Raw genomic sequence first — 55,219 nt, forward strand, 5'->3', positions numbered from 1 at the left:
ACCCCGGCCCTCCCCCGCAAGCGGGAGAGGGAGCAGATCTCGGCCGTGGCCACGTCTCAACCACGTACCAGCAGCGTGTTGCTCCGCGTCCGGCCCTGCTCGACGTAACCGCGCGCGTGCATGTCCGCAATGCAGTCGTCGGTCCATTCGTCCTTCGACAGATGCTCGATCACCACCGCGCCGGGCCACAGTGACTGCGGCGCGTCGCGGAAGAAGCCGATCAGCACGCGGTCCTCGAAACCCTCGACGTCGATCTTGAGCGCGTCGACCTTGCTCGCGCCGGCTTCGTCGAGGATGCGTTGCAGCCGCAGCGACGGCACCTTGAACGCCTTGCCGGTGGGCGTGCCGGTGACGATGTGGCTGGCGCCGAGATTATCGCCGTCGGTCTCGATCATCAGTTCGCCATCGGTCGGGCCAGCGGCCGCCGCAACCAGGCGCACCTGCGGAAAGCCGGAGGCCTGGGTGTTGAATCTGAGCCGCGCATGCGTCACCGGATGCGGCTCGATCGCGATCACCTTGCCGCCGGGCCCGACATCGCGCGCCACCGCCAGCGCATAGGTGCCGACATTGGCGCCGAGATCGACGAAGGTGCCATCCGTGCCGACATGCGCCCGCAGGAAGGCGAGTTCTTCAAGGTTGTAATCGGGATTGAACAGCGCGCCGCGCTCGGTCGCGCTCGCCTGATGATAGAAGCGGAACGATGCGCCCTGATAAGTCACGTCCAGCGGACCCGCGCCGAACAGATTGACCAGCTTCGACAGCCAGGGCCGGAACGCGCCGCGCTTCAGTCCTGAGCCATGCGCCAGGCGGATGATGGCGGCCTGCGCCGCATTGGGCGCGAAGGCGCCGAACGGCGCCGGCGATATGTCGTTGCTGGGGATCACGCATGGCCTCGTCAAAAGCGCGGCATGCATAGCCGGTTTTGCCGGCAGCGCCAACGCCCGTTACGCCGCCTTGCCCGCTGCCTGCCGTTGCCGCAGGAAGCGGCCGAGCAGCCTTCGCTTGCCCTTGCGCGGGATCAGATCGACGTCGCTGACCAGCTTGGCGCCGCCCTTGCGGCGCTCCAGCACGATCTTGCGGCTATGGAACGCTTCGAGCTCGACGCGATGGGCGACGCTGACGATGGTCGCCTTCGGCAGTTCCGTCGTCACCATTTCCATCATCTTGTCCTGGCTCTTCTCGTCGAGCGCGGACGTCGCCTCGTCGAGCACGACGATGTCGGGGGCGTGCAACAGCAGGCGGGCAAAGGCGAGCCGCTGTTTCTCGCCGCCGGACAGGGTCTGGTCCCACGGCGCGTCCTCCTCGATCTTGTCCTTGAGATGGTCGAGGCCGACCTTGTGCAGGGCACGGCTGATCTCATCGATGGTCCAGTCTTCCGCCGCGCCGGGATAGGCCACCGCGCGCCGCAGCGTGCCCGAGGGCACGTAGGGCTTTTGCGGCAGCATGAACAGTCGGCGATCCGCGTGCAGGCCGACACTGCCGCCGCCCCACGGCCACAGGCCGGCGATGGCGCGCACCAGCGTGCTCTTGCCGGTGCCGGATTCGCCGGCGACCAATAGCCGCTCCCCCGGTTCGATCACCACTTCGGTCTCGCCGACTACGGCGGTGCCGTCGTCCAGCGTGACGGAGAGATCGTTGAGGCTCAGCATGGCCTCGCCCGCGGTCTCGCCGCGCTCGATGCGGCCGAAGCCGTCGCCGGTCTCGGCGCGTTCGAGCCCGTCAAGCGACATCATCAGCGAGGCGATGCGCCGTGCGCAGGCGTTCCAGTCGGCGAGCCGCGGATAGTTGTCGACCAGCCAGCCGAACGCCGTCTGCACGATGGTGAAGGCCGAGGCCGCCTGCATCACCTGGCCGAGCGACATGCTGCCGTCGAGGAATTTTGGCGCGCACAGCAGCAAGGGTACCACCGGCGCAATGAGATTCGATCCCTGCGACACCAGCGTCGTCCGCATGTGCTGCCCGGCGAGCCGCGCCCATTGCCGCAACACGTCCGAGAACGTCTTGTCGATGCCGTCGCGCTCCTCGGTTTCGCCGCCGAGCAGCGCGATGCTTTCGCCATTCTCGCGCACGCGGGTCAGGATGTAGCGGAATTCCGCTTCCGCCTGGTTCTTGTCCTCGGAGATCTGCACGAAGCTGCGGCCGATCGCCGTGATCGAGCCCGACGCGATCGCCGCATAGATGATCGCGGCAATCACCAGGAAGCCCGGGATGCTGATCGACGAGCCGCCGAGCGTCACCGTCAGCGCGCCGCCGATGGTCCAGAGCACGACGATGAAGGTGACGGCCGAGAGCAGCGCCGACGTCACGCCGGCGATGAAGTCGACCGGAGAATCGGTCGCGATCCGCAGATCCTCCGCGATCCGGTACTCCGGATTCTTGTGATCGCCGTCGACGAGGTTGAGCTGGTAGTAGCGGCCGTTCGTCAGCCAGCGCGAGACGACGGCGTTGGTCAGCCAGGCGCGCCAGCGCCGCTGGATGCCCATGCGGCCGAACACCTGTGCAACGCCCAGCAGCACGCTGCCGATCGCGAGCGGAAAGAAGATGGTGGTCAGGTGGAAGACACTCGCCGAATCGCGCTTTTCGATCGCATCGAAGATCGCGCGATTCCAGACATTGATGCCGTACTGCACGGCGACGTTGGCGACGATCAGGAGCAGCAGGCCGATCGTGAACAGCCATGCCAGCCGGTCGCCGCTCCGGCCCCAATAGCCGCGCGCGCTGATCCAGAACCGCGTCAGCAAATAGTCCTTGCGCGCCTGCTCGGCCTCTTCGGCCGACAGCTCGGGATCGGGTTCGACGATTTCCGGCGGCGGCGGTTCGACATGGTCGCCGCCTTCGGCGATCACCTCGACGAATTCCGATTTGTCGTCCGCTTCGTTTGCTGCGGGATCCTTGCGCTCTTGATCGGCCGCCTTTGCGCTCGCTTTCGCAGGCGATGCGGTCTTGGCCGACGACGGCCTGTCCGACGATTGGGATTTTGCCTCAGCTTTGCCCATGGCACGATAACGCCAGGCAAATTACCCGGTTCCGCACTGGGACCGGTGGTCAGCTGCGCGTATTGCAATGACAAGTACCTGCTACAACATCCGCCGCGGCGTATGGGTCCCGGCTTTCGCCGGGACGACGAGTGGAAGGAGCGGTGTGCTATATTCTTCGGTGTCATCGCCCGGCTCGACCGGGCGATCCAGTACGCCGCGGCCTCTCGGCTCAAGCGCTGGCGCCTCTGGAATACTGGATCACCCGCATGCGCGGGTGATGACACCGCGCGGTGTGACATCTTGAATTGCGACTCATCCTCACTGTCGTCCTGGCGTTCGCCAGGACGACAGCGTGCTTGAGATCTGCCACGCAATCACCCTCACTCCGCCGGCGCCTGGTCGCGCCTCAGCCGGCGCGACCGGGTCGCTTTGTGCAGCACGCGCGCGAGCTGCTCGGCCGAATACGGCTTCTGCAGCAGCTCAAAGCCGCCGCTGCCCTGTTGCGACAGCACCTGGCTGTAGCCGGAGGCGAGCACGATCGGCAGATCGAGCCGCTGCCGGCGGATCTCTTCCGCAAGCTCGATGCCGCTCATGCCGGGCATCACGACATCGGTGAACACCAGGTCGAACCGGTCAGCATCGACGGCCAGCTCCTCCAGCGCGTGGGTGGCGTTGTCCACCAGCACGCAGGTGCAGCCGAGCTGGGTCAGCGTGTCGGCGGCAAACTTTCCGACTTCGGCATTGTCCTCGACGATCAGGACCGATGCGCCGGTCCGATCGACCGAGGGCGCGTCCTCGGTGCGCTGCGCCCGCGCGCCATGCCCGCCGACGACGCGCGGCAGGTACAGCGTGAATGTCGCACCCTTGCCGACTTCGCTGATGACGGTCACCTCGCCGCCGGACTGCTTGGCGAAGCCGAACACCTGGGACAGGCCGAGGCCGGTGCCGTGACCGACCTCCTTGGTGGTGTAAAACGGCTCGAAGATGCGGCCGAACAGCTCCTGCGGAATTCCGACGCCGGTGTCGGTCACCGACACCGCGACATGGCCGGGCGAGTTCGGCGGCGTGCCGGTCGCGGACGGCAGCCTGTCCACGGCGCGGACCGCGATCGTGAGCCGGCCGACGCCGTCCATGGCGTCGCGCGCGTTCACCGCCATGTTGATGATGGCGGTCTCGAACTGGCCGGCATCGGCGTTGACGAGGCAGGTCTCGTCCGGCACCTGCGCCGTGATCTCGATGCGCGCGCCGATCAGGGTTGCGATCATCTCGCTCAGGGTGCGGACATTCTGGCAGGCGTCGAACACTTCGGGCTTGAGGGTTTGCCGTCGCGCGAATGCAAGCAGCTGGTTGGTCAGCTTGGCGGCACGGTTCACGGTGTTGGAGATCGCATCGATGTAGCGCTGCCGCCGCGGCTCCGGCAGGTCCGGCCGCCGCAACATGTCGACCGACGCGCGGATCACGGTAAGCAGGTTGTTGAAGTCGTGCGCGACGCCGCCGGTGAGCTGCCCGAGTGCCTCGAGCCGCTGGCCGTGCCGCAACGCCTCCTCGGCCTCGATGCGCCGGTTGGCCTCCTCCTGCAGGCGCTGGGTTCGCCGGAAGGCGAGCGCGAGCAGGCCGAACAGCAGGGCGGTGGCCGGGATCCCGAAGATCAGGTGCTGGGCCATGGTCGACATCCAGCGCGACTGGATCGCCGAGGTTTCGAGGCCGGCACTGACATAGACCGGGTATCCCGCCAGCCGCTGGTAGCGCATGCGCCGCTCGATGCCGTCGGCAGGGGAATGGATCGTCATCGTCCCGGCCTCGGGATTGGCGACGATCTGCCGCCCGAGCGGGCCGCTCGGCTCGAACCGGACGTCGCGGTTGACGGCAGGGAAGTGCGCCAGCACGGCGCCGTCGGTCCGGATCAGCGCCAGGAAGCTGCCGGGCTCGCGGCCGATCCTGGCGTAGAAATTCTCGAAATATTCCGGAAGCACGGAGGCCTGGATCACGCCGGCAAAGCTGCCGTCGTCGCCGTTGCGGCGCCGGCCGACGCTGAAGAACCGCGAGCCCAGATAGGGCGGCCGCGGCGTCAGCACCTCGCCGATATAGGTGCCGATGTCGCCCTGGGCATGAATCCGGAAGTAATCCCGGTCCGAGAAGTCGACGTCGGGGGCCGGCTGCACCAGGCTGTTGACGAGGGCGCGGCCGTTGGCGTCGAACACCCAGACCGATTTCACCTGGGGAAGCGCCATGGCGACCTGCCGCAGCCGCTCGTGCAGGCTCTTCTCGCGCGCGCCGATATCGGCATCACCCATGCCGCGGACGACCTCGGTGACCTCGGCCAGGCCGCGATCGATGGTCTCGAACACCTTCAGCGCGTGCTCATGGGCGACATCGAGCGTGCGCTGGATCTCCTGGTCGGCGGCCTCGCTGGTCGAGATCCAGGACATTGCGGAGGCAAAAACGAACAGCGCCAGCGGAAGGGCCAGCGCGGCGGCCATCATCCATTGCAGCAGTCTCAGCGAATTGCGTTGTGCGGTCTGCACGGGCGCTCCGGCTCCGCGCGAACCATAACGCAAACTGTTGCGCGGGAGGAAGCGAAACGGCGCCGCCGGGCGCGGCGCGGACGCTCGTTCGCCATCCCGCGATCGGTCAAGGTTACCGGAGACCAACCCGGATCGATCAATTCGCAGCCGGCTCACGTCCGGGCCGCGCGGGGCGGCTGCGGCGCGGTGGCATCACGACCTCGTTAGCGCCTCGCCGGCAGTCAAGCGGAAAATCGGCCTGGATGGCGCTTCCGGGCGCTGTTTTTAGGAGTTCTAAAACCTCTCACGGGCAAACGCTTGACCCTGTGACTACCTGCTGAAAAACAGGCCGCATGACAGGCGATCCAAACAGCTCCCGGGATAATTTGCAGGACGTCCGGCTCGGACATGCGGATCGCGGTTTTGTCGGAAAGATCATCAGGCTCGATGCGCTCGTGACGGGCTCATCGCTGTCTCCGCAGGAGCTGGAGCAGCGCCTGGTCGAGATGGGATTTGTCGAGGGCGCGCGCGTGGAAATCCTGCATGAAGGCACGATCCGGAAGGACCCGATCGCGGTGCGCGTCGACAACATCACGATCGCGCTGCGCCGGAGCGAAGCCATGGCTGTGATCGTCGAATGACCACTGCATCCCTGCGCCTGGCGCTGGTCGGCGCGCCGAACACCGGAAAGACGTCGCTGTTCAACAGCCTGACCGGCAGCCGTCAGAAGGTCGCCAACTACCCGGGCGTCACAGTCGAGCGCAAGTCCGGCGGCTTCGTCACGCCCGAGGGCCGCAGCGTGACCGTGCTCGACCTGCCCGGCACCTATTCGTTGCGCGGCCGCAGCCCGGACGAGGAGATCACCCGCGACATCGTGCTGGGCCGCTTCGACGGCGAGGCGGTGCCCGATCTCGTGCTCTGCGTCGCGGACGCCACCAATCTGCGGCTGACCTTGCGGCTGGTGCTCGAGCTGAAGCGCGTCGGCCGGCCGATGATGCTCGTGCTCAACATGATCGATATCGCCCGGCGCCGCGGTGTCACGATCGACATCGATCGGATGTCGCAGGAGCTGGGGCTACCGATCGTGACCTCGGTCGCGGTCCGCAAGGGCGGCATCGACGAGCTCCTGAAGCGGACCGACGAATTCCTGGCAAGGTCGCATGAGGCGGCGGCCAGCGAGTGGACGACGCCGACGATCGCCGACCTCAAGGCCGCGCAGCGCGAGGCGGACCGCATCATCGCCGCGGCGGTGACGCTGCCGACCAAGCCCGACACGCTGACCAACCGGATCGATTCGGTCGTGCTGCATCCGGTCTGGGGTCTCGTGATCCTGGCCGTGATCCTGTTCGTGATGTTCCAGGCGGTGTTCACCTGGGCGCAGCCGGCGATGGAATTTCTCTCGGACAGCTTCGCCGCGCTCGGGCAGCTGATCCACGGCGTGCTGCCGGAAAGCTGGAGCCTGTTGCAGAGCTTCCTGCAGAACGGCGTGATCTCGGGCGTCGGCAGCGTGATCGTGTTCCTGCCGCAGATCATCATCATCTTCCTGTTCATCCTGCTCCTGGAAGATTTCGGCTACATGGCGCGCGCCGCGTTCCTGATGGACCGCATCATGGGCGGCGCCGGGCTGCATGGCCGCGCCTTTATTCCGCTGTTGTCGAGTTTTGCCTGCGCGATTCCCGGCATCATGGCGACGCGGGTGATCGACAATCGCCGCGACCGCCTGACCACGATCCTGATCGCGCCGCTGATGACCTGCTCGGCGCGCATTCCGGTCTACACGCTGATCATCTCGGCCTTCGTTCCGGCGACCACGCTGTGGGGTTTCGTCAATCTGCAGGGGCTCGTGATGTTCGGCCTCTATGCCGCCGGCATCACCAGCGCGCTGACGGTCTCGGCGATCGCGAAATTCTTCCTGTGGCGCGATCACGCGCCGGCGCCGTTCATGCTGGAATTGCCCGACTACAAGATGCCGCGACTGCGCAGCATCGCGATCGGCGTGTTCACCCGCGCCAAGATGTTCCTGTACCGGGCCGGCACCACGATCCTCTCGATGATGGTGCTGATCTGGTTCCTGGCCTCGTTCCCGCAGGCGCCGGCCGGCGCCGAGGGGCCGGCGATCAATTACAGCTTTGCCGCGATGATCGGCCATGCGCTCGAGCCGCTGCTGCGGCCGATCGGCTTCAACTGGCAGATCGCGGTGGCGCTGATCCCGGGCATGGCGGCGCGCGAGGTTGCGGTCGCGGCGCTCGGCACCGTCTATTCGATCGAGGGCGGCAAGGAGGCGGCGGACCAGATCGGCCAGGTGCTGGCGCAGAAATGGACGCTGGCGACCGCGCTGTCGCTGCTGGTCTGGTACATCTTCGCCCCGCAATGCGCCTCGACTCTCGCGGTGATCCGCCGCGAGACCGGCGGCGCGAAGTGGATGGTGGTGACGTTCATCTACATGCTCGCGCTGGCCTATGTCGCGAGCTTCCTGACCTTCAACCTCGCGCAGGCGCTCGGCCTGCGTTGATCGGCAACGCAGTTTCATCATTTCGGCTCGAAACTGCGATAGGTGCATGCAGCCAAGCGAAGCAGTAGAGTTGGTCGAGGGCGCATGAAGCGGGCGCCTCCGCGTGTTCCCTGCGAGACCATGCAATGTCGACGTACGGCCTGGAGCGGCTATTTTCGCCTCGAAGCATCGCAATCGTCGGCGGCAGCCCGCGTCCGTCGTCGCTCGGCGCGGCGGTGCTCAGGAACATCAAGGCGAGCGGCTTCACCGGCCGCGTCGGCGTCGTCAATCGGAACTATGCCGACGTCGATGGTGCGCCGACCGTCCCCGACCTGAAGTCGCTGCCATTCGTTCCGGATCTCGTCGTCATCAGCGCACCGGCGGCGGCGGTTCCCGAAATCGTCGCGGAGGCAGCTTCGGCCGGCGTTGCCGGTGCGGCGATCCTGTCGGCCGGTCTTGGCCATGGCGCGGGCTCGCTCGCGGAGACCGCGGGGCAGACGGCGCGACGGCATGGCATGCGCCTGATCGGGCCGAATTGCCTCGGCGTCATGGTGCCGCGCGCCAAGCTCAATGCGAGCTTCGCCTCGCATCAACCGTCCGACGGGCACGTTGCCCTGATCACGCAGTCCGGCGCGGTCGCGTCGGCGATGATCGAATGGGCGGCGGAGCGGCGGCTCGGCTTCTCCGGCATCGCGTCGATCGGCGACCAGCTCGACGTCGATGTCGCCGACCTCCTGGATTATTTCGCGCTCGACGACCACACCAGCGCGATCCTGATCTATCTCGAAGCCGTCAAGGACGCGCGCAAGTTCATGTCGGCGGCGCGCGCCGCGGCGCGGTTGAAGCCGGTCGTCATCGTCAAGTCGGGACGGATGGCGCAGGGCGCCAAGGCCGCCGCGACCCACACCGGCGCGCTGGCCGGCTCCGATGCGGTCTACGACGCCGCATTCCGCCGCGCCGGCATGCTGCGCGTCTACGACCTGCGCCAGCTGTTCGATTGCGCCGAGCTGCTCGGCCGCGGCTTCATCCCGCGCGGCAACCGGCTCGCCATCCTGACCAATGGCGGCGGGCTCGGCATCCTCGCGACCGACCGGCTGGCCGAGCTCGGCGGCGTTCCCGCGACACTGACGGCGGAGACCATCGAACGGCTCGACAAGGTGCTGCCGCCGGGCTGGTCCTACGCCAATCCGGTCGACATCGCGGGCGATGCCGATGCCGACCGCTACGTGGTGGCGCTCAACGCACTGCTCGATGATGCCAACAGCGACGCGGTGCTGGTCGCGAATGTGGAAACCGCGGTGGCGCCGGCCCAGGGGATTGCCGAGGCGGTGGCGCAATGCGTGCGCGACCGCAGGACGAAGCGGAGTGCGGTCGCCGCGCTGGTGCTCGCGGCCTGGGTCGGCGCCGACGAACGCACCGGCGCGATCTTCGAGGCGGCGCGGATTCCGCATTTCCCGACCGAAGACGATGCGGTGCGCGCCTTCATGTATCTGGTGCGCTATCGCGAGGCCTCGACCGCGCTCGCCGCAACCCCGCCTGGTGTCGCATCGGTGTTCACGCCGGAGACGGCGGCGGCGCGGCACGTCGTCGTGAAGGCGCTGTCGGAGGGGCGTGCCTGGCTCGATCCGGCCGAGATCGTCGCGCTGTTCGCGGCCTATCATATTCCGATCGTGACGACGCTCGTCGCCGAGACCGCCGAGGACGCCGCCGCGAAGGCGGCGCCGTTTCTCGAAGAGGGACATGCGATCGTGGTCAGGGTGTTCTCGCGCGACATCCGGCACGCCTCCGACGTCGGCGGCGTGATCCTCGACCTGCGCACCAAAGACAGCGTCGTTGAAGCTGCACGGACGGTCATGGCGCGGGCACGAAGTGCCCGACCCGATGCCGTCCTGCAAGGCGTGACGATCCAGCCGATGATCGTGCGGCGCGCGGCGCGCGAACTGATCCTCGGCCTCGCCGAAGATCCGACCTTCGGTCCGGTGATCGTGTTCGGGCGTGGCGGCCCCGCGGTCGAGGTGATCAACGACAAGGCGCTGGCGCTGCCGCCGCTCGACATGAATCTCGCCCACGAGCTGATCGGGCGCACCCGCGTCTCGCGGCTGCTCGGCGGCTATGGCGATGTGCCGGCGGTCCCGGCCGATGTGGTGCCGCTCACCCTCGTCAAGCTGGCGCAGATGGCGGCCGACATTCCCGAGGTCGGCGAGCTCGACATCAACCCGATGCTGGCGGACGAGAGCGGCGTGCTCGCGCTCGATGCGCGGGTCGCGATCCGCAAACCCACCCGGCTGTTCGCCGGCCACACCCGGCTCGCGGTCAGGCCGTATCCGTCGCAATGGGAGGGCGAGCTTGCGCTGCGCGACGGCTCGCGTGTCACGGTGCGTCCGATGCGGCCGGAGGATGAGCCGATGGTCAGCGAGTTCTTCAAGCGCGTCACCGCCGAAGACCTCAGGCTGCGCTTCTTCCATGCGATGAAGGAATTCTCGCACGCCTTCATCGCGCGCCTGACCCAGCTCGACTATGCGCGGGCGATGGCGTTTGTGGCGCTCGATCCGAACACCGGCGAGATGATGGGTGCGGTCCGGCTGCACTCGGATTCGCTGTACGAGAACGCCGAATACGCGATCCTGCTGCAGTCCGATCTCAAGGGCAAAGGGCTCGGCTGGGCGCTGATGCAGCTCCTGATCCACTATGCGCGGTCGGAGGGCTTGAAGCGCCTGTCCGGCCAGGTGCTGACCGAGAACACCACGATGATCGGGATGTGCCGCGATCTCGGCTTCACCGTCACGATGGATCCGGACGATCACAGCATCGTCGATGTCGTACTCGACCTCGATCGATCCGGCGTCGATGCGGTCGGCGCCGATATCCTGATCCGGCCTGCGGCGGCTGGTCGCTGATACCAGCGCCAGCCGCGGCCGCGTCGGATCAGATCTGGCGTTCGACCAGCTTGAGCTTGAGCTCGGCGATCGCTTCGGAGGGATTGAGGCCCTTCGGGCACGCCTTGGCGCAGTTCATGATGGTGTGGCAGCGATAGAGGCGGAACGGATCCTCGAGATTGTCGAGCCGCTCGCCGGTCGCTTCGTCGCGGGAGTCGGTGACCCAGCGGTTTGCCTGCAGCAGCGCGGCGGGGCCGAGGAAGCGCTCACTGTTCCACCAGTAGCTCGGGCACGAGGTCGAGCAGCAGGCGCACAGGATGCACTCGTAGAGGCCGTCGAGCTTCTCGCGGTCCTCGTGGCTCTGCCTCCACTCCTTCTGCGGCGTCGGCGTCGTGGTCTTCAGCCACGGCTCGATCGAGGCATATTGGGCGTAGAAATTGGTCAGGTCGGGAACCAGGTCCTTCACCACCGGCTGGTGCGGCAGCGGATTGACCTTCACCGCGCCGCCGGCGCCGACGTCGTGCATCGACTTGGTGCAGGCCAGCGTGTTCTGGCCGTCGATGTTCATCGCGCAGGAGCCGCAGACGCCTTCGCGGCAGGAGCGGCGGAAGGTCAGCGTCGGGTCGATGTGGTTCTTGATCCAGATCAGGCCGTCCAGCACCATCGGACCGCAATCATTGGTGTCGACATAATAGGTGTCGACGCTCGGATTCTTGCCGTCGTCGGGGTTCCAGCGATACACCCGGAATTCGCGCGTCTCGGTGGCACCGGCCGGCTTCGGCCAGGTCTTGCCGCCGGAAATCTTCGAATTCTTCGGAAGTGCGAATTCAACCATGCTTGCTCGCCTTCGTTCTCAGTAGACCCGCGCCTTCGGCGGGATGTACTGCACGTCATTGGTCATCGTGTAGCTGTGCACCGGACGATATTCGATCGCGGTCTTGCCGGCCGGATCGATCCAGGTCAGCGTGTGCTTCATCCAGTTCTTGTCGTCGCGGTCCGGGAAATCCTCGCGCGCATGCGCGCCGCGGCTTTCGGTCCGGTTGGCCGCCGAATCCATCGTCACGACCGCCTGCACGATCAGATTGTCGAATTCCAGCGTCTCGATCAGGTCGGAATTCCACACCAGCGAGCGGTCCGACACCGAGATGTCGCCGACGCCGCCATAGACCTTGTGGATCAGGTTCTGGCCTTCCTGCAGCACGTCGCCGGTGCGGAACACCGCGCAATTGTTCTGCATCACATGCTGCATGCTGTCGCGCAGCTTCGCGGTCGGCGTGCCGCCGGAGGCATGGCGGAAATGATCGAGGCGGCCGAGCGCGAGGTCGGACGAATCCTTCGGCAGCTCCGGCTGCTTGGCGTTCGCGGTCAGCTTGTCGGCAAGGCGCAGCGCGGCGGCGCGGCCGAACACCACGAGATCGATCAGCGAGTTGGAGCCGAGGCGGTTGGCGCCATGCACCGAGACGCAGGCCGCTTCGCCGATCGCCATCAGGCCCGGCACCACCGAATTGTCGTCGCCGTTGCGCTTGGTCAGCACCTCGGCGTGATAGTTCGTGGCGATGCCGCCCATGTTGTAGTGCACGGTCGGCACGATCGGGATCGGCTCGCGGGTGACGTCGACATTGGCGAAGATCTTCGCCGATTCGGAGATGCCCGGCAGCCGCTCATGCAGCACCTTCGGATCGAGGTGATCGAGGTGCAGGAAGATATGATCCTTCTTCTTGCCGACGCCGCGGCCTTCGCGGATCTCGATCGTCATCGCGCGCGAGACGACGTCGCGCGAGGCGAGGTCCTTGGCCGACGGCGCATAGCGCTCCATGAAGCGCTCGCCCTCGGAATTGACGAGATAGCCGCCCTCGCCGCGGGCGCCTTCGGTGACGAGACAGCCCGAGCCGTAGATGCCGGTCGGGTGGAACTGGACGAACTCCATGTCCTGCAGCGGCAGGCCGGCGCGCAGCACCATGCCGCCGCCGTCGCCGGTGCAGGTGTGCGCCGAGGTGCAGGAGGCATAGGCGCGACCATAGCCGCCGGTCGCCAGGATCGTGGTCTGGGCGCGGAAGCGGTGCAGCGTGCCGTCATCGAGCTTGAGTGCAATCACGCCGCGGCAGACGCCCTGGTCGTCCATGATCAGGTCGATGGCGAAGAACTCGATGAAGAACTCGGCCGAGTGGCGCAGCGACTGGCCGTACATCGTGTGCAGCATGGCGTGGCCGGTGCGGTCGGCGGCGGCGCAGGTGCGCTGCGCCTGGCTCTTGCCGAAGTCGATGGTCATGCCGCCGAACGGGCGCTGATAGATCTTGCCGTCCTCGGTGCGCGAGAACGGAACGCCCCAATGCTCGAGCTCGTAGACCGCATCGGGCGCGTTGCGCACCATGTATTCGATCGCGTCCTGGTCGCCGAGCCAGTCCGACCCCTTCACGGTGTCGTACATATGCCAGCGCCAGTCGTCCTGATGCATGTTGCCGAGTGAGGCCGAGATGCCGCCCTGCGCCGCCACCGTGTGCGAGCGGGTCGGGAACACCTTGGTGATGCAGGCGGTGCGCAGCCCGGCTTCCGAGCAGCCGACCACGGCGCGCAGGCCGGCGCCGCCGGCGCCGACCACGACGACGTCGTAGGTGTGGTCCTGGATCGGGTAGGCCTTGCCGTTCGTGGCCGGGCCACCGTTGGTGGCCTTGCCGTTTCCTTCACCGGCCATGGATCAAACTCCCGACGACAATTTGAGGATTGCGTAGATCGAGGCCAATGCGACCGCGACGCAGAAGAAGTTGTTCGCCATCACGCTGGCGATCTTCAGCTTCTCGTTGTGGATGTAGTCTTCGATCACGACCTGCATGCCGATCTTCATGTGCCAGGTGCTGGCGATGATGAAGAGCAGCAGGATGATGGCGATCGGGATCGAGCCGAGGATCTGCGCCGCGCCGGCATGGTTGCGGCCGATCAGCGTGATCACCACGACGATCACGGGAACGATCAGCAGTGTCATCGCAACCGCGGTGAGGCGCTGGCGCCAGAAATCGCCCGTGCCGGTGTGAGCGGAGCCGAGGCCGCGGACGCGCTCCAGCGGCGTGCGCATCGAAGAGGGGCCGCTCATCGTCCACCTCCCACGGCGTAAGCGATGATCCAGATCAGCACGGTCAGTGCGATGCCGGCGACCAGCGCGCCCCAGGTCAGGGCTTCGCGCTCATTGGCCTTGAAGCCGTAGCCGAGATCCCAGACGAAATGCCGGATGCCGCTGCACAGATGGTGCATCAGCGCCCATGTGTAGCCGAACACGATCAGCTTGCCGATCGCGCTGCCGGTGAAGGCCTGGACGTTGGCGTAGGCCGAGGGGCCGGAGGCGGCGGCGATCAGCCACCAGGCCAGCAGCAGAGTGCCGAAATAGAGGGCCAAACCCGTGGCGCGGTGGACGATGGACAGCGCCATCGTCAGCGTCCACCGGTAGGTCTGCAAATGGGGTGAAAGCGGTCGTTCGATCCTGGCGGTCATCGGCGGGCTTTATGTTGTGAGGGACCGCGGCCGGCCCATCGGGGAACGCGGTAGAGGAGTTCTATTTACGGACTAGGATCACCCCGCGCAACGGCCAAATAGCCTTCGGTCGAACCGAAGTTCATTGTTAGACTTGCCGAATTCTGGTTGATCCGCAGTGTGGTATACCAGATGCAAGGTCGAGCGAACCAAACAGTGAATCTCGATGCTCGTGGATCGATTGGCGCGCTCAGCTGCCCGCAAACGGGGTCCGCAAGGCATCGATTTTGCCCCACTGTTCCACCAGATAATCGACAAATGCCCTGATCTTAGGCGATGCGAGACGTGACGGCTGAAGCATCAGATGCAGCGGCGTCGGTGCCGGCTCATGGTCGATCAGCAGGCGCGCCAGGCGACCGTCGGCGAGCTCGGACTGCACTTGCCAGGACGGCACGCGGACGATGCCGGCGCCCTCCCGCGCTGCACTGACCAGCGCGTCGAGGCTATTCATCCAGAGCCGACCGGACATGCGGATTTTGCGACCCGTCTTGGTGCCGTCGGCAAAGCGCCACTCCGCGCTGCCGGGCGAATCGGAAAACACCAGGCAGTCATAAGCGGCAAGATCGTCCGGGGTCTGCGGTACGCCGTGCCGGGCCAGATAGTCCGGCGACGCGCACACGATCATCTGCAGATCGGTGAGCTTCCGCGCGATCAGCTGCGAGTCGCGCAAGCGGCCGATGCGTATTGCCAGATGGATATCCTCCTCGACCATGTCGACGGCGCGGTCGACCAGAAGAAGGTCGACGGACAGCGCCGGATAGCGGCGCAGAAACGCGACCAGTAGCGGCGCGATCACGAGCCGTCCGATCAGGCTCGGCGAGCTGACGCGGATCCGCCCCGACGGCTGATGCGGGTCGCGCGCCAGCGCCGCCTCAATCTCCCTGACCTCGCCGAGGATCGATTTCGCGCGCTCGTAGAGAATGCGCCCGTCGTCGGTCAGCGCGAGCTGGCGGGTGGTGCGCAGCAACAGGCGGGTGCCGAAATGCTCCTCGAGCGCGCTGATCTGCCGGCTCACCGAAGTCAGCGAGCTCGGCAGCGCGCGCGCCGCCGCCGACAGGCTGCCGGTCTCGACCGCGCGGACAAAGGCCGCCATCGCCGCAAGCTGGTCCAAGCCCGATCCTTCCGCATTTCGCAAGAGAGCCTGCTCATCTCTAGCAATACCCCCGTCTTTCAGAAGGGTCTAGCCTGACGGCTCCCACGATTTGAGGAGCCCGACATGGCCTCAACGTCCATCCATCCGAATTCGCTCGAGCGGTGCAGACGTGCCGGCCGCGGCGGTGCCGACGATCTGGCCATCCTGCTTGTTTTCTCCTGCGTCGGACTGTTAATCGATTTGCTGAAGTTGCCGATGCAGGGCGCGACGTCCTCGATCCCCCTCCGCTTTGCCTTGATTGCGGTCGCTGCTCCCGTCGCAGCGTCGGTCGCGCTGTGGTTGGCCGACCGCACCGAGGCGAGCGCCTCCTGATGATGCGAAGGACATGATGGCCGGCCTCGACCCCAAGGAATTGCTCGAGCTTGCGCTGCTGCTGATCGCGGTCGGCGCGCTGTCCGGCTTTCTTGCCGGGCTGTTCGGCATCGGCGGCGGCGCGATCCTGGTGCCGGTGTTCTATGAATGCTTTCGCCTCGCCGGCGTGCCGCTCGAAGTGCGGATGCCGCTGTGCATCGGCACCTCGCTCGCGATCATCATCCCGACCTCGCTGAGCTCGTTCCGTGCGCATTATCGCCGCGGCGCAGTCGACATGGCGATCCTGAAGCGCTGGTGGCTGCCGATCGTGATCGGCGTCGCCGCCGGCAGCGTCACCGCGCGCTTCGCGCCAGAGCGGCTGTTCAAGATCGTGTTCGTGATGGTGGCGTGGTCGGCAGCCGCACGATTGCTGCTGGCGCGCGAGACCTGGAAGTTCGGCGACGACGTGCCGAAGGGCTTTTTGATGCGCGTCTACGGCTTTTTCGTCGGCCTGCTGTCGACGCTGATGGGCATCGGCGGCGGCCTGTTCGCCAATCTGCTGATGACCTTCTACGGCCGGCCGATCCATCAGGCGGTCGCGACCTCGTCGGCGCTCGCGGTGCTGATCTCGATCCCCGGCGCGCTGGGCTACGTCTATGCCGGATGGCCCGCAGCCGCGCGCTTTCCCGACGTCGCGGCGCTGCAACTGCCGTTCGCGCTCGGCTACGTCTCGCTGATCGGCGCGCTCTTGGTGATGCCGACCACGCTCGTCACCGCGCCGCTCGGTGTCAAGGTCGCGCACGCGCTGTCGAAGCGGGCGCTGGAGGTGGCGTTCGGGGCCTATCTCTTCATTGTCGGCGGGCGGTTCGTGATCAGCCTCGCCGGAGGGCACTGATCGGCTCGTCCTTCAGCCGTACTTCGCTGTGACCCCACCGTCGGAGGTCTCCGACACCCTCGATCCGATCGGCGTGGGACAGGAATCGCAAGCGTGCTCCGATCATTTCAGGAGCTATTGGCAATTTCAGTTTCTCGCAGTCTGCCATCGCGATCCCTATAATCCTCGCGACCTTTTGCCGTCGCGGTGTCAGGGCCGACATGATGACGTCGTCGAGCGCAGCTTCCGTAGCGCCACGGGGGAGACGCACGTCACTCCACTTCAGTTCGGAGGTCGGGGGAGGCAGTTCTTCGTGAAGCTCCAGCTTCATCAGGTCGCGAAACTGTTCGTAGAGCGGTAGCATCACCTGCCATTCCAGCTCGAGCAGGAGGTCATAAAGCGGGCCATCCAATTCAAGCCGCTCCTGCTTTCCGAGCTCCGCAATCGCGATTCGAGCCTTCTTCATCGCCTCGTGCGCGATGACGAGTTGATCGTTAATCTGGATAGCCTGCTCCCGCTCCATCTACCCCTCACGACGTTCTTGCGGCTTCATCCCTTCGCGTAGATATTCTTATACGTATCGCGCAAAATATTCTTCTGCACCTTGCCCATCGCGTTGCGCGGCAGTTCGTCGACGACGAAGACGCGCTTCGGCATCTTGAACTTCGCCAGTCGTCCGTCGAGCGCCTTCAGCACCGAGGCCTCGCTGACATCGGCGCCCTTGCTGCAGACCAGGACGGCGGTCACGCCTTCGCCGAAATCGGCATGCGGCACGCCGATCACGGCGGACTCGATCACGCCGGGCATGGCGTCGATCTCGCTCTCGATCTCCTTCGGGTAGACGTTGAAGCCGCCGGAGATCACGAGATCCTTGCCGCGCCCGAGGATGTGGACGTAGCCCTTGTCATCGATCTTGCCGAGGTCGCCGGTGATGAAGAAGCCGTCGCCGCGGAATTCGGCCTTGGTCTTCTCCGGCATCCGCCAGTAGCCCTGGAACACGTTCGGGCCCTTGACCTCGATCATGCCGATGGTCTCGCGCGCAAGCTCCTTGCCGGTCTCGGGATCGGTGACCCGCACCGAGACGCCGGGCAGCGCGAAGCCGACCGCGCCGGGCACGCGATCGCCGTCATAGGGGTTCGAGGTGTTCATGTTGGTCTCGGTCATGCCGTAGCGCTCGAGCACGGCATGCCCAGTGCGTGCCGACCATTCGCGGTGGGTGTCGGCGAGCAGCGGCGCCGAGCCCGAGATGAACAGCCGCATGTGCCTGGTGGCGTCCTTGTTCAGGCCGGGATTCTGCAGCAGGCGGGTATAGAAGGTCGGCACGCCCATCATCACGGTGGCGCGGGCCATCAGCTTGATGATCACATCCGGATCGAACTTCGGCAGGAAGATCATCGAGGCGCGCGCGAACAGCGTCACGTTGCTCGCCACGAACAGGCCGTGGGTATGATAGATCGGCAGCGCGTGGATCAGCACATCCTTGTCGGTGAAGCGCCAGTAGTCGACCAGCGAGTACGAGTTCGAGGCCAGATTGTCGTGCGACAGCATCGCTCCCTTGGAGCGGCCGGTGGTGCCCGACGTGTAGAGGATCGCGGCGAGATCATTATTGCCGCGAGGCACCGTGACGAATTCCGTCGCCGCCTTGTCGGCGGCCTCGGTCAGCGAACCCTTGCCGCTGACACCGAGCGTCTCGACCTTGGCGCCCACCTTGGCGGCGATCGCCTTGATGCCGTCCTGCTTGGAAGGATCGCAGACCACCAGCGCCGGCTCGGCGTCGGTGATGAAGTATTCGAGCTCGTTCAGCGTATAGGCGGTGTTGAGCGGCAGGTAGACGCCGCCGGCGCGCACGGTGGCGAGATACAGCACCAGGGCCGAAACCGACTTCTCGGTCTGCGCCGCGACGCGGTCGCCCGGCTTGACGCCGCGCTCAACCAGCACGTTCGCCATCTGGCCTGCGCGCGCGATCAGATCGCCATAGGAGATGCGGCTGCCGTCGAGCTGCTCGATCGCGAGCCGGCCGGGGTCGTCGAGGCCGTCGAACAGGCGGGAAAACAGATTGGCGTTGGTGGTCGTGTTCATGCAAAGATTCCCCGAGGGGCGAAGGGCCGGAAGATTTCGGCTGGATTAGCAAAAACGCCCTTCAGAAAGCAACGGAGACAGTTTGCATGACAAACAATGGGAAACGCGTGGCCTGGGTCACCGGCGGCGGCACCGGAATCGGCGAATCCGGGGCGGAATTCCTGGCTGCGGACGGCTGGACGGTGGTGGTCTCCGGCCGCCGCAGGGAAGAGCTCGACCGCGTGGTGGCCAACATCACGAAAAAGGGCGGCAATGCCGAGGCGATCCCGCTCGATGTCAGCAACAAGGCCGATGTCAACAGGGCCGCCGAGGCGATCGTCGCCAGGCACGGCCGCATCGACCTCCTGGTCAACAGCGCCGGCATCAACGTGCCGAAGCGCAGCTGGGCCGACATGGAACTGGAAGGCTGGGACAAGCTCGTCGAGATCAATCTCAACGGCGTGCTCTACTGCATGCGCGCGGTGCTGCCGACGATGCGCAAGCAGCAGGACGGCTGCATCATCAACGTCGCCTCCTGGGCCGGCCGCCACGTCTCGAAGATGCCGGGCCCGGCCTACACCACGACCAAGCACGCAGTGCTGGCGCTGACCCATTCCTTCAACATGGACGAATGCGTCAACGGCCTGCGCGCCTGCTGCCTGTCGCCGGGCGAGGTCGCGACCCCGATCCTGAAGCAGCGGCCGGTGGTGCCGAGCGAAGCCGAGCAGGCCAAGATGCTGCAGCCCGAGGATTGCGGCCGCACCATCGCCTTCGTCGCCAGCATGCCGGCACGGGTCTGTATGAACGAGATCCTGATCAGCCCGACCCACAACCGCGGCTTCATCCAGACACCGGCGAACCGGGATTAGAACAGCTCTCACAACGGGTCGTCCCTGCCAAAGCATGGACCCATAACCGCCGACGTTCGTTGCTAGCATGGGCTGGAGCCACAGCTTTCGCAAAACGACCATTCGTGGTTATGGGTCCCGGCTCGCGCTTCGCTTGGTCGGGACGACAGCGTGCCATTAATCCGCAACGGGGCTACGGGTCCATCTTCTCCTTCCCCCTGAAAGGGGGAAGGCCGGGATGGGGGTCAGCCGCAGGCGATGCCGTATGCGGAGAGCGCTGATCCCCACCCGCTTTGCTCTGCGAGCAAAGCGACCTCCCCTTTTCAAGGGGAGGTTGGAGCTCCGTAGCCCGGATTACGCTGCGCTTCATCCGGGCTGCAAACGACGAGTCCCGCGCGACTCACTCGATGATCTCGTTCAATTCCTTGCCGGTATGCTCCGGCACGAACAGGAACACGCCGATCGCCATCGCGATCATCAGCACGGGGATGCAGAGGAACGACAGCGCGAACGAGCCGGTGTGCTGCTGGAGCGCGATCGAGACGAAGGGAAACAGCACGAAGCCGACGAAATAGGCGATCGCCCAGACCACGCCGTTGGCGGCGCCGCGGATCCGGGTCGGGAAGATCTCCGCGGTCAGCGTCGTGCTCGGCCCCCAGAAGCCGAGGAAGCCGAGACACCAGGCGAGCCCGAACGCCCACAGCAGTACGCGGTCCTCGGAATAGACCCAGAGCGTCATGAAGATCGCGCCCTCGATCAGGGTGATGATGAAGGTGCGGCGGCGACCGATCTTGTCGATCAGCCAGCCGACCAGACACAAGCCAAGGAAGCCGCACAGCCCGTAGAACACGTAGAACAGGCTGTATTCGGCGGTCGACCAGTGCTTCTCGGTCGACAGATACAGCGGCATCCAGGCGCCGACCGTGCCGTAGATGCAGGTCGAGGCGCAGGCGACGAACAGCGCGACAAGTGTGGCGGGCAGCACGTCGGGCATGAACACCTGGCGGATGCCGACCGACTTGGCCTTGCCGAACCAGGCGCTGTCCTCGGCGCTGACCGTGCCGCCGCGCGCCAGCGTCTCCGAGATGCGCCGCTTGCGGTCCTGCGCGCGCACCCAATAGGGCGATTCCGGGCAGGTGGAGCGGATATAGATCGCAAGCAGCGCGATCACGCCGGGCACCATCACGGCGATGCGCCAGCCAAAATTGGCGGCCACGAGCCCGGTGATCGCACCGGCGAGCGTGGCGCCGAGGCACCAGGCCGAGCGGGTGATGCTGATGACGCGGCCGCGGAGCCGGGCCGGCCACGTCTCCGCCACCAGCATCGAGCCGAGCGACCATTCGCCGTTGAGCGCGAAGAACAATAGCGAGCGCGCGATCACGAACACCGCGAAGGTCGGCGACATCGCCGCGACCGGCATCAGGAGCGAGAACAGCGCGATATTGACGGCGAGCAGCGTGCGGCGACCGTAGCGGTCGGCGAGCCATGGCCAGAAGTAAAGCCCCGCGATGCCGATGAACAGCGCGATCTGCATGCCGGAGCGATACTCCGGCAGGCTCAGCGAAAATTCCTTGATCACCATCGGCGAGATCAGCGCGAAGATCACGCCGTCCATGCCGTCGAAGCCCCAGCCGAGCGCGTTGGCGGTCGCGATGTGCCAATGCGTTTTCGTGATCTCGGTTGTGTCCGCAACCGCGCGGTAGTTGGCGTATTGCAGGTGCTTCTGCTCGAGCGGACCGATGTCGATGCTTGCATCGTTCACCGCAGGTGCGGCGTGGCCGTCAGCCGTGATGCTGCTCATGATGCCTCCCCGCGGCCGCTTTCTGCGAAGCCGTGCCGCAACCTCAAGCTGAACCAATCAGCTAGCTGCGGCAAGCAAATTGCTCGCGGCAGCGCACGCGTCCATTCCGCTGAATGGAATGCCTGGCGGGCTGCACGCGGCATCGCGTGTACGCAGCGCGCGCCGGCCGGTTTCAACAATCACAAAGAATTATTTCCGGAAACCGTCCGGAAAACCTGCCGTAGCTCGGCCAACGACGACGCATTCATCAACCAGCACGCGCCGTTGTTGCCCCTTCAACGCCGGCGAAGTCTCGCCGGTCGGCCTACTCATCGGGAGACGAAACCATGTCGAAGCGTATTGCCTATCTCACCGCCGCCGCCTTCAGCGCGCTCGCGATCACGGCCACTGTCGTGGCGCCGGTCCGCGCCGAGGAAAAGACCGTGATGGTCGGTGGCGCCGCGATGTTCCCGTCGAAGAACATCGTGCAGAACGCCGTCAATTCGAAGGATCACACCACGCTCGTCGCCGCGGTGAAGGCCGCGGGCCTGGTCAGCACGCTGGAAGGCAAGGGCCCGTTCACGGTGTTCGCGCCGACCAACGCCGCGTTCGGCAAGCTGCCGGCCGGAACCGTCGACAGCCTCGTCAAGCCCGAGAACAAGGCGACGCTGACCAAGATCCTCACCTACCATGTGGTGCCGGGCAAGCTCGAGGCCTCCGACCTCACCGACGGCAAGAAGCTGAAGACCGCCGAGGGCGAGGAACTGACCGTGAAGAAGCAGGACGGCAAGGTCTGGATCGTCGATGCCAAGGGCGGCAGCTCGATGGTGACGATCTCCAACGTCAACCAGTCGAACGGCGTCATCCATGTGGTCGACACCGTGCTGATGCCGGCGACGTGACACCTGGCGGCCTGATTTAGTCCCTCAAGGGACCCGCGACATAGCGAGCCGGCGCCGCGCCCCGGCTCGCATTTTTGTGACCATTTGAAGCAGCCTATATCAAACTGATAACGCGAGACCCCGTAACGGAACGCCGGTTCCGGGCGTATAAGCCGGTAACGACCACGAGCAGAGATATCCCATGACGAGCCTTGCCGTCAGCGACCACCAGGCCGAGACCGCGGCGCCCGCGAAGGCGATCCAGCCGGTCTGGGTGCGCATGGTGCACTGGATCAACGCCTTCGCGATGATCCTGATGATCATGTCCGGCTGGCAGATCTACAACGCCTCGCCGCTGTTTGGCTTCACCTTCTCGCGGAGCATCACGCTCGGCGGCTGGCTCGGCGGTGCGCTGCTCTGGCACTTCGCCGCGATGTGGCTGTTGATGGTCAACGGCCTGGTCTATCTGGCGCTGGGTTTCGCCACCGGCCGGTTCCGCAAGAAGCTGCTGCCGGTCACCCCCGGCGGCGTGATTGCCGACACCAAGGCGGCGCTGACCTTCAAGCTGTCGCATGACGACCTCAGCAAATACAATTCGGTGCAGAAACTGCTCTATGCCGGCATCATCATCGTCGGCGTCGTCATCGTGCTGTCCGGCCTGTCGATGTGGAAGCCGGTGCAGTTGCACTGGCTGGTGTCGCTGTTCGGCGGCTACGATTTCGCCCGTTATGTTCACTTCACCTGCATGGCGCTGATCGTCGCCTTCCTGGTGATCCATGTCGCGCTCGCGCTGCTGGTGCCGAAGAGCCTGCGCGCCATGATCATCGGACGCTAGGGAGGTAGTCATGGGTCGTCTCCGCAAGCTCCTGATCCCCGGTGTCGACAAGACGCTGCTCGTGCGCGATGCGGTGAAGACGATGCCGGAGCTGACGCGCCGCCGCTTCATCACGGCGGGCACCAGCCTCGGCGCGCTGACGCTGCTCACCGGCTGCGACGTGGTCGATTCGTCGTCGGCCGAGGAGATGCTGAAGCAGGTCTCGAAGTTCAACGACGCGGTGCAGGCCTGGATGTTCAATCCGGATGCGCTGGCGCCGACCTTCCCCGAGAGCATGATCACCAAGCCGTTCCCGTTCAACGCCTATTACGATCTCGACGACGCGCCTGAGATCGCAGGCGCCGACTGGAAGCTCGAAGTGCGCGGGCTGGTCGACAACAAGAAGTCGTGGACGCTCGACGAATTGTACAAGCTGCCGCAGGTCAAGCAGGTGACGCGCCATATCTGCGTCGAGGGCTGGAGCGCGATCGGCAGTTGGACCGGCACGCCCTTGCGCGATTTCCTCAAGCTGGTCGGCGCCGACACCCGCGCCAAATATGTCTGGTTCCAGTGCGCCGACAAGGACGGCTATAACTCGCCGCTCGACATGCGCTCGGCGCTGCACCCGCAGACCCAGATGACGTTCAAATTCGCCGACGAGATCCTGCCGCGCGCCTACGGCTTTCCGATGAAGATCCGGGTGCCGACCAAGCTCGGCTTCAAGAACCCGAAATACGTGCTCTCGATGGAAGTCACCAACGACTACAAGGGCGGCTACTGGGAAGACCAGGGCTACAATTCGTTCAGCGGGAGCTAACTTGCTGTCGTCCCGGCGAAGGCCGGGACCCATACTCCGCAGCCGAGGGAATAGGCAGGCTGGGAGACGCTCCCTTACATCCCCCAACCAGCTGTGGTTATGGGTCCCGGCCCTCGCCGGGACGACGCTGGGAGGGGACCTTCCTCTGAAACGCCGACAGCAGCGCGCCGAGCGCGAGCATCGCGGCCGAGACGTTCAACGCAAATGACAGGCTGCCGACCGCATCGGTGATGGCGCCGACCACGATCGGTCCGAGCGTCTGGCCGATGCCGAAGGCGATGGTCATCGCCGCGATCGCGGTCGGCCAGAATTGCGGCGGGTAGTTGAAGCGCACGAAGGCGGTGGTCGAGCCGACCACGGCGAAGAAGGCGACGCCGAACACCAGCGCCGAGATCGCAAGCAGCAGCGGCGAATGCCCGAAGATCGGCAGAGCCGCGCCGAGCGCGTTGACGCCGAGGATGATGGTGGTGGCGAGCCCGCCGCGGTCGAGCGCCAGCACGCGCCCCCAGATCCAGGGCGTGACGAATGCGCTGACGCCGATCAGGCTCCAGAACGCGCTCTGTGCAGCCGCGCCGCCGCCGCCGTCGCGGACATAGGCGATCATGAAGGTCATGTAGGCGATGTAGCCGGCACCGAACAGGAAATAGGCGGCGAGGTAGATCAGGACCGGCATCACGGCGAATTGGGTCCGCACGATGCCGCCGGCGGCGGCGTTGGCGTGGAGCGGCGCCAGCATCAGCGGCACGGTCATGATCGCGGAAAGCAGCGTCATCGCCCACCACACGATCCACCACGAGCCGGCGCCGAAACCCTGCAGCACGAAGGGCGCGATCAAGCCGGATGCGAGGATGCCGACGCCCGGCCCGGCATAGAACAGGCTGAGCAGGAAGTTCGCGCGTTCGGGTCGCGATTGCGCGATGGTCGCCGCGAGCGCGCCGCCGCCGACGAAGCCGATCGCGGCGGCGAAGCCGACCAGCAGGCGGGCAAAACTCAGCACCACGAAATTGCCCGAGAGGGCGCAAAGCGCCAGCGACAGCGCGCAGGCCAGCGTCGACCAGCGCACCGATGCGGCAAGCCCGAAGCGTTCAATCAGGCGCGAGGCGAGCAGCGCGCCGGCCAGATAGCCGGCGGCATTGATCGTGTTCATGAAGCCGGCGGCCGAATACGACCAGGCCAGCGAGTCGCGCATGTCGGGCAGCACCAGCGAATAGGCAAACCGGCCGATGCCGAGACCGACGGTCGGTGCGAGCGACAGAATAAGGATCAGCCGCGCGGGATGCGGGTAGGACGGGGCGGGGGCTCTCACAATTCACTCCGGCAATGCCCGCATTGTGACAGGCCGCGGCGGCGCTGCCCAGCGCCGATGCCCGCAACACTGTCTTGCGTATCAGGCAATCAGGCGATCAGGACCAGCGCGACGCCGATCACGGTCAGCAGGGTGCCGCCGACGATCCGCGCGGTGATCTCGACATGCTTGAGCATCATCGCGCTCATCACCACGGTGACCAGCGGATAGATCGCGGCGAGCGGCGCCACCAGCGTGATCGGGCCGTTGCGGACCGCGGCGAACAGGCTGAGCGCGCTGAGCCCGTTGCTGATCCCGGTCAGCGCGAACCAGAATCGGCCCTCGCGCGGCGCCTGCACCATGAAGCTGCCCTTGCGGACCCGTTGCACGGTCAGCACCACCAGCGAGGACATGACATAGCCGACCAGGCAGGCCCATAGCGGGCTCGGCCAGATCGCAAGGCCGAGCTTGGCGATCGGCGGCACGATGCCGCGCACCAGCGCGCTCGCGAGCGGCAGCAGCAGGGCCCAGCTGCGCCAATGGCCGAGGTCGCGCGGCCTCGTCACGGTGATGATGGCGGCGCCCGCGACCGCGACGACGAGCCCGATGAGCTGCTGCGGCAGCAAGGGCTCGTGCAGCAGCATCACGGCGGCGGTGACCGCAAACAGCGGCGCCAGATTGCCCAGGGTCGAGGTGATGACCGGTCCCAGCGCCCGGTTCGACGCAAAGGTCAGGAGCGTCAGCGAGGCGGGGAAGAACAGCCCGATCGCCATGAAGATCGGCAGGGCGCGCCAGACCACCGGCTCGCCATGCAGGATCAGCGGCGATAGCAGCAGGAACAACAGGGTGAAAGAGGGCACGCTGATCGCGGCGCCCGACAGCGGCTCGACGGTGCGCAGGCCGAGCTGCGCCAGCACCACCCCGGCGCCGAGGAAAATCGCCGAGGCGAAGGCGTAGACGATGGCTGCGGTCATGAGGTCCGTCTTGTTGGCTTCTTGTTAGCTTCTTGGGGCGCGGGTTGCTCGTTGGGGCCATTCTGGGCCGATCCGGGGTGCCTTGCCAATCCGGCTCCGGCGTTTTAGCACTCCGGCCGGATTTCCCCGCTCGTCATGCCCGGGCTCGACCCGGGCATCCATCCATCTTCAGAGAGGCCTTTCGAAGCGGGATGGATTGCCGGGGCATCTGTGCGAGGACGCGCTTCGCGCTCTTGCCCGGCAACGACAACAACGATTAGCTCGAGGTAACATCATGGCGACCCATAAACTGCTGCTTCTCCCCGGCGACGGCATCGGCCCCGAAGTGATGGCCGAGGTGCAACGCGTGATCGACTGGCTGAATGCGCAGGGCATCGCGAAGTTCGAGACCGAGCAGGGCCTGGTCGGCGGCTCCGCCTATGACGCCCACAAGGTGTCGATCTCCGAGGGCGACATGGCCAAGGCGACGGCGGCGGACGCCGTGATCTTCGGCGCGGTCGGCGGCCCGAAGTGGGACAGCGTGCCCTATGAGGTCCGTCCCGAGGCGGGCCTGCTGCGGCTGCGCAAGGATCTCGGCCTGTTCGCCAATCTGCGCCCGGCGGTGTGCTACCCGGCGCTCGCCGAGGCCTCGAGCCTGAAGCGCGACGTGGTCGAGGGTCTCGACATCATGATCGTCCGCGAGCTCACCGGTGGCGTCTATTTCGGCGAACCGAAGACCATCACCGATCTCGGCAACGGTCAGAAGCGCGCGGTCGACACCCAGGTCTACGACACCTACGAGATCGAGCGCATCGGCCGCGTCGCCTTCGACCTGGCGCGTAAGCGCAAGAACAAGGTGACGTCGATGGAGAAGCGCAACGTCATGAAGTCGGGCGTGCTCTGGAACGAGGTCATGACCCAGGTCCATGCGCGCGAATACAAGGACGTCACGCTCGAGCACCAACTCGCGGATTCCGGCGGCATGAACCTCGTCAAGGCGCCGAAGCAGTTCGACGTCATCGTGACAGACAATCTGTTCGGCGACATGCTGTCCGACATCGCGGCGATGCTGACCGGCTCGCTCGGCATGCTGCCGTCGGCCTCGCTCGGCGAAGTCGACTCGAAGACGAAGAAGCGGCGCTCGCTGTTCGAGCCGGTGCACGGCTCGGCGCCCGATATCGCAGGCCGAGGCCTCGCCAACCCGATCGCGATGATCTCGTCGTTCGGCATGGCGCTGCGCTATTCCTTCGACATGGGCGAGCTCGCCGACAAGGTCGATGCCGCGATCGCGGCCGTGCTCGCCAGCGGCTTGCGCACCGCCGACATCAAGTCGGAAGGCACCACGCCGGCCACCACGAGCCAGATGGGCGAGGCGATCCTGAAGGAATTGCAGAAGCTGCACGCGTAAGGCTCGCGGCAACGACAATGCGGCAACGAACAATGGTGTCGTCCCGGCGAAGGCCGGGACCCATACGCCGCGGCTTCTCAATCTGAAGCGACTGGCAGACGAGCGTCATAACCAACAGCAGTGGTTATGGGTCCCGGCCTTCGCCGGGACGACGCAGGACGTTGAACATCAGTAAGCTGGGCAAAGCGAAAGCGCGCCCACCCTACACTTTGATCCAAACAAAAATGCCCGGCCGAAGCCGGGCATTTTCGTATCGGCTGCTCGCCGAAATTCTCAATACAGCGGGAAATTCCGCGGATAGCCACCGAGATCGGCCGGCGGGCTGAGCGGCTGGCGATCGATCGGGCGATTGTTGTTCTCGCGTGCGAACGTGGGGTAGCCGATCTCCGGCGGATACGCGTAGTCGTTGAACTTGCGGTCGCCCGGCAGCACTTCGGTGCCGGCGTCGAGCCACGAGCGCGTGGTGACGTAAACGCGGGTGCGCGGACCCTGCTGATAGACGCGGTTCGGACCCTGCGCACCGTAATAGCGGCGGCCGTCGCGGTCATACTGCTCCTGCTGCTTGCGCTTGGCCGGGCTCTGCGCGCTGGCCGCGGTCATGCCGAACGCGGTTGCGGTGACGGCAGCCGCGGCAAGCAACACCACGAGCTTGTTCGCGGCAGGGAATTTCAAGGTCATCGCATCCTCGTCATTACGGCCCCATCGGGGCTGGCGCGTCCGCCAAAATCACTCGGAACACATTGTAGCCATGGTGGGGAGGCCGTCACTAGGTCAATTGCGCCACACCGGCTGAGATAATGCGTGTCCAAGCGCAAAAGTTTCATGAAAACCAGTGCCTTGCCACGGTCTCGCCATCAAAGGGCGCCGCGCAGGCGCGGGTTCTCGCTGCCCATGACCCAGTCGGCCGACAGGGCCCGCGCGCCGGAGGTAACGCAGTCGGTGCGCTTGAGCTCGGCATGCGCGAACAGGGCGGCGAGCCGCGGATCGTTGCCCGCGGCCAGCAGGGTCAGGCGGTTCAGCATGCAGACGATCGCGGCGCGCCGGGCCGGCAGACTGGTGCCCTGGCAGGTCCAGCCGGAGATCCGGAGATCAGGCGCGTCGGCCTGCTTGAGGAAGCCGAGGCAGGCGCGGTCGCCGTCCTGCCGCGCCGGGCGCAGCAAGGTGACGCCGCCGAACTTGCTGTCGACGATGCCGGCCGCCTCGAGCTCGCGGACGCCGCTCGGCTCGAGCCGCCCGGCAATCTCGGTGACCGCAGGGCCCATGGCCTCGCCGCCGGGGCGGTAGATTTCCAGCTCGGCGACCGGTGCACCATTGGCATCGGCCCAGCGGAAGACGTCCTTGCGGCCGCCTTCGGAGTGCCGGAAGATCTCATAAGTCTCTGTTTTGTCTCGCAGATCGAGCCGGCTCACGGCAAACGCCGGCGCCAGGCGGCCGGCCGGGCTCCAGCCCACGACGGCAGGGGCCGCCATCGCCGTTGCGTCGGGCAGCTGCTTCCATAGATAGTTGCCGAGGACGACGAACAGCGCGAGCACGGCGACATAGGCGAACAGCCGGGAGAGCGTGGCGTACACCTCGTCGACGAAGCTCGTCAGCGCTGACGGATTTCTCGTATGATGGGACGCGGCCGGATCGGCCCGAAATAAACGCATCAAAACGCTCAAAAGCTACGCAACGTTGTCTTGACGGGGTTTCTCGCATAGAAGCGCTGCCTCTTCCCTTTCCGCAGCTGGCGGGGGAACGGGCATTTTTCGTCGGAGAGTGAACGATGGGTTACAAAGTCGCGGTGGTCGGAGCGACCGGCAATGTCGGGCGCGAAATGCTCAACATTCTCGACGAGCGCAAATTCCCCGCCGACGAGGTCGTCGTGCTGGCCTCGCGCCGCAGCGTCGGCATCGAGGTCTCCTATGGCGACCGCACGCTGAAGGTGAAGGCGCTCGAGCACTATGACTTCTCCGACATCGACATCTGCCTGATGTCGGCCGGTGGTTCGGTCTCCAAGGAATGGTCGCCCAAGATCGGCGCCGCCGGCGCGGTCGTGATCGACAACTCCTCGGCCTGGCGCATGGACCCCGACGTGCCGCTGATCGTGCCCGAGGTCAACGCGGATGCGACCGCCGGCTTCACCAAGAAGAACATCATCGCCAACCCGAACTGCTCCACCGCGCAACTCGTGGTCGCGCTGAAGCCGCTGCACGACAAGGCGACGATCACGCGCGTCGTGGTCTCGACCTATCAATCGGTGTCGGGCGCCGGCAAGGACGCGATGGACGAATTGTTCTCGCAGACCAAGGCCGTCTACACCAATGACGAGCTGGTCAATAAGAAGTTTCCGAAGCGCATCGCCTTCAACATCATTCCGCAGATCGACGTCTTCATGGAAGACGGCTTCACCAAGGAAGAGTGGAAGATGATGGTGGAGACCAAGAAGATCCTTGATCCCAAGATCAAGCTGACCGCGACCTGCGTGCGCGTGCCGGTGTTCGTCAGCCACTCCGAAGCCGTCAACGTCGAGTTCGCCAATCCGATCACGGCGGACGAGGCGCGCAACATCCTGCGCAATGCGCCGGGCTGCCTCGTGATCGACAAGCACGAGCCGGGCGGCTACGTCACGCCCTATGAGGCCGCCGGCGAGGACGCGACCTATATCAGCCGCATCCGCGAGGACGCCACGGTGGAGAACGGCCTGTCGTTCTGGTGCGTGTCGGACAATCTGCGCAAGGGCGCGGCGCTGAATGCCGTGCAGATCGCCGAGGTCCTGATCAACCGCAAGCTGATCACCGCGAAGCAGAAGGCGGCCTAGCAGCGGAAATCGGGAAGCGCGTGCCATGGCCGAAGCGGAAGAACCGGCGACCTACCGGCCCAATCCGACGCTGAAGCGCGTCGAAAGAAGCTTCGAAAGCCTGCTCTTCAACAGCCGCTGGCTGATGGCGCCGTTCTATTTCGGCCTCGTCATCAGCCTCGCGGCATTGCTGCTCAAGTTCTGCATGGAGCTGTGGCACTTCATCCTGCATGTGCCGCAGGCCAAGGAATCCGACATCATCCTCGGCGTGCTCGCCCTGATCGACATCTCGCTGACCGGCAATCTGATCCTGATCGTGGTGTTTTCCGGCTACGAGAACTTCGTCTCGAAGATCGATCCGGAAGGGCACCCGGATTGGCCGGACTGGATGACCAAGGTCGATTTCGGCGGCCTGAAGCAAAAGCTGCTGGCGTCGATCGTCGCGATCTCGGCCATTCAGGTGCTGAAGGCGTTCATGAACATCGATACCGTCTTCGATCCCAGCAAGCTCGCCTGGCTGGTCGGCGTGCACCTGGTGTTCGTGATCTCGGCCTTCATGCTCGCGATCTCCGACCGCTGGGGTAGCGGCCATCACGGCGGGGAGTAGATGCTAGAGCTTCGGTTCTGATTGAATCAGAACCGAAGCTCTAGATTCTTGTCTTGACGCGTTTTCTTCACGCGAACCGGTGTCCACTTCGCTCGAAAACGCTCTACCCGCCTGATTTCAGCTCGTCGCGGACGCTGATGAATTCCTTCGCGACCCGGTCGAGCACGAACAGCGAGCCTTCGGCGACGCCGAAATAGGCGCCGTGCAGCTGCATCTCGCCGCTCTCCACGCGCTCGCGCACGAACGGGAAGGTCATCAGGTTCTCCAGCGAGCGGAACACCGCGGCCTTCTCGATGCGGACGACGAAGTCCTGCATCGTCTCATGCTCGCGTTGCTCGACGACCTCGCCGGGCTTGATGAACATCTGCATCCATTTGCCGATGAAGTCGCCCGGCGTGAGCGGCTTGATCTTGTCGACGAAGGCGCGGATGCCGCCGCACTGGGCGTGGCCCAGCACCACGATGTTCTTCACCTTCAAAACGGTCACGGCGTATTCCAGCGCGGCCGAGACGCCATGGGCGTTGCTGTCGGGCTGATAGACCGGAACCAGGTTCGCGATGTTGCGGACCACGAACAATTCGCCGGGACCGGCGTCGAAGATCACCTCCGGCGAGACGCGGGAGTCGCAGCAGCCGATCACCATGGTCTCGGGAAACTGGCCGCGCTCCGACAGGTCGCGGTAGCGCGACTGTTCGGTCGGCAGCCGCTGGGTCGCGAACGTCCGGTAGCCGTCGATCAAATGCTTCGGAAAGAATTTCATGGCCTCTGGCTAACCACATGCGGGTAACGGGAACAAGACTTTCGGCGTGTGGCCTGAGATGATACGGCAGCGTTGAAGAATGGTTCCGCCCGATGCCCAAACAATGGACACTGGCGGAGCCCAAGCCCCGAGGAGAATGTCGATGACCCGTCCGCGCCGCAGCCTGTTGTTCATGCCGGGATCGAATGCACGGGCGCTGGAAAAGGCCCGGACGCTGGCGGCGGACGGCATTATCCTCGACCTGGAGGATTCCGTGGCTCCCGACGCCAAGGCCACAGCCCGGGAGCAGATCGCCAAGGCGGTCGCGGCCAGGGGCTTTGGCAAGCGCGAGGTCCTGATCCGCATCAACGCGCTCGACACGCCCTGGTGGGTCGACGACATCGGCATGGCCGGCAAGGCGCAGCCCGACGGGATCCTGGTTCCCAAGATTTCGACCGTCGACGATCTCAACGCCGTGGCCGATCGCCTCAGCGACATCAATGCGCCTGCCTCGATCCGGGTCTGGGCGATGATCGAGACCGCGCGCGCGGTGCTCGACGCCGACAAGCTGGCCGCGGCATCGAAGGATTCCGAAACCCGACTCGCCGGCTTCGTGTTCGGGCCGAACGACATTGCGCGCGAAACCCGGATCCGGATGAAGCCGGGCCGCGCGGCGATGATCCCGATGATCACGCATTGCATCCTGGCGACCCGCGCGCACGGGCTCGAGATCCTCGATGGGCCCTACAGCGACATCAGCAATGTCGACGGCTTCGCCGAGGAATGCGCGCAGGGCCGCGATCTCGGCTTCGACGGCAAGACGCTGATCCATCCGAGCCACATCGATGCCTGCAACGCGATCTTCACGCCGCCGGAGGCCGAGGTCGCCGAGGCGCGCAAGATCATTGCCGCCTTCGAGAAGCCGGAGAACGCCTCGCGCGGCGCGATCCAGCTCGACGGCCGCATGGTCGAGCGCCTGCACGCCGAAATGGCCAGGCGCACGATCGCGATCGCCGATGCGATCGCCGCGATGGGGCATTAGCCCAGCGAAGCGTCTTCCCTTCTCCCCCCGTGGGAGAAGGTGGCGCGAAGCGCCGGATGAGGGGTTGTCTCCGCTAAAGCGTTTTCGAGCGAAGCGGATACCGGTTCGCGTGAAGAAAACGCGTCAAAACAAGAATCTAGAGCCCCGTTCCGATTCCATCGGAACGGGAAAAGCTCTAGCGAGATTTATCCGTGCGGAGAGAAGCCCCTCACCCGCACCCGCTTCGCGAGCGCATCCTCTCCCACAAGGGGAGAGGATAAGACCGCGCCTGTATCAGCTGCCAAACCTCTCCGACGCCCATGATATGCCATAGCCGCGACGCGGTCGCATAATTTCTGAATAATAGAAGAGTGCCGCTGATTTGCCCGACGAGTCAAGCTGCCATGTCGAGCGCCGGCAGCCGCCGGCTACTTTGCATGGGGTTGTTTTCGATATTTTGGCGGTGCGCCCCTCCAGGTGAGGGTGATTATCGCGTCCCAAACCTCTCCGCCGCCCACGCGTAGAGGCTGCCGGGGATCGGCGCCTCCTTGCCGCGTCCCTTCGGCGAGATGTGCAGGCCGATGATCCCGGGATCGTTCAGGTACTTCGAAAAATCCGACGGCTCGAAGAACAGTCTCGGCTCGGCGTGCACGGCGTAGAATGATCGCTTCGGCAGCGCGTGCTGCAATTCGCCTGCGCGGCGCGCCAGCGCGGTGAGCGCCGCCGGGCCGTAGATCGCGACGCGGATGTCGGCGAGGCGGCTGGATTTGCCGCGCAGCCGGCGCATCGCAAAGGTCAGGCGGTGGCGCAGCGCCAGCCAGTCCGGGATCAGCTCGTCCTGCTGCATCAGCGCCTCGAACGCGCGCACGATCGGATCATCTTGCGGCAGATACAGCACGGAGTTGCCGAGCTGCCGCGGCCGCTCCCAGGCAAAATAGGGCTTTGCCGGATCGAGCTCGACGCCCTTCAGCAGCAGCACGTCGGCGTCGAGCCAGAGGCCGGCGCGCTGCGCCATCAGCCGCATGCGGAAGAAGTCGCTGAACTGCAGCATGGTCCAGTCGCGCCACGAGCCGTCGGGCTCCGCCGGGCGCAGCTTCTCCGCGAACGAATGCGGCAGTACGGCTTCGGCTTCGGCATTGCCGATACCGTCGGGCAGGCCGGGAATCGGATCGAAGCTGTAGACGGTGACCTTGTGCCCCGCCGCCGCCTGCGAGCGCAGGCAGGTCTGGCGCAGCGCGTCCATCGAGCCGTGCCAGAAGGTGACGATGTCAGGCAGCATGCGCGTCAGCTATCAGCGGGTTGCGGCGAGCGAATTCGGCAAAGAAAAGCCCCGGCGCCTGACGGCACCGGGGCACGATGATGCGCTGAGCCTCAAGCCCAGGCGCGTTCCTTGAGCTTGGTCTCGTAGCTGTCGATCGACGCCTTCTTCTCCATCGTCAGGCCGATGTCGTCGAGGCCGTTGATCAGGCAGTGCTTGCGGAACGGGTCGATCTCGAACTTGACCTTGCCGCCGTCGGGACCGCGGATCTCCTGGTTGGGGAGGTCGATGGTCAGCGTCGCGTTGGCGCCGCGCTCGGCGTCGTCGAACAGCTTGTCGAGGTCCTCCTGCGACACGCGGATCGGCAGGATGCCGTTCTTGAAGCAGTTGTTGTAGAAGATGTCGCCGAACGAGGTCGAGATCACGCAGCGGATGCCGAAATCGAGCAGCGCCCAGGGCGCGTGCTCGCGGCTCGAGCCGCAGCCGAAATTGTCGCCGGCGACCAGCACCTTCGCGTTGCGATAGGCGGGCTGGTTGAGGACGAAATCGGGGTTCTCGCTGCCGTCATCCTTGTAGCGCTGCTCGGAGAAAAGCCCCTTGCCAAGGCCGGTGCGCTTGATGGTCTTGAGGTACTGCTTCGGAATGATCATGTCGGTGTCGACATTGATGATCTTCAGCGGCGCCGCGACGCCTTCCAGCGTGGTGAACTTGTCCATCGGTGCTCTTCCCGGGCAAAAAATAGCGGATATCGGCCGGATGTTTATCGCGAATGTGACAGCGGTAAAAGGGCCATTTCTGCAGGGCTAGCCCGCATCGGCCTCAATCGCCTCCATATCGGCGTCGGAGAGGCCGAAATGGTGCCCGATCTCATGGATCAGCACGTGGCGGACGATGTGGCCGAGGGTCTCGTCGTGCTCCGCCCAGTAATCCAGGATCGGCCGGCGGTACAGCCAGACCAGGTTGGGCAGCCGGGCCACGTCGCTATGGCTCTGCTGCGGCAGGCCGATGCCCTGAAACAGGCCGAGCAGGTCGAACTCGCTCTCGGCCTGCATCTCGTCGAGCACCTCGTCGGTCGGGAAATCGTCGACGCGGATGATCAGGCCCTCGCAGAGGGCCCGGAACGTCTTGGGCAGGCGCTCGAAGACCTCGTGCGCCATGGCCTCCATCTCGGCGAGCGAGGGGGCTTTTTCTGTGGTCCACATGACACTCCTTTAGCGCGAGTGCTGTCGGCGGCGCCAGCGCAGTTGACCTTGGCGGCGCAATGGGAGACCGTGCCGCCCACGAATGGGGCTCAAGAATCGAGCTTGGGTGGGCGTAATGAAACGGATCGTGGCGGCAGCGCTGTTGGCTGTAGCAGTCGGGCTTTCGCTCCCGGCGACAGAGGCGCAGGCACAGAGCGCGGCAGCTGAGGCGCGCGTCGGGCAGGCGGCACCGCTCGTGCGCGAGCGCGTCGTCGAGCGCCGCCGGCTGAAGCGCGTGCCGATCTACCGGTCCCGGCCCGATCATTGGGAACCCGATGTCATCCCGCGCTACAATCCCGGTCCGAACGCCGTCCGCGACTGCACCGCGACTTATGTGCAGGAGCACCGGCCGAGCGGTACCGTGATCACGCCGCGCATGAACTGCTTCTGGCGGCCGGGCTAGAGCATTTTCGGTTCTGATTGAATCAGAACCGAAGCTCTAGCTGGTCGTTTGGACGCGTTTTCTTCACGCGAACCGGCGTCCACTTCGCTCGAAAACGCTATAGTTGCGCGTATGTCGGCGCGTCGCGCCGATCATCGCAACAGCCGCGATCACTCCCATCGATCCATAGACCGCGACCGCCATCAGCATCTGCGTGAGATGGCTTGCAGTGCCCATGGCGCCGCCCGGTCCTTGCGAGGCGAGCGCGACATCAATTGAAATGATGGAACCGCCGAGTGCTGCCGTGCCGAGTGCCAACAATTTGCGCGGGCCTTGTTGTGCCATTGGCGATGTCCTGCGAGAAGCACCTCACAACATGCGACCATAGTCTATGCCGGATTTACGCATCGACACGAAAAATCCTGCGGCTGTGTCGGAACCTGAAGCGCGCTCGCAGCATTCATGATCGTGGCGCAGTTATTCACTTCCCATTCACGTCGTCCGCATTCTGCTTGCGATCTGCGTCGCGGCAACGGGGGTCGATTCGAAAGCTCAAGCGTTTTCCAGCGGAGCCTGTCCCGCACGTGATGCGGGATGGACGTCGGCTCGCGTGACGAAAACGCGTCAAAGCAAGATCTGATCGTTCGTTGCAAGACGTGACTTAAAGGGATCAAGGAGACAATTCATGAAGGCGATGAAGGTTCTGGGACTGGCGGCCGTCGGTGCCGTGTTGGTGTTGGCGGCGCCGGCCGAGCGTGCAAGCGCGATGTCGCTCGCCACGCCGGGCACAGCCGCAACGGTTCAGGACAACGCGAACCAGACGACCACGCAGGTACGCTGGGGCGGGCGCGGCTGGCATCGTGGCTGGCATCGCGGACATCACCGCGGCTGGGGGCATCGTCGCCACTGGCGCCGTTGATCGCGCGGCGTATCAGCGCAGATGAGACACAGGCCCGTGAGCAGCGGGCCTGTTGTCGTTCTCAGCCATCAAACCGGCAGATTCGCCCACGCGAGATGATATCAATCGCAATCTGCAGGAGTTGATCATGATGAGATGGATCGGTGTTGCGGCTGTCGCGTGTGCATTCGCGTTGACAGCGCCGGCATCGGCAACCGCCGCGGCATCAGCCAAGCCGCAGGCCGCGGCACCGCAGCGGCAAGCAGGCAAGGCGACTGATATCAGCGCGCAGCGCCATCATCACCATTACCATCGTCGCCACTATCACCACGGCTACCGGCCGTACTACCGGCCCTATTCCTATGATCGGCCGTACGGCTCCTATTATTACGGGCGGCCCTATTACTATCGGCCGTACCCATATGCCGCGCCGGCGCCATTCACCTTCGGCTTCGGATTCGGCCCGTTCTGGTGATGCGCGCCGTCGCGCGGTGCGCGACATCAGCCGTGCAAAGAGAGCAGCTCCGACCGGAGTTGCTCCGTCCGCCTCAGGGCGCGAAGCCCTTCGCCAGCAGCACAATGCCCTGCGCACCCGCCTTGCGATCCTTCGAGATCTCGACATATTCGGGCGACTCCGACCAGGCGCGGAATGCGGCTTCGTCAGGGAACGACATCAGCACCAGCTTGTCGCGATCCCAGCTGCCCTCGAGCACCGCGGGCTGTTCGTCGGCCGACAGCAGGCGTCCGTTGAACTTCCTGAACACGTCGAAGAAGCGCGCCTGATACCGATCATAGGCGGCGCGATCGGTCATCTTGAGTTGCACGATCACATAGACAGTCACTGATGTTTCTCCCGGACGTTTCGTCGCAGCGTTTTGCGCGTTCATGGCGCATTCAGTCAGTGGTTTCTAGCGTCATGCCGGGAGCGACTGCAATGAACGCAATGAAGCCGGCTGCCATGCAGCGTGGTGCTCATTGCCGTTGTGGGAGGTTCAGAGATGAGGGAGAGCTATTTGCGGCGCGGATTGGTGCGCCGTCTCGGCGTTGCGGCGGCCGCGGTCTTCGCATTGTCGGTCGCTTCGCAGCAGCGCGCCGAAGCGCTGTCGCTGGTGAGCCCGGGCGCCGCGCCCGCAGCAAAGTCTGCGGCCGATGCCATGACGACCCAGGTCCGGCACGGCGGCGGCGGCCACGGCGGAGGTTTTCATGGCGGCGGCTTTCGCGGCGGCGGGCTTCACGGCGGTGGGTTCCGCGGCTTCCATGGTGGCGCCTTCCGCGCCGCTCCGGCGTTCCATGGCTATCGCCATGGCGGCTTCCATCGCCATTATGGCGGTTACCACCGCTTCTATGGCGGCGGTTACCGCTACGGCTATCGGCCCTATTACCGCCGGCACTTCCATCACCGGCGCTTCTTCTACGGATCGTCCTACTATTACCCGGCCTACTATCATCACCGCCGTTGCCGGGTGGTCTGGACCTATTACGGACCGCGCCGGATCTGCCGGCCGTGGTGGCACCACCGCCACTACTGGCGGCCGTACCGGGTCTATTGGTAAAGTCTGAAATGACAGCGGGCGCCTCACGGCGCCCGTCTTGTTAGGTCACTCTCTTTGCGCGCCAGAGCGTGTTCGAGCGAAGTGGACGCCGGTTGGCGTGAAGAAACCGCGTCAAGAAAGAAGCGCTAGTCCCAGTTCTTCAGCTTCCAGGACTTTATCTTCCACGGCGTCAGGTTTTCCATCCGCCATTGCGTCCATCGCTCCGGCGGCCAGTGGCTGAGGCGCGAGGTTTCCTTCACCTCGGGAAGCGGATCGATGATGCGCGCTACTGCACGACGGCGCTTCTGGCGCGTCGCGTCGCTGATCATGTCGACGAATTCGGGTTTATCGGCCACGGCACGCGCTCCTTGCGAAGGCTCGTTTTCGCAAGGAGGTAGTGTGCGTGCGCCCCGTTAACGAGCCGTTTCCGAAACGGCTCGAGCTTGAGACGAAACCTGCGCGTACCTTACCGCCAGTCGCGGACGTCGACAAAGTGTCCGGCGATCGCGGCGGCCGCGGCCATCGCGGGCGACACCAGATGGGTGCGGCCCTTGAAGCCCTGGCGGCCCTCGAAGTTGCGGTTCGAGGTCGAGGCGCAACGCTCTTCCGGCTTCAGCTTGTCCGGGTTCATCGCAAGGCACATCGAACAGCCCGGCTCGCGCCAGTCGAAGCCGGCCGCAATGAAGATCTTGTCGAGGCCTTCGGCTTCCGCCTGCTCCTTCACGATGCCCGAGCCCGGCACGATCATCGCGTTGACGTTGGCGTTGACGGTCTTGCCCTCGGCGATCTTCGCGGCGGCACGCAGATCCTCGATGCGGCCGTTGGTGCAGGAGCCGATGAAGACGCGGTCGAGCTTGATGTCGGTGATCTTCGTGCCGGCGGACAGGCCCATATATTTCAGCGCGCGATGCTTGGAGATGCGCTTGGCCTCATCGGCGATCTTGTCGGGATCGGGCACGAAGCCGGTCACCGAGATGACGTCCTCAGGGCTCGTGCCCCAGGTGACGATCGGCGGCAGCTTGGCCGCATCGAGCCGGATTTCGTGGTCGAAATGCGCGCCCTCGTCGGAGCGCAGCGTCTCCCAGTAGCGCATCGCGGCGTCCCAGGCGGCGCCCTTGGGCGCCTTCGGGCGGCCGCGCAGGAAGTCGAACGCCTTCTGGTCGGGCGCAACCAGGCCGGCGCGCGCGCCGCCTTCGATCGACATGTTGCAGACCGTCATGCGGCCTTCCATCGAGAGCGCACGGATCGCCTCGCCGGCATATTCCAGCACGTAGCCGGTGCCGCCGGCGGTGCCGATCTCGCCGATGATCGCCAGGATGATGTCCTTGCCGGTCACGCCTTCGGGCAATTTGCCGTCGACGATCGCGCGCATGTTCTTGGCCTTCTTCTGGATCAGCGTTTGCGTCGCCAGCACATGCTCGACCTCGGAGGTGCCGATGCCGTGCGCGAGCGCGCCGAACGCGCCATGCGTCGAGGTGTGACTGTCACCGCAGACGATGGTGGTGCCGGGCAGCGTAAAACCCTGCTCCGGGCCGATGACGTGGACGATGCCCTGGCGCTTGTCGAACTCGTTGTAATACTCGATGCCGAATTCCTTGGCGTTCTCCGCCATCACCCGCATCTGCTCGATGCTTTCAGGGTCGGGGTTCGGCTTCGAGCGGTCGGTGGTCGGGATGTTGTGGTCGACGACGGCGAGCGTCTTCTCGGGCGCGTGCACCTTGCGGCCGGCGGCGCGCAGCCCTTCGAACGCCTGCGGCGAGGTCACTTCGTGCACCAGGTGGCGATCGATATAGAGCAGGCAGGTGCCGTCGTCGGCCTCGTGGACCAGATGGTCGTTCCAGATCTTGTCGTACAGCGTGGTCGGTTTGGACATGAGCTTCAGCTCCAGAAGAAATTCAGTGGTGGAATGGCATGAGCGCGTCTTAAGCGCGCGGACAGGCGAAAGCGTCCAGGCAGCGTTACGCTGAGCGTCTAAGCTCTGATGTTGCCGACGTCGCAAAGCGCCCGAAGAAGCGGCCGGGCAGCCGCGAGCGATCGTCGATCACGACGCGCTTGCAGGTCTGACTTGGACAGCGCTGGCTTGCTTGATCCGGAACCATTCTAAATTTCTAACACAGGGCTCGCGCCCGCGACAATCGATCCATGCGCGGGCCTGCACGTCAGATAGGTATGCCGCAACAAAAAAGCGCGGGGCAGGCCCCGCGCTTTCGGTCACATCCGGTTGTCGTTTGACGCGTTTTCTTGACGCGAACCGGTCCCCACTTCGCTCGAAAACGCTACGAGGGAAAAATTACTCGCCGACGGCGGTCTGACGGTCCTGCTTCTCGACGATGCGGGCCGACTTGCCGCGCAGATTGCGCAGATAATAAAGCTTGGCGCGACGAACCTTGCCGCGACGCACGACCTTGATCGAGTCGATCATCGGCGACATCACCGGGAAGACGCGCTCGACGCCCTCGCCATAGGAGATCTTGCGCACGGTGAAGCTCTCGTTGAGGCCCTGGCCGGAACGACCGATGCAAACGCCCTCATAGGCCTGCACGCGGGTACGCTCGCCTTCGACGACCTTCACGTTGACGATGACGGTGTCGCCGGGTCCGAATTCCGGGATATCCTTGGTGGCGGCGAGCTTGTCGAACTGCTCTTTTTCGAGCTGCTGAATAAGGTTCATTGAAATCTCCATCGGCGGCGCGCCCAGCCTTTCGCGGGCTGCGCAAACGTCCATCTATCCTGCGCGGGTGCGGATTTGGCCGCCCGTATAAGGCAAAGCGCAGGGTTTGTCACCCGTCTGTCTTGTTTTTTGTCCCTCGCCGAGCGGCTTTTTGGCCGGCCTTGCGAGCCCAGAGATCGGGCCGCCGGGCCGCCGTCAGGGCCTCGGATTGGGCCAGCCGCCAGGCCGCGACCTTGGCGTGATCGCCGGAAATCAGGATTTCCGGGATTGGCCGGCCCTCGAACTCCTGCGGGCGGGTGTATTGCGGGTATTCCAGTAGTCCTTCGGAAAAGCTTTCCTCGGTTCCCGAGGCCTGCTTGCCCATCACCCCCGGCAACAGGCGGACGCAGGCGTCGATCAGGGCCATCGCGGCGATTTCGCCGCCGGACAGCACATAGTCGCCGATCGAGACCTCCTCGAGGCCCCGCGCCTCGATCACCCGCTGGTCGATACCCTCGAAGCGGCCGCAGACGATGAGGGGGCCGGGGCCGGCCGCAAGCTCCGCGACCTGGGCCTGGCTCAATGGCCGACCCCGCGGGCTCATCAAGAGGCGCGGGCGGTCAGGCACGATATCGGCGGCGTCGATCGCCGCCGCCAGCACATCGGCCCGCAGCACCATGCCCGGACCGCCGCCGGCCGGCGTGTCGTCGACGCTGCGGTGCTTGTCGGTGGCCGAGGCCCGGATGTCGCGCGCTTCCAGCGCCCAGAGTCCGCCAGCCAGCGCCTTGCCGGCGAGGCTCACGCCAAGCGGCCCCGGAAACATGTCCGGGAACAGGGTCAGCACGGTGGCGCGCCATGGTGTCGCCTGGGCTGTGGTGTCTTGCGATGTCATGGCCTCTGGTTACGGCACCACGGCCGTGAGGTCGAGGCTCTGCATCATGGCGGCGGCGTCCACCGCGCGGCGGAAGTCGGCGAGTCCGAAAGTCGCGACGTTGATCTTGCGCAGGTCCAGCAGGCCTTCGGCGGCGAGGCCGGCGAGCTGGCCCGGTGCCGTGCGGTCGTACATGAATTGCCCGACCACCTCCCAGTCATTGGCCAGCATCTCGCGGAACGAGAGTTCGAGCGGCACCTCGGCGCTGCCCATCAGCACCATCCGGCCGCCACGCCTGAGCGCGCGCAGAGAGGCCAGTGTGGTCGACGTGCTCCTGGCGGCGCCGAGCAAATCGAGCGCGACATCGGCGCTGCCGCCGGCGGCGCGGCGGATGACCTGAAGATCGGCTGCGGCATCGCCGCTGACGACGGCGGGAATGACGCGCGGGCCGAACGCATCGCGCAATTGCTCGAGCGCGGCCTCTTTGCGTCCGACCGCAACGACGCGGCCCGCGCCCATCGCGACCGCGAGCATCACGCCGCCCGACCCGAAATAGCCGGTCGCGCCGTTGACGATGATGGTCTGTCCGCCGCGCAGGCCGGAGCGCTGCAATCCGCCGAACGGCACGATCAGTTTTGCGAGTCCGATCAATTCGGTGGCCGGCTTGTCGTCGAGATTGGCGAGCGGTGTGACGCAGGCGGCCGGCCAATGCGCGATCTCCGCGAACACGCCGTCGCGCCAGCGCGTCTGCAAGGCGAGCGCTTCCGGCGTCGTCACCGCCGCGGTAAGGCCGATCAGGATCTGCGGCGGATCGCGATCCGGCACGTCGCCGCGCAGATGCGGGCTGAGGAACACGCGGTCGCCGCTCCGCACATGGGTGACGTTGTCGCCCACGGCGACGACGCGCGCGATCGCATTGGTGCCCGGCACGAACGGCATCGGCGGCAGACTGTAGGGAAGCGCGCCGGACAGAAGCTTGTTGGTGTAGGACAGCACCATGCCGGCCTCGATCCGCACCACGACGCCATCGGGCGCAGGCATCGGCGTCGTGACATCCTCGAAGCGCAGATCGTTGTGGGCGTGCAGCCGCCAGGCCTTATGCGTGCTTGTCATTATCATCCTCCGTGGCACCATTGCTTACGTAGCCCGGATGGAGCGAAGCGCAATCCGCTCCAACCTCCCCTTGAAAAGAGGAGGTCGCTTTGCTCGCGAGAGCAAAGCGGGTGGGGATCAGCTATCTCCATTTGCAGCATCGCCCGTGGCTGACCCCCATCCCGACCTTCCCCCTTCCAGGGGGAAGGGGAAGTGAGGACATGTAGCCCGGATGGAGCGCAGCGAAATCCGGGAGCGGGCTATCCGCGGTGAGAGCGGTCCCGGATTTCGCTGCGCTTCATCCGGGCTACGGAATTCGGCAAATAACATAACTATGCGTCACGCCGCCTTCGGATCGTCAGCGAGATGCCGCGCGAGCACGACCGCAAGCGGACAGATCGCCAGCGCCGTGAGCGCGGTCGCAGCTGTGGCGAGCGTCGGACCGAGCGCGTCGCCAAGCAGGCCGTAGAGCACCGGCGCGATCGCGCCCGATCCGATCGTTCCGGTATAGAACAGCGCGAAGGCGCGCTCGGTCTGATGCGCGGGGGTGAGCTCGGGCACCGTGCCGTAGAGCACCGATGACGTGCCGTTGAGCATCACGCCGAGCAGCGGCAGCAGCACGATGGCGGGTGCGAGCGGCAGCGCCAGCACGGCTGCGATCAGCGCCGCCGTGCCGCCTTCGGTGATCAGCACGGTGCGCAGCGTGCCGACCCGCGCGCCGAGCCAGCCGCAGGTGAATTTTCCCGCGGCGCCGCCGATGAAGACCAGCGCCAGCGCAAGGCCGTTGGTCGGCAGCGAGGCGCCCTTGTCGCGCAGCAGGAACGGCAGGAAGGTGAGGAAGCCCATCCTGACCGCGGTGTCGAGAATTCCGATCGCGAGCAGCCAGTGAAAGCCGCGGCCTGTGCTGGCGCCGCGCGATGCTGATGCCGCCTTGTGCTCGGCGCCCTTGCCGACCGACGGCATCCAGAGCGCGATGCAGACCGCGACCAGCAAGCCTGCAAGAGCGAGCACGAGCAGCGTGTGCCGCCACGACATGATCACCAGCAGGATCGAGGTCAGCGCCGGGATCGCCGCCTTGCCGAGATCGCCCGAGAAATTGTAGATGCCGAGCGGCCCGCGCGCCGCCGTGCCATAGGCACGCGACACCGCCGCGGAAGCGATCGGATGCTGCGTGCTCGACCCCGCGCCGGAGAGCGCGAGGGCGAGACCAAGGCCAATGACACCGCCGGAGAATCCGGCAAACGCGTAGCCGAGCGCCGACAGCGCCGTGCCCGCGATCAGGATGACCTTGCCGTCGATCCGCTCCGCGATGCGTCCGACCGGAATCTGCAGCCCGGCCATGGCGCCGGCATAGAGCCCGCGCAGCAGCGCCAGCAGGCCGTAGCTCAGCGCGAATTCGGCCTGCCAGACCGGCAGCAGCACGTAGATGACGTCGGTGTAGCCGTCGTGGAGGGCGTGGTTGAGCCCCGTCACGGTCAGGGTGCGGGTTGACCGGGCACGGTCGGGCCGCGTCGCGCCGGTTTCAGCCGATACGCTCATTGCCGCCCTCTAGTGCAAGAAAATCTAAAGTTGGGGCGGGCGAGCATCAGGAGGGGGCCTCAAAAAAGAAAGCTATGTAAGTGGCTTGCATGGCAGTATGCGCCGCCAAGACTGTTGTCACAAATCAGTAATAATCGGATCATGCGTTAGAAAATCTTGTATCGAGGGGTCAATGTTCGTCCCACGCCGCAGCCTGCCGCCGCTCAATGCGGTCCGCGCCTTCGAGGCCGCCGCACGGCTCGGCAGCTTCAAGGAGGCCGCCGCCGAGCTCAGCGTGACCCATGGCGCGGTCAGTCAGCAGATCCGCCTGCTCGAGGAATGGCTGGGCGCGCCGTCGTTGTTTCGGCGATCGGTGCGGCGCGTGGTGTTGACGCCGGCAGGCGCGGCATTGCTGGCGGAGTTCGCGCCCGCGCTCGACCGGATTTCCGCCGCCGTGCAGCAGCATCGCGAGCGGCGCGGCGATCTGGCGGTCGCGGTGTTGCGCGTCAATGCGCTCGCGACCTTCAGCCTGCGCTGGCTGCTGCCGCGGATGAGCCGGTTTCGCGCCGAGCATCCCGATATCGAGGTGCGCCTGAGCACGTCGAACGATCCGGTTGATGCGCTGCCTGAACCATTCGACGTCGTGATCCGCGGTGGCCCCGACACCTTCCACGGCTTCTCGTCACGCTTCCTGGTGTCGGAGCGGAGATTGCCGGTGTGCAGTCCGTCGCTATCAGCGCAGCTGCCGCTTAATGAGGTCGCGGATCTCTCCAGGCACACGCTGCTGCATGTCACGTCGATGCCGCGGCTGTGGCGCGACTGGCTGACCGAGGCCGGGCAATCCGCGCTGGAGCCGGCGGCCGCGCTGACCTTCGATCACTTCTATCTGACGATCCAGGCCGCGCTCGATGGTCTCGGCGTTGCGATGGGACCGACCGCGCTGATCGCAGACGATCTTGCGGCCGGGCGCCTGGTGACGCCGTTTCCGGATGTCAGCCTGCCGGCGCGGAGCTACTTTGCGTATTTTCCGGCGGGCCGCAGCAACGATCCGCACAGTGCGGTGTTCTGCGACTGGCTCGAGCAGCAGGGCCGGATGAAAGGCTGAAAGGTATTCTTGATCAGGCGGCCGACGGATCGTCGCCATCGATCTCACCGTCGATCTCCTTGGGCAGGTCGATCACCACGCGGCCGCCGTCGAGATCGACAGTCGGCACCACGGCATTGGTGAAGGGCAGCAGCATCGTCGCGCCCTGCGGCGGGGCGATCTCGATAATGTCGCCGGCGCCGAAATTATGGATCGCGATCACCTTGCCGAGCGGCTGGTCCGTCGTCGTCACCGCGGCGAGCCCGATCAAATCGGTGTGGTAGTACTCGCCGTCGTCGGTGTCCGGCAGCCGGTCGCGCGGAACGTAGAGCTCGAGGCCGTTGAGCCGTTCGGCGTCATCGCGGCTGGCGACGCCCTTCAGCGTCACCACCAGATGGTCCTTGGCCTCGCGCACATGCGTGACCTCGAACTGGCGCGTGCCGTCCTTGGTCATCAGCGGGCCGTACTCCTTCACGGCCAGCGGATCTTCGGTGAAGGTCCAAAGCCTGACGGCGCCGCGCACACCATGCGCAGCGCCGATACGGGCGACACAGACCGGTGCAGCCACCGTGGTCGCCGTTCAGCCTTAAGCCTTGGCGGCGGCTTCGGCCTGCGCCTTGCGCTCCTTGCGCGGCACAGCCTTCTCGGGGTTGTTGCGCGCGGTGCGTTTCACGACGCCGGCGGCATCGAGGAAGCGGGTCACGCGATCCGACGGCTGCGCGCCCTTGGCGAGCCAGGCCTTCACCTTGTCCATGTCGAGCTTCAGGCGCGACTCGTTGTCCTTCGGCAGCAGCGGATTGAAGTGGCCGAGACGCTCGATGAAGCGGCCATCGCGCGGGAAGCGCGAGTCGGCGACGACGACGTGATAGACCGGACGCTTCTTGGTGCCTGCGCGAGCGAGGCGGATAACAACGGACATTCAGTTCTCCTTCAAAGGTCGATGTGTTCGATTGATTGGCATTCCGCGTCGCGCCGGCCGCGTGTGAGCCGTCGCGACGAATTCCTCATTTCTTCTTGCCCGGGAAGCCGCCGAGGCCCGGCAGCATCGGCTTGCCGGAAAGGCCGGTCAGGCCCGGCACGTTCGGCAGGCCGCCGCGCAGGCCGGCCGGCAAATCCTTCGGCAGATTGGGCAGGCCGCCGCCGGCGCCGCCCTGCATCTTCTCGGCGAGCGCCTTCATCTCCTCGGCCGAGGGCGGCTTCATGCCGCCGCCGAATCCCATCGCCTGTGCGATGCCGGCGAGCGGGCCGCGCTTGCCGCTTCCCATGGCCTTCATCATGTCGGCCATGTTCCGGTGCATCTTCAAGAGCTTGTTGACGTGCTCGACGCTCTGGCCGGCACCCGCCGCGATGCGCTTCTTGCGGCTCGCCTTCAGGATGTCCGGGTTCTTGCGCTCCTGCCGCGTCATCGAATCGATGATCGCGACCTGGCGCTTTAATATCTTGTCGTCGATGCCGGCCGCCGCGATCTGGTTCTTCATCTTGGAGATGCCGGGCATCATGCCCATCAGGCCGCCGATGCCGCCCATATTGGCCATCTGCTGCAGCTGTTCGCGCATGTCGTTGAGGTCGAACTGACCCTTGCGCATCCGCTCGGCGGTGCGCGCGGCCTTCTCGGCGTCGATATTGGCGGCGGCCTTCTCGACCAGCGAGACCACGTCGCCCATGCCGAGGATGCGGCCGGCGATGCGGTTCGGATGGAAGTCCTCCAGCGCGTCGGTCTTTTCGCCGGTGCCGATCAGCTTGATCGGCTTGCCGGTGACGGCGCGCATCGACAGCGCCGCGCCGCCGCGGCCGTCGCCGTCTACGCGCGTCAGCACGATGCCGGTGAGGCCGACGCGCTCGTCGAACGAGCGCGCGAGGTTGACCGCGTCCTGGCCGGTGAGGCTATCCGCGACCAGCAACACTTCGTGCGGGTTGGCGGCGGCTTTGATCTCGGCCGCCTCCTTCATCATGTCTTCGTCGAGCGTGGTGCGGCCGGCGGTGTCGAGCAGCACGACGTCGTAGCCGCCGAGCTTACCGGCCTCTAGCGCGCGCCTTGCGATCTGCGGCGGCATCTGGCCGGCGACGATCGGCAGCGTCGGAATGTCGAGGTCGCGGCCGAGCACCGCGAGCTGCTCCATCGCCGCCGGGCGGTAGACGTCGAGCGAGGCCATCAGCACCTTGCGCTTGTCGCGCTGGACCATGCGGCGCGCGAGCTTCGCGGTGGTGGTGGTCTTACCAGAGCCTTGCAATCCGACCATCATGATCGGCACCGGCGGCACGGAGTTGATATCGATGGTCTGGCCGTCGGAACCGAGCGTGGCGACGAGTTCGTCATGGACGATCTTCACCACCATCTGGCCCGGCGTCACCGACTTGACGACGGTGGCGCCGATCGCCTGCTCGCGGACCCGGTCGATGAAGCTGCGGACCACCTCGAGCGCGACGTCGGCTTCGAGCAGCGCGCGGCGCACCTCGCGCATCGCGGCATCGACGTCCTTTTCGGTCAGCGCACCGCGCCCCGTCAGACGATCGAGAATGCCACCAAGCCGTTCCGACAGATTGTCGAACAATGCCGTTGTCCTTCGTTGCGCCCGTGAGCGCGGTCACCCGTTTCTCGTCATACCCCGCGAAAGCGGGGTATCCAGTACGCCGCGGCCTCCCGGTTCAATCCGAGGTGCCTCTGGGATACTGGATCACCCGCTTTCGCGGGTGATGACCAGATAGTTTGCCTCGGCACGGTGCCAAGACGATGGTCCAAACACTTTCGCGCCCGAGGGCGCATCGCGCTGTCGGGCGTTGGCCTCTGGCCTCCAGGACCAGTCGGCGGGTCGAAAAGACGGAGCTTTCCGAGAAAGTGGCCGCGTTAAACGCCGCCGGGCAGGCAAAGTCAAGGAAAGTTTCGCTGAAATCCGCTCGGTCTGGACAGTAAGGTCCTGAAATCACGTCGATTTGCCGTCTTGGTTCCGAATTCGCTGCCGCCACCCATATAACCGGAGCCTGCCTCCTATTCCGGAACCCGCGTGCTGATCACCCGCCGCCTCCTTCTTGCAACCTTGACCGGAGCCGCCGCTGCGATCGGCGTGCCCTCGATCTGGATGATCTACATGAAAACCTACGACGGCCCCGTCTCCGATCATTTCGACGGCCTGCACTTCTTCGATCCGGACGGCTCGCCGCCGAAATCGCTTGGTGAGGTGCTGCGCTGGCAGTTCGGGGGCGGCCGGCAGCGCGCGGTCTGGCCGGAATGGGCGCCGAGCCCCCATGCCGATACGCCGCCGCCCCGCGTCGAGGGCGACAAGGTGCGGCTCTGCTTCGTCGGCCATGCCAGCTGGCTGATCCAGACCGCGGGCCTCAACATCCTGTTCGATCCGGTCTGGTCGCTGCGTGCCTCACCGTTCAGCTTCGCCGGGCCGAAGCGGCACAACGATCCCGGCATCGCATTCGAGAACCTGCCCAGGATCGATGTCGTGCTGGTGTCGCACGGCCATTACGACCATCTCGACGTCGCGACGCTGTCGAAACTTGCGGGGGCATTTGGTCCTCGCGTGATCACGCCGCTCGGCAACGACGTCACGATGCGCGAATCCGATGCCGCGATCAAAGCCGAGGCGTTCGACTGGCATCAGCGCGTCGAGCTCGGCAATGGCCTTGCCGCGACGCTGGTTCCGACGCGGCACTGGTCGGCGCGGGGGCTGTTCGATCGCAACAAGGCGCTGTGGGCGAGTTTTGTTTTGGAGACGCCGGCCGGCAAGCTCTACATCGTCGGCGATTCCGGCTACGGCGACGGGGGACATTTCCGCCGGGTGGCCGAGGCGCATGGCCCGCTCAGGCTCGCGATCCTGCCGATCGGCGCCTATGAGCCGCGCTGGTTCATGCGCGACCAGCACATGAATCCGGAGGATGCGGTGAAGGCGCTGGCCGATTGCGGCGCGGCGCAAGCGCTGGCGCATCACCACGGCACATTCCAATTGACCGACGAGGCAATCGACGCGCCCGCGATCGCGCTTGGCGAAGCGCTCGACGCAGCCAAGGTCCCGCGCGAGAAGTTTCTGACGTTGAAGCCCGGGCAGGTGTTCGAGATTTGAACGCTGTTTGGGATTGAGTTGTCGTCCCGGCCTTCGCCGGGACGACAATCGCTACTTCTCCTTGATCGCCCAGGAGACGCTGACATTGACCGTCAGCGTTTCCTCGCCCTGCGCCACCGGCGTCGGCGCGGCGAAGCCTGCCGTGGCCATCTTGGGACGGAACACCGGTACCGGCGCCGAGCCGACCTCCGCGATGTTCACGGGTGCGCCGAGCGTGACGCCGGCGGCCTTGGCGTAGATCTCCGCCTTGCGGCGGGCGTCGGCGATCGCCTTCTCGCGGGCGTCGTCGAGCAGCTTCGAGGCCTGCGACACCGAGAAATTGAGCCCGCCGATATCGTTGGCGCCGGCGCCGACCAGCACGTCGATGACGCTGGCGACCTTGCTCACATCGTGCAGCCTGATCGTGACGCGATTGCTCGCGTGGTAACCGACGATGCTGGGCGGGGCGTTCGGCGACGACGGTGTGCGGCTCGCGAATTGCGGCTGCAGCGACAGCCGCGAGGTCTGAAAGTCCTTCTCCGCGATCCCGGCGCCCTTCAGCGCGGCCAGCACCTTGCCCATCGCCACATTGTTGGCTTCGGCGGCTTCGCGTGCGGTCTTGGCGTCGGTGGTGACGCCGGCGTCGAGCTGCGCCTGGTCGGGCGGCGCCGACACGGTCGCCTCGCCGGTGACCGAAATCGCCGGCGGAAAGTCGTCATTGGCCAGTACGGGCGCAGCCAGCAGCGTGGTCGCGATCAGGGAGGCGGCGAAGGGGAGACGGTGGGTCATCTGGCTCACTTCAGGGGTACGTAGACGTTGATCACAAGCTTGTCCTCCGCGGTCTTCAGCGGATCGGTGATGTATTCCTCGATAAAGGTGTCCTTGGCTTCGAGCTTCTTGTCATCGAGGTGATTGGTGATCGCCTCATAGGTGTTGTCCATGTTGTCGTAGGAACCGCGATGGACGAACTTCAGCGCCTTGCCGTCGGGCGAATTGCCCATGCTCATGTTCTTGCCGAGGTTCTTGACGTCCTGATCGACCGGGATCTCGGCGATGAAGGTGAAGCCGGTGTCGTCGGTCGAGGTGTAGACGATCATCGGATTGCCCGCTGCCTTGACGCCGTCCTTGTCGAGCAGTGCGGTGAGCTGCTTGAACGCCTCGATCAGGGCGTCGAAGGCGGAATCCCAATTGGCCGTGCCCTTCAGCATCACGACCTTCTTCGGCTCCAGCGTGAACGGCTCGCCGAAGGGATCGGCGGTCTGCACCGGGGCGGCCGGCGCCGGCGCCGGGGTCTGCGCTGCGGCCGGGCTGTCGGCCGGCGACTTGGTCTCGGCCGGCGGGGGCACCGGCGTCGCCGATGGTGCAGGCGCCGGGGTCGGGCTTGGGCTCACTGCGGGAGCGGGCGAGGCTGACGGCGACTGGGCAGGGGCCGGGCTTGCCAGTGCGATCGCGGCCAAGGGCAGCATCGCGACAAGGGCCGCGCGGAGCGTGTTGATACGGTTCATTGGTTATTCTCCATCCCCTTCCTCAAACGGCCGCTCGATCTGTCCCGGCGCGCGGTCCGCGAGGTGCGATATTCCTAACACGCAAGTTCTGCATTCGTCCCATGACAGATGTGTCATGGGGCTATTCAGGCTGGCTAACGGGCCATCACTCGCCATATAACCGGGCAGAATTTGGGAAAATCGATGAGCGCGCTCGCCAATCACGCATTCGCCAAGATGAACGGCATCGGCAACGAGATCGTCGTCGTCGACCTGCGCGATTCAGAGGCACAAGGTCGGGCACAGGTTTCGGCGGCGGAGGCGCGCGCCGTGGCTTCGCCGGCCGGCGTGCCCTATGACCAGCTGATGGTGCTGCAGCCGTCGCGGCTCGACGGCACCGAAGCGTTCATCTCGATCTACAACAATGACGGCTCCGAGGCCGGGGCCTGCGGCAACGGCATGCGTTGCGTGGTGCGGCGGATCTTCGAGAAGACCGGCCAGACATCAGCGACGTTCCAGACCCGCGCCGGCCTGCTCAATTGCTGGCAGGGTCCGGCGCCCGATCTCTACACCGTCGACATGGGCGCGCCGAAGTTCGGCTGGCAGGACATTCCGCTGGCTGAGGAATTTCGCGACACCCGCTACATCGAGCTCCAGGTCGGGCCGATCGACAATCCGGTGCTGCATTCGCCCTCGGTGGTCTCGATGGGCAATCCGCATGCGATCTTCTGGGTCGATGACGTCAATGCCTACGACCTCGAGCGTTTCGGCCCGCTGCTGGAAAACCATCCGATCTTCCCGGAGCGCGCTAACATCACGCTGGCCCATATCGTCGATCGCGACCACATCACGATCCGCACCTGGGAGCGCGGCGCCGGCCTCACCAAAGCGTGCGGCTCGGCGGCCTGCGCGACGGCGGTCGCGGCGGCGCGGCTGAAGCGTGCCAATCGCAGCGTCGAGATCACGCTGCCCGGCGGCAAGCTCGGCATCGAGTGGCGCGAGCGCGACGATCACGTGCTGATGACCGGCACCGCCGATTTCGAATATGAGGGCCGCTTCGATCCGGCGCTGTTCGCCAGCGTCGCCTGATCGGGCGTGAGATCGGTTATGGGCGTCGATGTCGTCACCTTTGGCTGCCGCCTCAATTCATTTGAATCCGAGGTGATCAGGCGCGAGGCGGAGCAGGCCGGGCTTACCGATGCCATCGTCATCAACAGTTGCGCCGTCACCAACGAGGCGGTGGCGCAGGCGCGGCAGTCGATCCGCAAGTTGAAACGCCAACGCCCGCATGCGCGCATCGTCGTCACCGGTTGTGCGGCGCAGACGCAAAGCCAGATGTTCGCCGAGATGGCCGAGGTCGATCGCGTCGTCGGCAATAACGAGAAGATGCGCGGCGAGGCGTGGCGCGCGACACGTTCAGCATTCGAGGCGCCGTTCGGCATCGATGCGAGCGAAAAGGTCGCGGTCGCCGACATCATGGCGGTGACCGAGATGGCGCCGCATCTGCTCGACGGCTTCGAGCGCGGCCTGCCTCGCGTATTCGTGCAGGTGCAGAACGGCTGCGATCATCGCTGCACCTTCTGCATTATTCCCTACGGCCGCGGCAATTCGCGCTCGGTGCCGATGGGCGCGGTGGTCGATCAGGTCCGCGCGCTGGTCGAGCGCGGCCATGCCGAGATCGTGCTGACAGGCGTCGATCTCACGAGCTATGGCGCCGACCTGCCGGGCGCGCCGAAACTCGGCCAGTTGACCCGGCAGATCCTGCGCCATGTGCCCGCGCTGAAGCGGCTGCGCATCTCGTCGATCGATTCGATCGAGGCGGATCGCGACCTGCTCGATGTCATCGCCGACGATGCGCGGCTGATGCCGCATCTGCATCTGTCGTTGCAGTCCGGCGACGACATGATCCTGAAGCGGATGAAGCGCCGGCATTCACGTCAGGACGCGATCGATTTCTGCGCGCAGGTCCGCCGGCTGCGGCCGGACATCGCTCTCGGCGCCGACATCATCGCGGGCTTCCCGACCGAGACCGAGGAAATGTTTGCGCGTTCGCTCGACCTGGTCGAGGAATGCGATCTCACCTTCCTGCATGTGTTTCCCTATTCGCGGCGTCCGGGCACGCCGGCCGCGCGGATGCCGCAGGTCGAGGGCGGCGCGATCAAGGAGCGCGCCAGGCGGCTGCGCACGGCAGGCGAAGCCGCGCTGCTGCGCCGGCTCGATGCGGAAGCCGGCGCGACGCGCGAGGTGCTGATTGAAAGCGAGCGGCAAGGCCGCACCGAGCACTTCCTGCCGGTCGCGATCGAGAGAGATGTGCCGGGCATGGTGCGCGCGATGACTATCCGCGGCCATGACGGTGCGCGGCTCATTGCATCGGGCTGCTGAGAAAGTTCGCTCCCATTGTCGTCCCGGCGCAGGCCGGGACCCATTACCCCAAATCTCAATTGTTGCGCGACGCGGGGCCGCGATCTCGCACAGCCACCCAAGGCGGTGGTTATGGGTCCCCTGAGTTCACAAACGAAGTGCAACACTTCCTTGAGGAGGTGTTGCCATGGGGCGGACTTACAAGCAGCTCTCTCTGGACGACCGATGCGAGATTGCCTGCCTATCGGCCAATGGCAGCTCGGTCCGGCAAATCGCGGCAGCTCTGGATCGCTCGCCATCAACGATCTCTCGGGAACTGAGGCGCAATCGGGGGAGCCAGGTCGGCTACAAGCCGAGCTATGCCCAGCACCGGATGCGAGCGCGGCGCTGGACGGGCGGACGCCTCGAACGGGAGCCCGGCCTGCGCCGCGCGGTGTTGGAACGCCTTCGCCGCGGCTGGTCGCCCGAGCAGGTCGCTGGCCGGCTGGCCCGCGAGTACGGGCGCAAGGTGATCTCCCACGAGACCATCTACCGCTTCATCTATGCCCAACTCAGGCGCACCACGGATTTCAACTGGCGGCGCCATCTGCCGCGCGCCAAGAGCAGGCGCGGCTGCCGCGGCAAGCGGGGCGGCAGCCCCGCAAGCTTCATCGAAGGCCGTGTATCCTTGGCAAATCGGCCGCTCGAAGTGGCCGACCGCAGCGTGCCCGGACACTGGGAGGCCGACCTGATGATGTTCTCGAAATACGGTCAGGCCGTGCTGACCGTGCACGAGCGCAGCTCGCGTCTGCTGCTCGGCATCCGCCTTGCCAGCAAGGTCGCGCGCGGTGTCGCCCGCCATCTCGTGGGCTTCTTCGCGACCCTTCCCCAAGAGCTGCGCCAGAGCGTTACCTTCGACAACGGCACCGAGTTCGCCGGTCACCTGGCGCTGCACCGCCTCTCGATCGAGACCTTCTTCTGCGATCCCCATGCTCCCTGGCAGAAGGGCGGCATCGAGAACGGCATCGGCAGGATGCGCCGCTTTATTCCCCGCAAGACGGATCTCCTAACCCTCCCGGCCGCCAGATTGCGTCAGTTCATCGCCGCCTACAACAACACCCCGCGCAAATGCCTTGACTACCGCACGCCTGCCGAGTCCTTTGCTCAAGTGTCGCACTTCGAATGTGAATCCACCTCCTGGCTTTCGCCAGGACGACGAATGTGGGGAGCCGCGCATGGCGCCTCCGGAGCAGCGGATCACCTGCATTTCGCATGTGATGATACTGAACGAGCTATTTGACAGGTTGAATCTCTACATGCGCATCGTGCATGACGCACTCAGTGCGTGCGCGCGCCCGGCCTTGCCGGCTGCGACGCGCGAACCTGCCAGAACCGCAGCAGGCGATCGGCGTTTTCGCGGGTCAATTTGGTGAACTGGCTCTTCGCGTGGGCGAGCTCGACCGGTCCCATGGAGCCGGTGGTATAGCGACATTCTATCACCGCTGCGGTGGTCTCCCAACTCAGGCCTGCCGCCCGGCACGGCACCAGCAGGCCTTCGCTGCGCAGGCTTTGCATCAGGGAACGGATCACCTCGATGTTAGACCGCGCAAGATCCGCCAGCGCAACAATGGTCTCTTCATATTTGCGCTGCCTGGCGAAACCGAGCAGCGAAGTTTCGTTGAGCTCGCCGTCGTCCTTCAGCTTCGCGACATGGCGCTTGGCCGCGGTGAAGTCGCGGACCTGCGACATATCGCGCTCGACGCCGGCGGCGACCGCCGCGATCGCGTGCCGGATCTCTTCGAACAGATAGGGTGGGGCGCGTTCCAGCAGACGGCCGCGAACCTCTTCCGTTGCGCGGCGCAGGAGCTGAAGTCGGAGCTCCGACGGCAGGTCCGCGCGAATGCCGGTCTCGACTGCGAGGACCGGATCGTGCTCGGCCTGTGCGAGGATGACGGCAAATCCGCCCGGCGATACTTTGGCGCCGGGATTGCTGACCAGGCGGTGGCTCACGCTCGCGAAGCGACGCGCCAGGAGCGCGTCGGTGACGACCTCCTTCAGCCACCAGCGGCCGGCGACAGCGAGCAGATGCTGCTCGCTCTTGGTCCGTGCGATCTCGACGAGGTCGTCGGCGCTGAGCCGCGACG

General features: G+C 65.5%; 54 protein-coding genes and 1 pseudogene (1 of these 55 cut by a window edge). 22 read left to right on the plus strand and 33 right to left on the minus strand.

The genetic code is table 11. The features are described 5' to 3' along the window. Positions 1 to 56 precede the first annotated feature (56 nt). The 3 genes from AC1VNY_RS29315 to AC1VNY_RS29325 all read right to left on the minus strand — a co-directional run bounded on the left by AC1VNY_RS29315 (position 57) and on the right by AC1VNY_RS29325 (position 5,503). Positions 57 to 914, minus strand: coding sequence for an FkbM family methyltransferase (locus AC1VNY_RS29315; RefSeq protein WP_482407790.1), 858 nt, complete (start codon positions 912 to 914; stop codon positions 57 to 59). Positions 915 to 944: 30 nt separating this feature from the next. Next, the gene (locus AC1VNY_RS29320; protein ID WP_482407791.1) at positions 945 to 2,996 is read right to left on the minus strand and encodes an ABC transporter ATP-binding protein/permease; all 2,052 of its coding nucleotides are present in this window, start codon (positions 2,994 to 2,996) and stop codon (positions 945 to 947) included. Between the two features lie 362 nt (positions 2,997 to 3,358). After that, a complete protein-coding gene (locus tag AC1VNY_RS29325) occupies positions 3,359 to 5,503 on the minus strand; it encodes a hybrid sensor histidine kinase/response regulator (RefSeq protein WP_482407792.1) in 2,145 nt (714 codons plus the stop codon). A 332-nt stretch (positions 5,504 to 5,835) separates the two neighbouring features. Between AC1VNY_RS29325 and AC1VNY_RS29330 the strand changes: the two genes are divergently transcribed. The 3 genes from AC1VNY_RS29330 (at position 5,836) to AC1VNY_RS29340 (ending at position 10,870) form a co-directional block, all read left to right on the plus strand. Then, the gene (locus AC1VNY_RS29330; protein ID WP_026192088.1) at positions 5,836 to 6,123 is read left to right on the plus strand and encodes a FeoA family protein; all 288 of its coding nucleotides are present in this window, start codon (positions 5,836 to 5,838) and stop codon (positions 6,121 to 6,123) included. Beyond that, entirely contained in the window at positions 6,120 to 7,994 is a 1,875-nt protein-coding gene (gene feoB / locus AC1VNY_RS29335; RefSeq protein ID WP_482407793.1) for a ferrous iron transporter B, read from the plus strand. Before AC1VNY_RS29330 ends, feoB begins: the two co-directional genes overlap by 4 nt. 125 nt (positions 7,995 to 8,119) lie before the next feature. Further along, complete coding sequence (locus tag AC1VNY_RS29340) at positions 8,120 to 10,870, plus strand: bifunctional acetate--CoA ligase family protein/GNAT family N-acetyltransferase (protein WP_482407794.1); 2,751 nt, start codon at positions 8,120 to 8,122, stop codon at positions 10,868 to 10,870. A 28-nt stretch (positions 10,871 to 10,898) separates the two neighbouring features. Here the strand turns inward: AC1VNY_RS29340 and AC1VNY_RS29345 are convergent, their stop codons facing one another. The 5 genes from AC1VNY_RS29345 to AC1VNY_RS29365 form a co-directional block, all read right to left on the minus strand. Next, positions 10,899 to 11,684 (minus strand): succinate dehydrogenase iron-sulfur subunit, encoded by a 786-nt coding sequence (locus AC1VNY_RS29345; protein WP_482407795.1) that lies wholly within the window; start codon positions 11,682 to 11,684, stop codon positions 10,899 to 10,901. 18 nt (positions 11,685 to 11,702) lie between these two features. Next, positions 11,703 to 13,541, minus strand: a complete 1,839-nt coding sequence (gene sdhA / locus AC1VNY_RS29350; RefSeq protein WP_038387244.1) for a succinate dehydrogenase flavoprotein subunit — start codon at positions 13,539 to 13,541, stop codon at positions 11,703 to 11,705. A 3-nt stretch (positions 13,542 to 13,544) separates the two neighbouring features. After that, the gene (sdhD, locus tag AC1VNY_RS29355; protein WP_085964893.1) at positions 13,545 to 13,919 is read right to left on the minus strand and encodes a succinate dehydrogenase, hydrophobic membrane anchor protein; all 375 of its coding nucleotides are present in this window, start codon (positions 13,917 to 13,919) and stop codon (positions 13,545 to 13,547) included. A gap of 14 nt (positions 13,920 to 13,933) precedes the next feature. Then, positions 13,934 to 14,332, minus strand: coding sequence for a succinate dehydrogenase, cytochrome b556 subunit (gene sdhC / locus AC1VNY_RS29360; protein ID WP_028340868.1), 399 nt, complete (start codon positions 14,330 to 14,332; stop codon positions 13,934 to 13,936). 229 nt (positions 14,333 to 14,561) lie between these two features. Next, positions 14,562 to 15,482: a LysR family transcriptional regulator gene (locus AC1VNY_RS29365; RefSeq protein ID WP_482407796.1), complete on the minus strand. Its 921-nt coding sequence runs from the start codon at positions 15,480 to 15,482 to the stop codon at positions 14,562 to 14,564. Between the two features lie 105 nt (positions 15,483 to 15,587). Here AC1VNY_RS29365 and AC1VNY_RS29370 point away from each other — a divergent pair, with 105 nt between their 5' ends. Next, complete coding sequence (locus tag AC1VNY_RS29370; protein WP_482407797.1) at positions 15,588 to 15,836, plus strand: hypothetical protein; 249 nt, start codon at positions 15,588 to 15,590, stop codon at positions 15,834 to 15,836. A 13-nt stretch (positions 15,837 to 15,849) separates the two neighbouring features. Continuing rightward, positions 15,850 to 16,710 (plus strand): sulfite exporter TauE/SafE family protein, encoded by an 861-nt coding sequence (locus AC1VNY_RS29375; RefSeq protein WP_482407798.1) that lies wholly within the window; start codon positions 15,850 to 15,852, stop codon positions 16,708 to 16,710. Here AC1VNY_RS29375 and AC1VNY_RS29380 read toward each other — a convergent pair. Together AC1VNY_RS29380 and AC1VNY_RS29385 are read right to left on the minus strand one after the other, a co-directional pair. Further along, the gene (locus tag AC1VNY_RS29380) at positions 16,688 to 17,212 is read right to left on the minus strand and encodes a hypothetical protein (protein ID WP_482407799.1); all 525 of its coding nucleotides are present in this window, start codon (positions 17,210 to 17,212) and stop codon (positions 16,688 to 16,690) included. The genes AC1VNY_RS29375 and AC1VNY_RS29380 overlap by 23 nt on opposite strands. Before the next feature lie 26 nt (positions 17,213 to 17,238). Continuing rightward, positions 17,239 to 18,768 carry a malonate--CoA ligase gene (locus AC1VNY_RS29385; RefSeq protein WP_482407800.1) on the minus strand — a complete coding sequence of 510 codons (1,530 nt, stop codon included), beginning with the start codon at positions 18,766 to 18,768 and terminating at the stop codon, positions 17,239 to 17,241. A gap of 86 nt (positions 18,769 to 18,854) precedes the next feature. Between AC1VNY_RS29385 and AC1VNY_RS29390 the strand changes: the two genes are divergently transcribed. Beyond that, entirely contained in the window at positions 18,855 to 19,616 is a 762-nt protein-coding gene (locus tag AC1VNY_RS29390) for an SDR family oxidoreductase (RefSeq protein ID WP_482407801.1), read from the plus strand. 379 nt (positions 19,617 to 19,995) lie between these two features. Here AC1VNY_RS29390 and AC1VNY_RS29395 read toward each other — a convergent pair whose 3' ends face one another. Then, positions 19,996 to 21,396, minus strand: coding sequence for an MFS transporter (locus tag AC1VNY_RS29395; protein WP_411783077.1), 1,401 nt, complete (start codon positions 21,394 to 21,396; stop codon positions 19,996 to 19,998). Positions 21,397 to 21,722: 326 nt separating this feature from the next. Here AC1VNY_RS29395 and AC1VNY_RS29400 point away from each other — a divergent pair, with 326 nt between their 5' ends. The 3 genes from AC1VNY_RS29400 (at position 21,723) to AC1VNY_RS29410 (ending at position 23,887) form a co-directional block, all read left to right on the plus strand. After that, entirely contained in the window at positions 21,723 to 22,277 is a 555-nt protein-coding gene (locus tag AC1VNY_RS29400; RefSeq protein ID WP_028340862.1) for a fasciclin domain-containing protein, read from the plus strand. A 181-nt stretch (positions 22,278 to 22,458) separates the two neighbouring features. Further along, a complete protein-coding gene (locus AC1VNY_RS29405; protein WP_482407802.1) occupies positions 22,459 to 23,091 on the plus strand; it encodes a cytochrome b/b6 domain-containing protein in 633 nt (210 codons plus the stop codon). A 10-nt stretch (positions 23,092 to 23,101) separates the two neighbouring features. Beyond that, positions 23,102 to 23,887 (plus strand): molybdopterin-binding protein, encoded by a 786-nt coding sequence (locus tag AC1VNY_RS29410; protein ID WP_482407803.1) that lies wholly within the window; start codon positions 23,102 to 23,104, stop codon positions 23,885 to 23,887. 97 nt (positions 23,888 to 23,984) lie between these two features. Here AC1VNY_RS29410 and AC1VNY_RS29415 read toward each other — a convergent pair whose 3' ends face one another. Next, complete coding sequence (locus AC1VNY_RS29415; protein WP_482407804.1) at positions 23,985 to 25,193, minus strand: YbfB/YjiJ family MFS transporter; 1,209 nt, start codon at positions 25,191 to 25,193, stop codon at positions 23,985 to 23,987. 89 nt (positions 25,194 to 25,282) lie between these two features. Then, positions 25,283 to 26,146: an EamA family transporter gene (locus AC1VNY_RS29420; protein WP_482407805.1), complete on the minus strand. Its 864-nt coding sequence runs from the start codon at positions 26,144 to 26,146 to the stop codon at positions 25,283 to 25,285. A 274-nt stretch (positions 26,147 to 26,420) separates the two neighbouring features. Between AC1VNY_RS29420 and leuB the strand changes: the two genes are divergently transcribed. Next, the gene (leuB, locus tag AC1VNY_RS29425) at positions 26,421 to 27,533 is read left to right on the plus strand and encodes a 3-isopropylmalate dehydrogenase (RefSeq protein ID WP_482407806.1); all 1,113 of its coding nucleotides are present in this window, start codon (positions 26,421 to 26,423) and stop codon (positions 27,531 to 27,533) included. A 273-nt stretch (positions 27,534 to 27,806) separates the two neighbouring features. Here the strand turns inward: leuB and AC1VNY_RS29430 are convergent, their stop codons facing one another. Further along, positions 27,807 to 28,211 carry a hypothetical protein gene (locus AC1VNY_RS29430; RefSeq protein WP_028337879.1) on the minus strand — a complete coding sequence of 135 codons (405 nt, stop codon included), beginning with the start codon at positions 28,209 to 28,211 and terminating at the stop codon, positions 27,807 to 27,809. 176 nt (positions 28,212 to 28,387) lie between these two features. Continuing rightward, positions 28,388 to 29,182 (minus strand): hypothetical protein, encoded by a 795-nt coding sequence (locus AC1VNY_RS29435; RefSeq protein ID WP_482407807.1) that lies wholly within the window; start codon positions 29,180 to 29,182, stop codon positions 28,388 to 28,390. 116 nt (positions 29,183 to 29,298) lie between these two features. On the opposite strand from AC1VNY_RS29435, the gene AC1VNY_RS29440 reads away from it, so the two are divergent. Both AC1VNY_RS29440 and AC1VNY_RS29445 read left to right on the plus strand, forming a co-directional pair. Next, positions 29,299 to 30,333 carry an aspartate-semialdehyde dehydrogenase gene (locus tag AC1VNY_RS29440; protein WP_482407808.1) on the plus strand — a complete coding sequence of 345 codons (1,035 nt, stop codon included), beginning with the start codon at positions 29,299 to 29,301 and terminating at the stop codon, positions 30,331 to 30,333. A 25-nt stretch (positions 30,334 to 30,358) separates the two neighbouring features. Beyond that, complete coding sequence (locus AC1VNY_RS29445; protein WP_482407809.1) at positions 30,359 to 30,919, plus strand: TIGR00645 family protein; 561 nt, start codon at positions 30,359 to 30,361, stop codon at positions 30,917 to 30,919. Positions 30,920 to 31,022: 103 nt separating this feature from the next. Here the strand turns inward: AC1VNY_RS29445 and AC1VNY_RS29450 are convergent, their stop codons facing one another. Next, entirely contained in the window at positions 31,023 to 31,679 is a 657-nt protein-coding gene (locus AC1VNY_RS29450) for a carbonic anhydrase (RefSeq protein WP_482407810.1), read from the minus strand. 142 nt (positions 31,680 to 31,821) lie between these two features. Between AC1VNY_RS29450 and AC1VNY_RS29455 the strand changes: the two genes are divergently transcribed. Continuing rightward, positions 31,822 to 32,700, plus strand: coding sequence for an HpcH/HpaI aldolase/citrate lyase family protein (locus AC1VNY_RS29455; protein ID WP_482407811.1), 879 nt, complete (start codon positions 31,822 to 31,824; stop codon positions 32,698 to 32,700). Positions 32,701 to 33,166: 466 nt separating this feature from the next. Here AC1VNY_RS29455 and AC1VNY_RS29460 read toward each other — a convergent pair whose 3' ends face one another. The 3 genes from AC1VNY_RS29460 to AC1VNY_RS29470 form a co-directional block, all read right to left on the minus strand. Then, a complete protein-coding gene (locus AC1VNY_RS29460) occupies positions 33,167 to 33,958 on the minus strand; it encodes a hypothetical protein (RefSeq protein WP_482407812.1) in 792 nt (263 codons plus the stop codon). Positions 33,959 to 34,050: 92 nt separating this feature from the next. Continuing rightward, positions 34,051 to 34,653, minus strand: a complete 603-nt coding sequence (gene leuD / locus AC1VNY_RS29465; protein WP_016847636.1) for a 3-isopropylmalate dehydratase small subunit — start codon at positions 34,651 to 34,653, stop codon at positions 34,051 to 34,053. Positions 34,654 to 34,740: 87 nt separating this feature from the next. Continuing rightward, positions 34,741 to 35,139, minus strand: coding sequence for a metallopeptidase family protein (locus AC1VNY_RS29470; RefSeq protein WP_016847635.1), 399 nt, complete (start codon positions 35,137 to 35,139; stop codon positions 34,741 to 34,743). Positions 35,140 to 35,254: 115 nt separating this feature from the next. On the opposite strand from AC1VNY_RS29470, the gene AC1VNY_RS29475 reads away from it, so the two are divergent. Beyond that, positions 35,255 to 35,581 carry a hypothetical protein gene (locus AC1VNY_RS29475; protein ID WP_482407813.1) on the plus strand — a complete coding sequence of 109 codons (327 nt, stop codon included), beginning with the start codon at positions 35,255 to 35,257 and terminating at the stop codon, positions 35,579 to 35,581. A gap of 63 nt (positions 35,582 to 35,644) precedes the next feature. Here the strand turns inward: AC1VNY_RS29475 and AC1VNY_RS29480 are convergent, their stop codons facing one another. Next, entirely contained in the window at positions 35,645 to 35,905 is a 261-nt protein-coding gene (locus AC1VNY_RS29480; protein ID WP_482407814.1) for a hypothetical protein, read from the minus strand. 340 nt (positions 35,906 to 36,245) lie between these two features. On the opposite strand from AC1VNY_RS29480, the gene AC1VNY_RS29485 reads away from it, so the two are divergent. Together AC1VNY_RS29485 and AC1VNY_RS29490 are read left to right on the plus strand one after the other, a co-directional pair. Beyond that, entirely contained in the window at positions 36,246 to 36,479 is a 234-nt protein-coding gene (locus AC1VNY_RS29485) for a Slp family lipoprotein (protein WP_016847632.1), read from the plus strand. 127 nt (positions 36,480 to 36,606) lie between these two features. Then, on the plus strand, positions 36,607 to 36,933 hold the full coding sequence (locus AC1VNY_RS29490; RefSeq protein ID WP_482407815.1) for a hypothetical protein: 327 nt from the start codon (positions 36,607 to 36,609) through the stop codon (positions 36,931 to 36,933). A gap of 73 nt (positions 36,934 to 37,006) precedes the next feature. On the opposite strand, the gene AC1VNY_RS29495 is transcribed toward AC1VNY_RS29490, so the two are convergent. Further along, entirely contained in the window at positions 37,007 to 37,300 is a 294-nt protein-coding gene (locus AC1VNY_RS29495) for a DUF1330 domain-containing protein (RefSeq protein WP_038387221.1), read from the minus strand. 156 nt (positions 37,301 to 37,456) lie between these two features. On the opposite strand from AC1VNY_RS29495, the gene AC1VNY_RS29500 reads away from it, so the two are divergent. After that, entirely contained in the window at positions 37,457 to 38,011 is a 555-nt protein-coding gene (locus AC1VNY_RS29500) for a hypothetical protein (protein ID WP_482407816.1), read from the plus strand. A 125-nt stretch (positions 38,012 to 38,136) separates the two neighbouring features. Here AC1VNY_RS29500 and AC1VNY_RS29505 read toward each other — a convergent pair whose 3' ends face one another. The 6 genes from AC1VNY_RS29505 to AC1VNY_RS29530 all read right to left on the minus strand — a co-directional run bounded on the left by AC1VNY_RS29505 (position 38,137) and on the right by AC1VNY_RS29530 (position 44,142). Beyond that, positions 38,137 to 38,346, minus strand: coding sequence for a hypothetical protein (locus AC1VNY_RS29505; protein ID WP_016847629.1), 210 nt, complete (start codon positions 38,344 to 38,346; stop codon positions 38,137 to 38,139). 110 nt (positions 38,347 to 38,456) lie between these two features. Next, a complete protein-coding gene (gene leuC / locus AC1VNY_RS29510) occupies positions 38,457 to 39,863 on the minus strand; it encodes a 3-isopropylmalate dehydratase large subunit (RefSeq protein ID WP_038387216.1) in 1,407 nt (468 codons plus the stop codon). 417 nt (positions 39,864 to 40,280) lie between these two features. Next, on the minus strand, positions 40,281 to 40,661 hold the full coding sequence (gene rplS, locus AC1VNY_RS29515) for a 50S ribosomal protein L19 (protein ID WP_018269387.1): 381 nt from the start codon (positions 40,659 to 40,661) through the stop codon (positions 40,281 to 40,283). A gap of 109 nt (positions 40,662 to 40,770) precedes the next feature. After that, entirely contained in the window at positions 40,771 to 41,532 is a 762-nt protein-coding gene (gene trmD, locus AC1VNY_RS29520) for a tRNA (guanosine(37)-N1)-methyltransferase TrmD (RefSeq protein ID WP_456778430.1), read from the minus strand. Between the two features lie 9 nt (positions 41,533 to 41,541). Further along, positions 41,542 to 42,624, minus strand: coding sequence for a zinc-binding dehydrogenase (locus tag AC1VNY_RS29525; protein WP_482407817.1), 1,083 nt, complete (start codon positions 42,622 to 42,624; stop codon positions 41,542 to 41,544). A gap of 318 nt (positions 42,625 to 42,942) precedes the next feature. Then, positions 42,943 to 44,142, minus strand: coding sequence for an MFS transporter (locus AC1VNY_RS29530; protein ID WP_482407818.1), 1,200 nt, complete (start codon positions 44,140 to 44,142; stop codon positions 42,943 to 42,945). A gap of 172 nt (positions 44,143 to 44,314) precedes the next feature. Here AC1VNY_RS29530 and gcvA point away from each other — a divergent pair, with 172 nt between their 5' ends. Beyond that, the gene (gene gcvA, locus AC1VNY_RS29535; protein ID WP_482407819.1) at positions 44,315 to 45,226 is read left to right on the plus strand and encodes a transcriptional regulator GcvA; all 912 of its coding nucleotides are present in this window, start codon (positions 44,315 to 44,317) and stop codon (positions 45,224 to 45,226) included. A gap of 13 nt (positions 45,227 to 45,239) precedes the next feature. Here gcvA and rimM read toward each other — a convergent pair whose 3' ends face one another. From rimM to ffh, 3 genes are all read right to left on the minus strand, one after another. Beyond that, the gene (gene rimM, locus AC1VNY_RS29540) at positions 45,240 to 45,773 is read right to left on the minus strand and encodes a ribosome maturation factor RimM (protein ID WP_482407820.1); all 534 of its coding nucleotides are present in this window, start codon (positions 45,771 to 45,773) and stop codon (positions 45,240 to 45,242) included. A gap of 18 nt (positions 45,774 to 45,791) precedes the next feature. Continuing rightward, positions 45,792 to 46,124: a 30S ribosomal protein S16 gene (rpsP, locus tag AC1VNY_RS29545; protein WP_028340838.1), complete on the minus strand. Its 333-nt coding sequence runs from the start codon at positions 46,122 to 46,124 to the stop codon at positions 45,792 to 45,794. An 85-nt stretch (positions 46,125 to 46,209) separates the two neighbouring features. Then, the gene (ffh, locus tag AC1VNY_RS29550; RefSeq protein ID WP_018269389.1) at positions 46,210 to 47,757 is read right to left on the minus strand and encodes a signal recognition particle protein; all 1,548 of its coding nucleotides are present in this window, start codon (positions 47,755 to 47,757) and stop codon (positions 46,210 to 46,212) included. A 450-nt stretch (positions 47,758 to 48,207) separates the two neighbouring features. Here ffh and AC1VNY_RS29555 point away from each other — a divergent pair, with 450 nt between their 5' ends. Next, positions 48,208 to 49,272, plus strand: a complete 1,065-nt coding sequence (locus AC1VNY_RS29555; protein ID WP_482407821.1) for an MBL fold metallo-hydrolase — start codon at positions 48,208 to 48,210, stop codon at positions 49,270 to 49,272. A gap of 51 nt (positions 49,273 to 49,323) precedes the next feature. On the opposite strand, the gene AC1VNY_RS29560 is transcribed toward AC1VNY_RS29555, so the two are convergent. Beyond that, positions 49,324 to 50,040: an SIMPL domain-containing protein gene (locus AC1VNY_RS29560; protein WP_482407822.1), complete on the minus strand. Its 717-nt coding sequence runs from the start codon at positions 50,038 to 50,040 to the stop codon at positions 49,324 to 49,326. Positions 50,041 to 50,045: 5 nt separating this feature from the next. After that, positions 50,046 to 50,756 (minus strand): GyrI-like domain-containing protein, encoded by a 711-nt coding sequence (locus AC1VNY_RS29565; protein WP_482407823.1) that lies wholly within the window; start codon positions 50,754 to 50,756, stop codon positions 50,046 to 50,048. Positions 50,757 to 50,939: 183 nt separating this feature from the next. On the opposite strand from AC1VNY_RS29565, the gene dapF reads away from it, so the two are divergent. The 3 genes and pseudogenes from dapF to AC1VNY_RS29580 form a co-directional block, all read left to right on the plus strand. Then, complete coding sequence (gene dapF / locus AC1VNY_RS29570) at positions 50,940 to 51,824, plus strand: diaminopimelate epimerase (RefSeq protein ID WP_482407824.1); 885 nt, start codon at positions 50,940 to 50,942, stop codon at positions 51,822 to 51,824. A gap of 18 nt (positions 51,825 to 51,842) precedes the next feature. Next, a complete protein-coding gene (gene mtaB, locus AC1VNY_RS29575) occupies positions 51,843 to 53,117 on the plus strand; it encodes a tRNA (N(6)-L-threonylcarbamoyladenosine(37)-C(2))-methylthiotransferase MtaB (RefSeq protein ID WP_482407825.1) in 1,275 nt (424 codons plus the stop codon). Between the two features lie 166 nt (positions 53,118 to 53,283). Beyond that, positions 53,284 to 54,270, plus strand: a pseudogene (locus AC1VNY_RS29580) (IS30 family transposase); the annotation flags it as partial. Positions 54,271 to 54,413: 143 nt separating this feature from the next. Here the strand turns inward: AC1VNY_RS29580 and AC1VNY_RS29585 are convergent. Continuing rightward, positions 54,414 to 55,219: the 3' portion of a DUF2336 domain-containing protein gene (locus AC1VNY_RS29585; protein ID WP_482407826.1), read on the minus strand. It continues 334 nt past the right edge of the window; 806 of the gene's 1,140 nt are visible here — the last part of the coding sequence; its start codon lies off the right edge, out of view; it ends in the stop codon at positions 54,414 to 54,416.

Source organism: Bradyrhizobium ferriligni (assembly GCF_056837965.1).

Bases quoted from the DNA above. Each gene is read 5' to 3' on its own strand.
- AC1VNY_RS29420 (WP_482407805.1), bottom strand. From the start codon at position 26,146: ATGACCGCAGCCATCGTCTACGCCTTCGCCTCGGCGATTTTCCTCGGC.
- mtaB (WP_482407825.1), top strand. From the start codon at position 51,843: ATGGGCGTCGATGTCGTCACCTTTGGCTGCCGCCTCAATTCATTTGAA.
- AC1VNY_RS29390 (WP_482407801.1), top strand. From the start codon at position 18,855: ATGACAAACAATGGGAAACGCGTGGCCTGGGTCACCGGCGGCGGCACC.
- rpsP (WP_028340838.1), bottom strand. From the start codon at position 46,124: ATGTCCGTTGTTATCCGCCTCGCTCGCGCAGGCACCAAGAAGCGTCCG.
- AC1VNY_RS29380 (WP_482407799.1), bottom strand. From the start codon at position 17,212: ATGGAGCGGGAGCAGGCTATCCAGATTAACGATCAACTCGTCATCGCG.
- AC1VNY_RS29320 (WP_482407791.1), bottom strand. From the start codon at position 2,996: ATGGGCAAAGCTGAGGCAAAATCCCAATCGTCGGACAGGCCGTCGTCG.
- leuB (WP_482407806.1), top strand. From the start codon at position 26,421: ATGGCGACCCATAAACTGCTGCTTCTCCCCGGCGACGGCATCGGCCCC.
- AC1VNY_RS29385 (WP_482407800.1), bottom strand. From the start codon at position 18,768: ATGAACACGACCACCAACGCCAATCTGTTTTCCCGCCTGTTCGACGGC.
- AC1VNY_RS29315 (WP_482407790.1), bottom strand. From the start codon at position 914: ATGCATGCCGCGCTTTTGACGAGGCCATGCGTGATCCCCAGCAACGAC.
- AC1VNY_RS29460 (WP_482407812.1), bottom strand. From the start codon at position 33,958: ATGCTGCCTGACATCGTCACCTTCTGGCACGGCTCGATGGACGCGCTG.
- AC1VNY_RS29490 (WP_482407815.1), top strand. From the start codon at position 36,607: ATGATGAGATGGATCGGTGTTGCGGCTGTCGCGTGTGCATTCGCGTTG.
- leuC (WP_038387216.1), bottom strand. From the start codon at position 39,863: ATGTCCAAACCGACCACGCTGTACGACAAGATCTGGAACGACCATCTG.
- AC1VNY_RS29440 (WP_482407808.1), top strand. From the start codon at position 29,299: ATGGGTTACAAAGTCGCGGTGGTCGGAGCGACCGGCAATGTCGGGCGC.
- sdhC (WP_028340868.1), bottom strand. From the start codon at position 14,332: ATGACCGCCAGGATCGAACGACCGCTTTCACCCCATTTGCAGACCTAC.
- AC1VNY_RS29435 (WP_482407807.1), bottom strand. From the start codon at position 29,182: ATGCGTTTATTTCGGGCCGATCCGGCCGCGTCCCATCATACGAGAAAT.
- feoB (WP_482407793.1), top strand. From the start codon at position 6,120: ATGACCACTGCATCCCTGCGCCTGGCGCTGGTCGGCGCGCCGAACACC.
- AC1VNY_RS29485 (WP_016847632.1), top strand. From the start codon at position 36,246: ATGAAGGCGATGAAGGTTCTGGGACTGGCGGCCGTCGGTGCCGTGTTG.
- rplS (WP_018269387.1), bottom strand. From the start codon at position 40,661: ATGAACCTTATTCAGCAGCTCGAAAAAGAGCAGTTCGACAAGCTCGCC.
- AC1VNY_RS29375 (WP_482407798.1), top strand. From the start codon at position 15,850: ATGATGGCCGGCCTCGACCCCAAGGAATTGCTCGAGCTTGCGCTGCTG.
- AC1VNY_RS29470 (WP_016847635.1), bottom strand. From the start codon at position 35,139: ATGTGGACCACAGAAAAAGCCCCCTCGCTCGCCGAGATGGAGGCCATG.
- AC1VNY_RS29445 (WP_482407809.1), top strand. From the start codon at position 30,359: ATGGCCGAAGCGGAAGAACCGGCGACCTACCGGCCCAATCCGACGCTG.
- trmD (WP_456778430.1), bottom strand. From the start codon at position 41,532: ATGACATCGCAAGACACCACAGCCCAGGCGACACCATGGCGCGCCACC.
- AC1VNY_RS29405 (WP_482407802.1), top strand. From the start codon at position 22,459: ATGACGAGCCTTGCCGTCAGCGACCACCAGGCCGAGACCGCGGCGCCC.
- AC1VNY_RS29525 (WP_482407817.1), bottom strand. From the start codon at position 42,624: ATGACAAGCACGCATAAGGCCTGGCGGCTGCACGCCCACAACGATCTG.
- AC1VNY_RS29450 (WP_482407810.1), bottom strand. From the start codon at position 31,679: ATGAAATTCTTTCCGAAGCATTTGATCGACGGCTACCGGACGTTCGCG.
- AC1VNY_RS29565 (WP_482407823.1), bottom strand. From the start codon at position 50,756: ATGAACCGTATCAACACGCTCCGCGCGGCCCTTGTCGCGATGCTGCCC.
- AC1VNY_RS29455 (WP_482407811.1), top strand. From the start codon at position 31,822: ATGACCCGTCCGCGCCGCAGCCTGTTGTTCATGCCGGGATCGAATGCA.
- AC1VNY_RS29370 (WP_482407797.1), top strand. From the start codon at position 15,588: ATGGCCTCAACGTCCATCCATCCGAATTCGCTCGAGCGGTGCAGACGT.
- AC1VNY_RS29330 (WP_026192088.1), top strand. From the start codon at position 5,836: ATGACAGGCGATCCAAACAGCTCCCGGGATAATTTGCAGGACGTCCGG.
- AC1VNY_RS29475 (WP_482407813.1), top strand. From the start codon at position 35,255: ATGAAACGGATCGTGGCGGCAGCGCTGTTGGCTGTAGCAGTCGGGCTT.
- AC1VNY_RS29410 (WP_482407803.1), top strand. From the start codon at position 23,102: ATGGGTCGTCTCCGCAAGCTCCTGATCCCCGGTGTCGACAAGACGCTG.
- AC1VNY_RS29430 (WP_028337879.1), bottom strand. From the start codon at position 28,211: ATGACCTTGAAATTCCCTGCCGCGAACAAGCTCGTGGTGTTGCTTGCC.
- dapF (WP_482407824.1), top strand. From the start codon at position 50,940: ATGAGCGCGCTCGCCAATCACGCATTCGCCAAGATGAACGGCATCGGC.
- leuD (WP_016847636.1), bottom strand. From the start codon at position 34,653: ATGGACAAGTTCACCACGCTGGAAGGCGTCGCGGCGCCGCTGAAGATC.
- AC1VNY_RS29400 (WP_028340862.1), top strand. From the start codon at position 21,723: ATGTCGAAGCGTATTGCCTATCTCACCGCCGCCGCCTTCAGCGCGCTC.
- AC1VNY_RS29340 (WP_482407794.1), top strand. From the start codon at position 8,120: ATGTCGACGTACGGCCTGGAGCGGCTATTTTCGCCTCGAAGCATCGCA.
- AC1VNY_RS29395 (WP_411783077.1), bottom strand. From the start codon at position 21,396: ATGAGCAGCATCACGGCTGACGGCCACGCCGCACCTGCGGTGAACGAT.
- AC1VNY_RS29500 (WP_482407816.1), top strand. From the start codon at position 37,457: ATGAGGGAGAGCTATTTGCGGCGCGGATTGGTGCGCCGTCTCGGCGTT.
- gcvA (WP_482407819.1), top strand. From the start codon at position 44,315: ATGTTCGTCCCACGCCGCAGCCTGCCGCCGCTCAATGCGGTCCGCGCC.
- sdhD (WP_085964893.1), bottom strand. From the start codon at position 13,919: ATGCGCACGCCGCTGGAGCGCGTCCGCGGCCTCGGCTCCGCTCACACC.
- AC1VNY_RS29530 (WP_482407818.1), bottom strand. From the start codon at position 44,142: ATGAGCGTATCGGCTGAAACCGGCGCGACGCGGCCCGACCGTGCCCGG.
- AC1VNY_RS29345 (WP_482407795.1), bottom strand. From the start codon at position 11,684: ATGGTTGAATTCGCACTTCCGAAGAATTCGAAGATTTCCGGCGGCAAG.
- sdhA (WP_038387244.1), bottom strand. From the start codon at position 13,541: ATGGCCGGTGAAGGAAACGGCAAGGCCACCAACGGTGGCCCGGCCACG.
- AC1VNY_RS29560 (WP_482407822.1), bottom strand. From the start codon at position 50,040: ATGACCCACCGTCTCCCCTTCGCCGCCTCCCTGATCGCGACCACGCTG.
- AC1VNY_RS29480 (WP_482407814.1), bottom strand. From the start codon at position 35,905: ATGGCACAACAAGGCCCGCGCAAATTGTTGGCACTCGGCACGGCAGCA.